Here is a 57,671-nt window from a genome sequence, read left to right as displayed (position 1 = left end):
CCCGGAACTGTTCGTTTACGGTTTGGCTTTGATCGTGCTCTATGGCTTGGTATTTTTCGGACTGGGCAAGCGTAAGGCGCGTATCGTTAAACCGGTTTATTACTTGGCACGGATTAGCGTTGGTTTGAATTTTGCCATCTGGTTATTGCTCGGAGTCATAGGCCTATCGGTGGGTTATCAAGCCGTCATGCCGGCCATTTATTATGCGTTTGTTTCCTGGTTGACGTTTTTTGGCTTATCTGTCGCCTCAGCAAGCGCGATGCTGGTGGCGATTGTGATATTCGCGGTGTTGGCGCTATTTTCCGATACCCAATTCGCAGCCAAGCGCCTTAACCCTTAGCCTGGCATGACAAACGGCCAAGCTCTGCTAAGCTTGGCTCTCCCATTTCCCGCCCATCTCTTTAACAGGACAATCCTAAGCCAATGGATGCCATGCTTTCTTTAATCGAAAACGTCGAAAAAGTCATTATCGGCAAACGGCCGGTCATCGAATTGGCCGTGGTGGCGATGCTGTGCCGCGGCCATGTATTGCTGGAGGATGTGCCCGGCACCGGTAAGACCATGTTGGCCAGGGCATTGGCCCGTTCGGTGGCGGTGGACATGAAACGCCTGCAATGCACCTCGGATTTATTACCGTCGGACATTACTGGCGTCGCTATCTACAATCAAAAAACCGCCGATTTCGAATTCCGGCCTGGGCCGGTATTTACCCATTTACTGCTGGCCGACGAAATCAACCGCGCCACGCCGCGCGCGCAATCGGCGCTGCTGGAATGCATGGAAGAATTTCATGTCAGCGTGGACGGGCATACGCACGAACTTCCCCAGCTGTTTATGGTGCTGGCCACCCAAAACCCAATCGATATGGCTGGCACCCATGCCTTGCCGGAAGCGCAACTGGACCGGTTTTTCATGCGCTTGCGGATGGAGTATCCCAGCATCGAACAAGAAATGCGGATACTGGCGGCGCAAGCCCAGACTCATCCTATTGACAGCCTACCGGCCGTCACCTCGGAAGCCGACATTATGGCGGCACGCGCACAGGTCAAGTCGGTGCATGTCAGTATGGACGTAGCTAAATATATGGTCGGTATCAGTGCCGCCAGCCGCCAGCATAGCGATTTGCGCTTGGGTATCAGCCCGCGCGGCACCTTGGCTTTGGCCCGAGGTGCGCAAGGTTTGGCTTATTTGCGCGGCCGGGATTTTGTGTCGCCGGATTTGGTGAAAAGCATCGCGCCGGCGATTCTGGAACACCGCCTGATCGTCAAACCGCAAGCTGCGGTAATGGGGCGCAATGCCGGCGAGATTCTCGCGGAAATTCTCGACCGGCTACCGCCGCCGGTGGTTTGATCGTTAATCCGCAATGGCGCTGAGGCTGAAATTTTTAATCTTGTGCGGCTTTACGCTGACCGCGTATTTGGCGGCGATCAGCCGCGAACAAAGCTTGCCTTGGCTGCTCGCTGCATTGCTCAGCGCCGCCTTGTTGACCGGCATGTTTTGGCCGCACTGGTTGCTTCAACGGTTGTCGGTACGGCGGGTCGGGCCGCAACGGGCTCTGGAAGGCGAAACCATTGTGTTTCGGGTGGACCTACAAAATCGCGGCTGGCTGCCGCGCTTCATGGTGGAGTTGGTCGACCGCTTGCCTTTTGTCGGTGCCGCCGAACAGGGCGCCAACGATGGCGACAAATTGCTGGGCAGCGTCGCTTACGTGCCGGGCCGCGGTGCGCGTAGTTTTGATGTACCCTTGCTGTGCGAAAAACGCGGTTTTTATACGCTGGGGCCAATGGGCTTGGCGTCCAGTTTTCCGCTTGGTTTAGCTGAAGCGCGCAGCCGCACCGACCGTTCCCTGCAAACCCTGACCATTTATCCGAAGGTCTTTCCGATCCTATCGCTGCCGCTGTTCGGCGCGCCCAGCCAGATTCACCGGGGCGGTTATTGTCTGCCGGAAGGCGCAGGCGCCGCGGAATTCTCCGGCCTGCGCGAATACCGGCGCGGCGACAATCCTCGGCATATCCATTGGCCGACCACGGCGCGCTTGAATGAGTTGATGGTCAAGGAGTTCGAGCCTTTGGCCTCGGCCTGCATCTGCATCGCCCTGGATTTAGCCAAAGACGCCAATATCGGCCGCGGCAAACACAGTACCCTGGAATACGCGATACGCATCGCCGCCTCCGTGGCGGCGTATGCTTGTAGCCAGAATATGCACAGCCGCGTGTTGGCTAATGCCGCGCAGCCTTTGCGGATTCTATCCGGCAAGGGCGATTTTCATTACCAAGCCATTCTTGACGCGCTGGCAGTCGCTGAGGCCGACGGCGTAACGCCGTATGCCAAATTGCTGACCGAGATTGCGTTGAATTGCATTCGCGGCGAAACGGTTGTGCTGTTATTGACCGAGCCGCCGCATCGCACTGCCGAAACCCTGCAGGCGCTGGCTTTACTAAGGGCCAAGGGCGTGTATTTGTTCGCGGTATTGTTTGAACGTGACAGCTTTCTAAACGCCGCCAGTTGGATCCGTCGCGACAACAGCGACCTGACATTGAACGCCGGTTTATTGGAATTGGGCGCGCATTGTGTCACGGTTCGGCGAGGCGACGACTTAACAACGCTGTTTAACCAATGACCGCATCGCCGCTGAGTTTTCCAGTCTATGCGGGATTGTTTTTAGCGCAATGGCTGGCCGTCGCCTGCAATGCGTTTTTGGATATCGAATACGGCAGCTTTGCACGGGAAATGCTGTTCTGGGCTATTGTCTTCGGTGGTACGTCGATTGTCGGCTGGCGACAAAATCATTGGCTTTCGGGAGCGGGCAAGGTTTGGCAAAAGGCCGTGCTGTTTATCGGTTTCTTACTGTTTGTATTGGTATTTATGCCGATTTGGGGTATGCCGCGCGCCGGTTTGTATCTGTTGGCGATGTTGCAGGCCTCCTACAATTGCGTCACCACCGGCCGGCGCGAGATGAATCTGGGGTTGTTGGTGTCGCTGGCGATAGTATTGTTTGCCGCCTCGCATTACCGCGCCGACTGGACCGTGTTGTTTTATCTAGCGCCTTATATCGTGACGGTGGTGTTTTGTCTGGTTGCCGAGCAAGTCCAGCGGCGCGGCGCGGACTTGCAGCGTTTGAGTCTGGGTCGGCCCAGCAGCCAAGGGCAGGGCGCGGCCATTTTGGCGGCCACCGCCGCCATCGTGCTGATCGGTGGCGGGCTTTATCTGATAACGCCGCAACTTAACTGGCCATATCTGGAGTGGCGATTCGGCCAAGTCAGCTTGCAAAATCCCGGCGGCGAAATCGAACAGGCTGGCAGCGGCGGTCAAATCGGTTCCGACCAACCAATCGAAAAAGCGGGTGGCGGGCAACAGCAAGCTGCTGATGGAGGAGAGGGCGCAGGCCAACAATGGCAGGCCGGCAGCCGTTGGCCGAGCCCGGCGGACATGCGTGCCGCCGCAAAGCGAGTCAATATGCCGGCTTGGCAGGCGGCAGCGATCAACAGCATTGCCGGCCTTAGCGAATCTACGCAACAGGCTTTGGTACCGGCCGTTGCAGTGTTTTTCGACTGGTGGGAGTGGTTGAAACAATGGCTGCGCGAGCACTGGCTGGCGGCGTTATTGGGTTTGCTGGCATTGATTCTATTGGCGATTTTCCTGGCTTTCGGGGCATTATTGCGGGAAATTCCATGGGTACTTTGGCTAATAACGCAATGGGACTATCTGCGTTTGGGGGTGATCGGTCGCCATACCGGCGGCGAACCCGCAGCTCGCCAGTATTACCAGGCGATGTCTCGCTTATTCGCGTTGCACGACGTGCCGCGCGCCGATACCGCCAATACCCGCGAATATCTGGCGCAAATCAGTCGTCGGCATCGCGATGCGCGACGCAGTGCGGCGAAAATCACCGGTTTGTTCGAAGCAGCCCGTTATGGCGACAAACCGTTAGCAGACGGGCATATTCGGCGCATGCGGGAGTTGTACCGCACTATTTATCGTCAGCTTTAATACGGCCAGTGCCATTGGTCGTCTTCCGGCCGGTCTATGCCGTGTTCATAGGCATAGTTGCGGCAATCGATTTGCCGGTCACGCAGCTTTTCCTTGACGTGGGCGCCGGACACTTGCAAGGCCGGAATCCGATCTATTGCATCGATTGCCAGACTGAAACGGTCGGTTTCGTTTTGAATGGCTAGTTCCAACGGGGTGTTGATACTGCCTTTCTCTTTATAGCCGCGGACATGCAGATTGGCATGATTGTGGCGCCGATAGGCCAACCTATGAATCAGCCAGGGATAACCGTGAAAGTTGAAGATTACCGGTTTATTGACGGTAAACAAGCTGTCGAAATCCCGATCCGACAAACCGTGCGGATGCTCGCTGGCGGGCACTAGCTTGTACAAATCCACTACGTTGATAAAACGAATTTTCAATTGCGGAAAGTGCTCGCGCAGTAGTACCACCGCCGCCAAGGCTTCCTTGGTGGGAATGTCGCCGGCACTGGCCATCACCAGATCCGGCTCGGCACCATCGTCATTACTGGCCCATTTCCAAATACCGATGCCCTTGGTGCAATGTTTGATCGCTGCATCCATATCCAGATACTGCAGATGTTTTTGTTTGTCGCAAACGATCACGTTGATGTAGTCGGTGCTTTGCAGGCAATGGTTGGCGACAGACAGCAGACAATTCACATCGGGTGGCAAATAGATGCGCGTTACCGACGGGCTTTTGTTGACTACCAAGTCCAAAAAGCCGGGGTCTTGATGCGTAAAGCCGTTGTGATCCTGCCTCCATACCGTGGAAGTAATCAGCAAATTCAATGATGACACCGGCGCCCGCCAGGATACTGCTTTGGACATTGCCAGCCATTTGGCATGCTGATTGAACATAGAATCGATGACATGCACAAAGGCTTCGTAGGACGAAAAAAAGCCGTGGCGGCCGGTTAATAAATAGCCTTCCAGCCAGCCTTCCAAGGTGTGTTCGGACAGCATTTCCATCACCCGGCCATCGGTCGCCAGTTCGCCGCCGTCGGCATCTTCCGGTAGATAATCCGCCAGCCAGGTTTTCTTGCTGGCTTTGTAAACATCATCAAGTTTGTTGGAGCTGTTTTCGTCTGGGCCGAATACCCGGAAGTTGTGCATATTGGCACTCATGATGTCGCGCAAAAATTTACCCAGCGGCCGGGTATTTTCCGCCGACACTTTGCCGTGGCCGTCCAAGGCCAAAGCATAATCTTGAAAATCAGGCATCCGTAATGCTTTGCGCAGCAGGCCGCCGTTGGCGTGCGGGTTCGCACTCATCCGCCGGTTGCCCGTTGGCGCCAGGGCTTTAAGTTCCGGAATCAATTTGCCCTTGCTATCAAATAATTCTTCCGGTTTATAGCTGTGCAGCCAGTCAGACAATAATTGCATATGCGTCGGGTTGTCTTTCACGCCGGCCAGCGGCACTTGATGGGAGCGCCAGAACGCTTCCACTTTATGACCATCGACTTCTTTGGGGCCTGTCCAACCTTTCGGGCTGCGCAAGATAATCATCGGCCAATGCGGCCGGGTAGGGATGCCACTAGCGCGGGCTTCTTGCTGGATCCGCCGAATTTCCAGGACGCAAGTTTCCAGCACGCCGGCCATCAGTTGATGCATGGTGTCTGGATCGCTACCTTCGACGAAATACGGGGTGTAGCCGTAGCCGCGAAACAGTTGTTCCAGCTCTTCATGGGGAATCCTAGATAACAAGGTCGGATTGTTGATCTTGTAGCCGTTTAGATGCAGGATGGGCAGCACGGCACCGTCGCTGATCGGATTCAAAAATTTGTTGGAGTGCCAGGAGGTGGCTAGCGGCCCGGTTTCGGCTTCACCGTCGCCGACCACCACTGCCACCAGCAAATCCGGATTGTCGTAAGCCGCGCCGTATGCATGGGAAATGCTGTAACCCAGCTCGCCGCCTTCATGGATCGAGCCGGGTGTCTCCGGCGTGCAATGACTGCCGATGCCGCCGGGAAAGGAAAACTCTTTAAAAAATTGCAACAGACCTTCTTCGTCTTCGCCTTTATTCGGATAAATCTCCGCGTAAGTGCCTTCGAGATAGACTGGCGCCAACACGCCCGGCGCACCGTGGCCAGGGCCAGCTAGAAATATCGCGTTAAGGTCGTATTGTTTGATCAGCCGGTTGAGATGTACGTAGATAAAGCTCAAGCCGGGACTGGAACCCCAGTGGCCGAGTAGTCGATTTTTAATGTGGTCCGGTTTTAAAGGTTCTTTTAACAACGGGTTGGCGCGCAGGTAAATCATCCCGGCCGCTAAATAAGTGCAGGCCCGCCAATAAGCATTAATGCCTTTTAGTTCTTCTTCGCTCAGTGTCGAGATGACTGCCGGGATAGTTGTTTCCAGTGTCGTCATACGCTAACTCCTTAGTTGAACAAAACGTGTTTCCGCGCTGCCAGAACGGCTTGGAAATTCCAAGACTAGTGTAGTTTAAGCTAACGCAATTCAGAAATAGCGATTTGCCGATAGAATTTGGCATCGTAGCATTGGTCGGATACAACACTAAAACGGTAACAATGTTCCTGGATGACGGACAGGAAGTATTTTCGCTATCCCTAATATTTAACATAATATACATTATGCGAACTCTATAAGGCGTGGGCGCGGTTTTTGCCTGCGCCTGGCTTTTAACGTCAAGGAGTCGATTTTATGGCTAAGAAAAAAAGCAGCTTTTATCACGTTCGCTGGAATCGTTGCGGTTTGAATGTGGAACGTGCAGCCGAGGTGTTAGGCGTAACGGTTGATGACGTACTGTCGTTTGACCGTGACGGCCACTACCTGGCCGAGCGGTATCTGCTGTTATGGGATCGAAAGCACGTGAATTTGCCGGGATGGGATGGTTGGCTATTTTCCCGTGGTGTTTTGCGTTACAAGTCACAACAATGGCAACCCAGCTCAATCCTAGCCAGCCGGGACCAGTCAGCCGAGATTAACCGGCTAAATCTACACATCGAAACATTGTCAGGTGGTCGCGGTTTATGCTCCGCGCTTCGCTTGGCCCTTCGGGGTTGAAAGAGCGGCCCACGCGCGCGACCTCGCGTCACCGAGCAGGCGCAAGCCGCTGAAAGCCCACCGCGTGAACATCGGTCGCGCGGGCCACTCACCTGATTGATGATGCCTTCGGCGACCCTTCCGGGGGAGCCTCCCGGCGGGGCGTGTTAGCCCAAAGCCCGCCCGCAAAGCTCCCCACGGTCCGCGAAAAGCGTGCGAACCGCGTGAATCTTTCCGCGCTCTTGTCTACGATCAGGGTTTAGTTCTTCACCCGCGCTGCTAGCGCGGTGCTTCGCGCCGGCTGGGGTCTCCCGCTGCGTGGGTAAGTTAGCGGCGGCGCTTCTGCCGGTCAACAGCAGGACCGGTGCAACAACGCTATCAAGCGGAACGTCAAAGCCCGTCCGGTGGAGCAAAGCCTCGGTCTGGTTGGGTGGGTGGATTGTGGGCGGGACAGTGGCAGGTGGTGTCTATCCGCTTTCCCTTCGGGGCGGATAGACGCGGAAGCATGGCCGGTGATTGGGCATGGTGGGGCGCCCTACTCCGCGCCGTGTTTTTGAAGGGTTTTGTCCCAATAACGTTGCCAGTCGTCAGAACCTATACCAAGAGCGGCCTGGATTTTATCGTCGGCTTGCAGCAAAAGCTTTTTCAGCACCTCACCGCGCTTGATGCCATCCAAAGCCGCCAAGCGGTCTAAGGCGAACATAGCCGAAGATTCTATCCAGGTGTCTAAGTGGTGATGGCCGCAGTTGTCAGTACCACCCCGCCACGTTTTACGGTTTCGGTAGTCGGCTTGGCGTTGGGCGGCGGTTTTGGCTTTGCCGGTGGCCGGACGGCCACGGCGTTTTGGTTCGGCTACGGGGAAAAGTTCGGTGGTTTGGGTATCGGTTTGGTCTTTCATAAAGCCCCCTTTTCAAAAGTTGCTTTATTGTCACTTGTTACGTTAAATAAGTCAAGTTTTTTTCGTTACTTGTTACGATTTTATGTGAAGGATTTCAAAGGCTTGTTTAGGTCGCTTCGCGACTAATTCGGCGGCTAAAGCCGCCCTTTCTTGTTCCGATTCGCGAAACTTGCGGCGAGTGGTGTGAATGGCCTCGAGGACTTCACGGGGAAAGAAAGGCGCAAGCAGCAGAAAAGCCAGAGGCCGGAAAACTTCCCAGCTTAGCCAGTTGCCAATATCAATAAGCGTTACTTGTAACGGCTTTTTGTCTGGCTGCTGTTCTGGTTCAGCGTAGCGGCCTTTCACGTGCCAGGCCGAAAGCATGGTGTAAGGTGAGCGCATGTCGTAGAAATTGCCGTCGATGAGTTCCATGCCGGATTGGAACACCTGGCCGGTATGATAAGCGGCGTACAGGTCAGAGCCACGATACAGTTCGCGGTCATGACTAATTGAGTTAGTACCATAACCAGCGGTAACGGTGGCGAGTGTTCCCTTTGGCATCCGCAAGCCAAACGCCTTGCCGACGAACGGAACGCGATACTTACCCATTTTGCGGCAGCTAACATGGTACGTGAGAAGCGTTTCGCGAAGCTGCGGGTCGCAATAATCAGCTGACTGCATCAGGAATGCCACGTTCCAACCATGCTTTCTGGCATGAAGGAACCAATCCAACACGCCCGCCCTTTCTTTGTCTTGCCAAGATCGAGAGTTAAGCCAGGTCAAGCACTCATCAAGAACGATCAGGCCAAACTTTTGTTCGTCGTAGCCTTCAAAGACAGGATAAGCATCGCCGAGCTGGTCAAAATGAGCGCGGACAGGCTTATCAGGCATCCGGGTGACAACCGCCCTACTCTTTTCAGGCATCATGTTTTCCAAGAACAAATCCAGATTAGTTGCCACTGGACGACCAGCAGCGAGGTATTCCCGAATCAGTTTCACGGCATACATGGTTTTACCGGAGCCGAGTTCGCCCGTAATGAACAAGTTGCCGGCTGAATAGTCTGTTATATCCATTTTCGTTACCCGTTACGTTTAATGATTGCCGCCAATCCAATACCGAGAATCGGCAAGGCCAGGCGCACCCATCGCGGATTTGAGCCGTAACAAATTGCCCAAAACCTGGGCACACCAGCCAGCGGCGTAAAGGGAAACCAAGCAGGCAATAATAGTGATGGCTTCGACCGGGACCAGGCCTAGGCCAAACTTTATGAGATCCGGGAGAATGGACCAATTAACAGCAATTCCGCCGCAAGTGCCAGACACGCTGAGACAGGTGCTAGCCGCTGCTGTGAAAGAAGCTATAAGCGCGATCCAAACGGTAATAAATGCCGCCGTGATAGCGGCCTGAAAACCATATTTCGTGGCAATGAACGCGAATACGCGAGTAAGGATTGAACCGATAAAACCGAATAACAAACCGAGAATAGGCATTAGATAACACTCACAGTTGTGCGCCAGATTTGCCAGGCGTGAAGCATTCCAAAAACACCAAGCACCCATATTTCAAGGGGCTTGATATAGGTATCGTAAATCGAGCAGAAATTGGACAGCGAGACTTTGCCGAAACGGCCAGCGTCCCATTCAAGGGGATAGCATGAACCGCTAGCATAGGTCCAATAGGCAACCGGGCTAACGCTAGCCGCCGGGTTGCTGTCCAGCGTGGTTTGTGAGCCGGAAATGCCAGCAACGAAAGCGGCTCTGGCATCTGTAACGGGTTGATCGATGTTAGTTAGATCAGGCTCAGTAGCTTCACCAAGCTTGTCGTTGATTTGCTGCAATGTAGCCTCTTGAGCCAGCATCGAAGTATCGATGTTATTGGAAACGTTCGTCACCTGCGAATTGTCATACACAGTAGACGTTGATTGAACAACCGTACCGAATGAATCCGTAGCAATGGTATCGGCTTGTACAATCGGCTGATGTGTTGTCGGGTGTTCTGACTGGGTTTCGCGGCGAATCGTAATACCGCCATTTTTGTTAGGCGTAACGCGTTCTGAAACGGGATTGCCGTATTGGTCCTGGCCCACTTGCTCAAGAACCGGGGGATCGGTAGCAACATCCGGATCGCGCGGATCAGGCACAAACACAGGATTACCATCACCGCCGAATTTAATGTTCCATGAAGGCTTTCCGTCTGACGGATAAGGCACGGAATCAACAGTCTGTAAAACACAAGAACCAGAAACAAAATTGTAACCGGCAGGGCAAGCAGCAGAAGGCGCAGTTCCTTTATAATTTAAGGTGTAAGAGCCTGAGCCACCACATTGACCCTGTGAAGTAGCTGTTAAAGTACCCGTATAAGAACCCCAACCATTTACAGAGTAACACCAGGCTATTTTTGTGTTGATCTCAGAACAAACAGCAGCAGTCGTCCCTGTTGCTGTCGTGTAAGCACCACGATTACCGCAAATATTACTAGACGACCAGTTGTAGCTATCTTGGTAGGTAGGTGTGCCAGTAGGTGAAACAGATGATTCAGGAGGCGTGTATTGAGGCACGTTGACGCCAGCCTGAACCCGTAGTTCATTTAAGGCAGTCATCATGCCATAGGCTATAAGGGTTGTACCAAGCGTCATACCGACATTAACCGGCGTAAAAGCACCCTTGAAACTAGAGGCAGCACTAAGCGTATATGTAGCGCCTGCACTTAGAGCGGAATTAACAATGGATGTATTCGGGGTGGTAGGCATTGACGGATGCCCTTTATACAAAAGCCGGGTAAATGTGGGATTACTAGCTCCCATCGTCACCGCGCGCGGTTCGTGGTAAGCAAGCATGAGGACGATTGCGGCGAAGGTGTAAAAAATAGACTTTTTTTGCATGACGTTACGCCGGGAAGTAATGAGAGATAAAGGCGCGACGGGCTGCGCCCGCCGCACCTTTCAGGGTGGATTATTTCGTGCCGCGTTTAACGTATTTGCGAACCAAGCCCAGACCAACATCCCAGCCAAGACCGACGACCATGATGGCGACACCGATAGCAGCGGCTACGCCAATAGTGCCGATAACGTCAGCTTGAATAGAACCGAAGTCAGTCGCAGCCAAAGCAGCGGCTTGAGAAACGGAAGCAACGGCAGTAGCCGCACCAGTTGTTGCAATTGCAATTTTTTTAGACATAAGTCACCTATTTACATTTATCGACAAAACGCCGAAGGTTTAAAAAGACATGCCCAATGGCATATCCGAAAAGCCACACCAGGACCAAGAAGCCAGCAAACCAAGCACCCGAGCTCATCTTTGCTGACCTGCTTGGAAACCTAGTGCGAACACTATGACGACGATCCCAACCGCAAGGATGTATTCCAGGCTGGCATCGCCGATAACGCCGGAGGTAGGCAGGTTTACCCAGCCTTTAAGCGTTTCAGCCATTACGCCGCAGTCCGGCTGGGGATGGCGACAGACGCGGATGGTGAAACCGGCTTGAGGTTCTTTGCCGTAACTTGTAACGATATTTCGCCGAAACGGCTGATTGAGTAGGCAGAATCGGCCAAGGTGTATTTGCCTTTGGCTATCGGGCCTACTTGGTCGCGCTTGGCTTGCACATCATCAAAAGCCAAGCGGATTTTGAAATGGTGCGGATATTGGCTACCCTCAGTAAACATCAGGGCATTTTGCTCAGCGGTGAAGTACACAACGCCATTTTTGCGGCTTGTGATCTGGTCTTTTACGATCTCTTCATTTTCGATAACGATGTACATGGTTTTTTCCTCAACGGGGTTTAGATCAAGCGGCAAGCCGCAAATGGTTTGGATGCCTGTAAAACGACGGCGGCGTTACTGATCTTTTCTCAATCTCGATGACTTCCTTAACTATCACCGGGCTGAATACTGTTAGGTTGCAAGGCTTTAGAATGTCGATGCCGATCTTACGAAGCCGGGCGCGGTGCATTTGGGCTTGGCGATTGTCTGCGCTGTACTTTTGGCCGTTCATCCAGTTGATGGCATAAAGAGCGGTTGAGTTTGCAGATTGAGTGCTTTTGCATATGCCTTCACTCAGAAGCGTTTCGGTAAGTGTTTGTAAGTTCATGGCCGACACCTTTAATTTTTCATCTATGTTCAAGAAATCTTCGTGTAACCGTTGCAGGGTCTCAAAGTCGGATAGCCCCCAAAAATGGAGGTTGTTTTTACGGAGGAATGACCCCCGAAATTTTTGCTCGAATCTCACCATGCCGACCTCTTCGCAGTAATTGACAAGGGATTGCATGTATTGAAATTCGTCGGAGCGTTCGCCGTAGCGTTTTTTAAAAAGGGGCAGAGTTTTAAGGCTGAGTTCGTTGGCTTTCTCGTAAACCTTCGCATATAAGTCGCGAGCGTTGCCTTGTTTGCTTAACCAGTCGGTTGTTTTGCCGTTGGTATGCAGACGGGGAACCGAGTTTCTATAAGGCAACATGGCAATTGCTTTGAGGTAAGCATCAGTGCAGCCCTTCCCTACTGATATGTTCGTGGTGCAATGAAGCTCAGTGATAACCAGGCCATTAGCCCAAGGAACCAATCTTTGTTTTCCGTCACATGTAACGGTTTCTCTAAAGCCTTGAAAGGTGCAAGGTGTAAAAAGAGGAAGGCCGAAGCCTTCCAAGATGCCGTTATAAACGGCCACGCACTGTTCAATCGTTGAAAAGCCAAACACGTTATCTAGGCGGTTGAATCGGCTGGGGTTGCCTGATACGTAAATTCGACGGCCTTTAACCTGGACCTGTATCGAGGTTGAGAAACTGCCCTCGTGATTAATCCGATTTTGCCTAGCTTGTTTAGTGTCACCTGTAACAAAATCGATATAGATATAACCATCGTTCGCGATGATAGGTAGATCAAAGTCGAAATCTTGATAGCAGGACAGCCAATCGAAAAACATGATTAAGCCATCCCGATTTGAATATTTACCGCGGAGTTCCGCGGTAAAGTGCGAGTGTCACTAGACTTTCGCACTTGGTTTTCTGCACCGTCTTGGTGAGCTGCCATTTCCAGGCAACCTTCCAAACGCTCTTCGATGATGTTGGGCGACCAAATGCCCAAAGCCATACGGCGCGATTTTTCAGCGGCGGCGATAGTCGCGGCGGCTAGTTCCTGAATCGTTGGGCGGCGCATGTTAGGCACCGACTACAAACGGATATTGGGGGCCGAACTGCTCTGGTTTCACGGCAGCAGCGCGGCGGCGAAGGTGCGCCGAGTTTGGGAGGTATAAAGCGAAGCCCCAGATGACGCGGATGGGGAGCTGTACACGGGAAACAGAGTGAAGTTCACGGCGTAAAACGCGAAACATGCGCGGGTGACGTTGTGAAAATCTGGAAAATCTGGAATGCAGTTTTAAGTTCATAGCCTTCGCCTCTATGTTTTGTGATGGTATGCGCAATGCATACGGTGTGCAAAATGCTATCTATTGAAACGAAGGGTTGTCAAGCATAAAGTTTGCAACATGCAAACCAAGGGGTAAGAAATGGGACTACAAGATAGAGACTGGTATCAAAAGGCGATTGGAGAGAAAGGCGAAAAAAAACAAAAAGTTACGGGGCAAATATGGAACCCGGAAATGCTTAAAAAACAAGAGCCTAAAAAAACAATTGCTTGGTGGATTGGAAGGCTTGCGGGCAACGCCGTGATAGTGGCAATAACAATAGTTTTGATAAAACTAATATTCGGAAAATAGAAATGAAAACGATAAATGAGTATTTCGACGAATTAAAAGATAAGTGCGGAAGTGACTATGCGGCCGCAAAAAACCTTGGAATTAACAAGGTAACGATTTCGTCAGGAAGAAGAAGAGGTCAAATATCAGACGAAACTGCCATAAAAATGGCAGACCTGTTAGGCGTTGACCGTGGAGAGTTGCTATTAGCAGCGGCAATGGCAAGAAGCGAAGGAGAGACAAAAGGCGCGTGGAGTGCGCTAGCAAAGCGTTTAAGCGTTGCCGCTGGGTGGGTGCTAGTGGCTGGGTTATCGTTGAATGGTGGCGATTTTTACAGGGTGCAAACGGTCGATAATATACATTATGCGAATTTATTATTAGCTATAACTATTCCGTAAAGTAATGCTGTCATCCCTTTAGGATGATGTGCTATATTGCAACTTAATGAGAACAATTATTAATTAGCTTGCATGTCGACATATCTTAAAACGCTGGCGACTGGCGATACAGGCCGTATAGTTGGATTCGATCAATCGGGTGGCGTCTATCGCAAGAAGTTGTTGGCCATGGGTTTAACGCCAGGCACCGAATTTACTATTACGCGATTTGCACCGATGGGCGATCCGGTTGAAATCAAAATTCGCGGTTTTTCATTGTCGCTGCGTAAAAACGAAGCCTCGGTCTTACTTATAGAAAAAGTATGAGTATGGATTTTACTGTTGGCGTGGTTGGTAACCCAAATTGCGGAAAAACCACACTGTTCAATGCCCTGACCGGCTCCAAACAACACGTCGGCAATTGGCCTGGCGTGACTGTTGAACAAAAAACCGGCGAATACGCGCACCAAGGCAAACAGATAAGTCTGGTCGATCTACCCGGCACTTATTCCCTAGAAGCCGATGACGACAGTGTCTCCCTGGACGAAAAAGTCGCGCGCGATTACGTCGCTTCCCGCCAAGCCGATTTAATCATCAATATTGTCGATGCTTCCAATATAGAACGAAATCTTTACCTGACCTCGCAGCTGATAGAAATGCGGGTGCCGATGATTTTGGTCCTGAACATGATGGATGCGGTAAAGAAACGCGGCATCAAAATCGATATTGAACTGCTTGCCAAGCAAATGGCTTGCCCGGTTGTGCCGGTCACCGCGGCAACGGGTGCCGGTATTAAGGAATTGCGCGATGTGATCAATAAAGCCTGCCTCAGCAAGCCCATTCCCGCATTACAAGTCAATTACCATCCAGCTATAGAACAAGCTGTCAGTCAATTACAGCCTCAATTGGCGCGGCAATCTGTCGATTCAGTTTGTGACCGCCGCTGGCTTGCCTTACGCTTGCTTGAAAACGACACTTTGGCAAAGCAGCTTGCCGGCCCTGAACTGCAAAAAGCTGCCGAGCAATTGCGTGCGGACATCGAAGCGCAAACCCAAGACGAAATCGATATACTCGCCGCCGACGCCCGCTATGGTTTGGTTAACCAACTCGTGCAAGCCAGTGTCTGCAAGCTCAACGAGGTCTCCCGCAGCACCACCGATAAGATTGACAGTGTGGTTTTAAATCGATTTTTGGGTATTCCGATTTTCTTGTTGGTGATGTATGCCATGTTCATGTTTACCATCAACATCGGCAGTGCTTTCGTCGACTTTTTCGACAAAGCGGTCGGCGCGTTGCTGGTGGACGGTTTAAGCGAACTGTTAACCGGCATGAATTGGCCGGCCTGGCTGGTGGTGTTGATCAGCAGCGGCATCGGCGGCGGTATTCAAGTGGTGTCTACCTTTATTCCCATCGTCGGCTTTTTATTCATATTTTTATCGATGCTGGAAGATTCCGGCTACATGTCCAGAGCTGCATTTGTAATGGACCGGTTCATGTGCATCATCGGCCTCCCCGGCAAGTCTTTTGTGCCGATGATCGTCGGTTTCGGCTGCAATGTGCCCGCGATTATCGCTACCCGGACGCTGGACAATCAGCGCGACCGGGTATTGACCAACCTGATGAATCCGTTTATGTCCTGCGGTGCTCGCCTACCCGTTTACGCCTTGTTTGCCGCAGCTTTCTTCCCTGTCGGCGGCCAGAATCTGGTGTTTGGTTTGTATTTATTCGGGATTGTAGTGGCGGTGTTGACGGGTTTAATCATGCGCCACACCCTGCTGCGCGGCAACCCTACACCTTTTTTGATGGAACTCCCCGCTTATCATTTGCCCACTTTGCAAGGCGTCTACACCAAAACCTGGGAGCGCTTAAAAACCTTTATCTTCAACGCCGGCAAAGTCATCGTGCCCATGGTGCTGGTGTTGAATGTATTGAATTCTTTGGGTACGGACGGCAGTTTCGGCCAAGAAAATAGCGATAAATCGGTACTAAGCGAAATCGGCCGTACATTGACACCGGTATTCCAGCCTATGGGCATCGCCCACGATAACTGGCCCGCAACTGTCGGCATTTTTACCGGCGTGTTAGCTAAAGAGGCCGTAGTCGGCACTTTGGATGCGTTGTACAGCCAAATGGCTGTTTCCGATCATGACGAAGAAGAAAAAAGCTTTGATTTACAGCAAGCCTTGTTAAAGGCTTGTCAAACGGTACCGGACAACCTAATGGCAATCGCCGACAAACTTCTGGATCCGTTGGGATTAGGCATAGCGAATGTATCCGATCAGGCTACGGCAGCGGAACAGCAACAAGTCAAACTCGATACATTCGGGGTCATGCAAGCGCATTTCGACGGCCAAATCGGTGCGTTTGCCTATTTGTTATTCATCTTGCTTTATGCACCCTGCGTAGCCGCCACAGCGGCAATCTATAAAGAAACCAACGGCAGTTGGGCTTTATTCGTGGTGTGCTGGACTACTTTTGTGGCTTACTTGACCGCCACCCTCTTCTACCAAGGCATGACTTATGCCCAGCACCCCCATTCAGCCATCGGTTGGATACTGGCACTAACGCTTATCTTTGCTGGAGTGCTATTCCTGTTGCGATTTTACGGCGTGCGCCAAACCAGTGGAGTCCCGCAATGATATTGTCCGACTTACGCAGCTATTTGCAGGAAAAACGTCGGGTGACCTTGAGCGATCTTGTTTTGCATTTTCATATGGATGCCGATGCCTTGCGCGGCATGCTCGGCAAGTGGATCAACAAAGGCAAGGTGCGACTGAGTCCTGTCGGTGCTTCCTGCGGCACCAGTTGCTGCAAATGCGATCCGACTTTGACAGAGATCTATGAATGGGTGGATTAGCGTAGCGAGGCTTATTAAACGCCTCGCTAAACTGAATTGGTTTATTGGCCTTCCGCCAACCAACCTTGTAGCGCGTCGATTAACTCTTGCGCTTGTTTTTCGCTGGAAATATTGAATTTGGATTTTTGCTGATATTCGCCGTTGCGTTTTTGATAGCGGCGAATGCTAAATCTATCCCGGCTATATTGATTTTTAGCCGGTTCCCAATCCTGATAACGGTAAATGACCGTAGCCCAAGCGCCCTTGCTCAGGATTTTTTTGTCCAGTTCTTTGACAGTTTCAACGCCGCCGTCTTCGTAACTAATGGTTAAATCTTCAACGGTTTCAGCCATATATTTCTCAATGAGGTTAGCAACGGCGCGCAGTCTATCATACAAGCGCGGCCATCAAAATGCCGAATCGCCTAGCGCGTAATGAACTCGCCAAAAGCGCGGCAGCCCTCCCCCGTTTTAATCGTGTTTACCACTTTCAGGGTTTTAGCGTCGATGACAGACACATTATTGTCAAACCAGTTGGCAACATAGACGTTTTGGTCGTCCGGATGCGTGCTGATGCCTTCCGGCTTGTCGCCCACTGCGACTACTTCAATTTGCTTAAATGTGGTGGTATCAACGACCGATACGGTGCTATCGTCCTGATTAGTAACAAACAGCAGACTGTCGTTCAAAGCCAGTGCAACCGCATACGGCCTGGCGCCAACCTTGATGGTAGCCAAACGCTTTAGACTGCGGGCGTCCAAAACGGTCACATTGTCGCTTTCCACGTTAGCGGAGTACAAACGCTTACCCTGACTGTCCACCACTATGCCAAACGGATGCGCGCCGACTTTGGTGGTATTGCGGATAGTCAGCTTGTTTAAATCGATTTGCGAAATCGAATCGTCGATTCGATTGGCAACATATAGCCAGCGATTGTCCGGACTAACGGTCATGCCGGACGGCGACTTGCCGACCGTAATCGTCTTAATTTTCGCGAAGTTTTTGGTATCGAAAACCGTCACCGAATTTTCATACCAATCAGCGACAAAAACCTGCTCGCCCTTTCTGTCCGCGGTGATTCCCAGGGAAGCACCACCGACCTTAACCTTGGTCAATTTAGTGAGTTTTTCGCTATCCAAAACCGCAAAACCGCCACCTTCCGGGGTGCTGATATATACCTGTTTCTTCGGTTGATTCAGCGCAACGCCAGCCGGCTTACCTTCCACTTTGATCGTTTCAATGACCTGTTGGCTTTTGGTATCGATAACCGATACCGAATTATCCAACTGATTGGTAATAAAAGCGCGCGAATCAGCGCTAACGCCAGATGCGAATGCACCCAACAATGAAAAAGCCAACAACGAATATCTGATGCGCATGGTGAGAATAACAGGAATGGGGAGCGAGGGTTCTCGGCGCGAATTACCGAGAACCTGATAACAACAGCCTAGCGTTTAATGTCGATCTCAACCGCGGCGGAACCTGAGCCTACTTTTTTAGCAATCGCTTCCAGACCGGTTTTCAAAACATTGCTAACCGCTTTATCGGCAGTTTCTTCGTTCAACTCGGCTGGTGGGTTGTTGTTAACATAGGCACGGTAGTAAGTGGCCACCCACTCGATTTCGGCTTTTCCGCCCTTATCGTTCACGGACAATTCTGCCGCATAGTTACCCACTGGCAATACTGGCAGCGGCTCGTCTTGACCGGCGTGTTTAATGGTGCCGGTTGAGCTCATATCGGTGATTTTGTATTTGTAAGAGAATTTAGCGGCATCATAGGCTTTTAATTCTTCAGTGATGGTACCGTTCGCCAAAGTCAACACGCGGATAGCGCCTTTATTATTGGTGCCGTCGCCTTTCACGCTTTTAATGCCTGGGTGCCAAGACATATCATCGTAGTTCTTGATCAAATCCCACACTTTGGCCGCTGGGGCATCAACAGTGATGGTGGCTGTCATTTTTGCTCTGACCGGACCATGAGCATGGGCAAAACCGGCAAACAAAAATAAAACGGTTGAAACGAGCAACGAGGTTTTTTTCATAACACTTTCCTATGATGGACACATAAAATGGAGCGGGCGATTATAAAATAAAATCTGTCCGCAAGTATTCGCAAAAGCATGTTTGCGGAAATTTTCCCGACTCTGCCCCCTACCCGCGCGTATTTAATGACTACAGCAACTTTTTTTTGGCACGATTACGAAACCTTCGGCATCGATCCGCAACGCGACCGGCCCAGTCAATTTGCCGGCATCCGCACCGACGTGGATTTCAACATCATCGGCGAGCCCGTCATGGCCTACTGCCAGCCCGCCGACGATTACTTGCCACACCCCGAAGCCTGCCTGATTACCGGTATCACCCCGCAATTGGCCGCCGCAAGAGGCGTTTGCGAAGCGGAGTTTGCCGCCATTATCAATCAGCAACTCGCCGAACCCGGTACCTGCGGCGTCGGTTACAACAGCATCCGTTTCGACGATGAAGTCACCCGCAACCTGCTTTACCGTAATTTTTACGATCCCTATGCGCGCGAATGGCAAAACGGCAACTCGCGCTGGGATATTATCGATGTGGTGCGCGCCGCCAAAGCCTTGAGGCCTGAAGGCATCGAGTGGCCGGTTAATGCCGACGGTCTCGCCAGCTTTAAATTGGAAGAACTCACCAAGGTCAACGGTATCGCCCATGAAGCTGCCCATGATGCGTTATCGGATGTGTATGCAACCATCGCAATGGCTAAATTAATCAGGGAGCGGCAGCCAAAACTATTCAATTATTTATTGAACAATCGTTATAAAAACACTGCGCTAAACCTATTACAACTGGGTAGCTTTAAGCCCTTAATTCATGTATCCGGCCGTTTTTCGGCTCGGAATAATAGCCTGGCCGTGATTCTGCCGTTAGCGCAGCATCCAAGCAATAACAACGAAGTTATCGTTTACGATCTTTCCGTCGATCCGGCGCCTTTACTTGAGTTAAGCGCGGAAGAAATTCAGCAACGGCTGTTTGTTGCCACCGAATCACTGCCGGAAGGCATTGCCAGAATCCCCTTAAAAACCGTACATATCAACAAAGCCCCCGTATTGGCGCCTTTGTCAGTGATACGCCCGGCCGATGCTGAACGGCTGCAACTGGATTTAGGCAGATGCGAAGCAAATTTGCAGCAGATTCAGACTGCGCCGTCTTTAGCGGAAAAGCTGTCGCAAGTCTTTACCCGGCAATATCAAGACTCACCTAACGATCCTGATTTGATGATTTACAGCGGCGGATTTTTCAGCAACAGCGATAAAGCCATCATGACGCGGATTAGGCAAACCAAGCCAGAGAAACTATCCGAGCTTGTTGCCGATTTCGATGATGTCCGTTTGCAGGAAATGCTGTTTCGCTACCGTGCCCGGAATTATCCGCATACCCTATCCAGGGAAGACGGCCAACTCTGGCAGCAATATTGTCGCGACAAACTAAATGGCACACTGACGACTGGCGGGCTAACGCTGGAGCAATTCACCGCGAAAATTAAGCTACTGCGGGACGAGCCAAATGCAAATCAAGGGATACTGAACGAGTTAGCAGCCTATGCGGAAGATCGACGCTTAAAATTTTCGAATTGATGTTTTTCCCCTATTTAATAACCAGCAGATCGTTTCAGGAATAAGGCGATTTTAGCGTTATGCCGTATAATAGCGACCATTTGAGTTAATTTCGACCGAGGCATCATGAGCATTAACCTGTCTAACCGCGTAAAAGCGGTCAAACCCTCCCCTACCCTGGCTATTACCGCCCGTGCTGCCGCGATGCGTGCGGCCGGCAAAGATATTATCGGTCTGGGTGCCGGCGAGCCGGATTTCGATACGCCGGAGCATATTAAAGCCGCCGCGATTAAAGCCATCAACTCCGGGTTTACCAAATACACCGCCGTGGACGGTACGGCCGGCTTGAAAAAAGCCATCATTGCCAAATTCAAGCGCGATAACGGTTTGGATTATCAGCCCAATCAAATCCTGGTGTCCTGCGGCGGCAAACAAAGCTTTTTCAACCTGGCGCAAGCGCTGCTTAATCCCGGCGACGAAGTCATCATCCCTGCCCCTTACTGGGTATCCTATCCGGATATGGTCCTGCTGGCCGACGGCGTCCCGGTGATTTTAGAAGCCGGACAAACGCAAAACTTTAAGATCACCCCGGCACAATTGCGCGCCGCGATTACCCCAAAAACCCGCTTATTGGTCATTAACAGTCCGTCCAACCCAACGGGCGCTGCGTATAGCCTGGAAGAATTAAAAACACTGGGCGACGTTTTATTGGATTTTCCTGACGTGTTGATCGCAACCGACGACATGTACGAATTAATCCTCTGGAACAAAGGCGAGTTCGTCAACATCCTCAACGCCCACCCCGGCTTTTATGACCGCACCATCGTCTTAAACGGTGTATCCAAAGCCTATTCCATGACCGGTTGGCGGATCGGCTATGCTGCCGGCCCGGCACCGTTGATCGATGCTATGTGCATCATCCAATCGCAAAGCACTTCTAACCCCACATCGATTTCCCAAGTGGCTGCGGAAGAAGCGCTGAACGGCGATCAAGGTTGCATCGACACGATGATGGTGGAATTTAAAAAACGCCACGATTATGTCGTTGCCGAACTGAACAGCATCGATGGCATTGAATGCTTGCCTACAGACGGCACGTTCTACGTTTTCCCGAATGTGGAAAAACTGTTGAGTCGACTGGATGGCATCAACGACGACCTGGAGTTTGCCGAATATTTAATCGAAAAAGCTGGCGTGGCCTTGGTACCCGGTTCGGCATTTGGTTGTCCGGGCCATATCAGAATATCCATCGCCACCAGCATGACCAATCTGGAAAACGCTTTGGTTAGGATTAAACAAGCAGTTTGACACCCGACGGATTGTGATTCCGCGGCCATCGGCTAAGCAGACAATCATTTGCCATTTTTCAATTGACAAATTTAATCAGTACTATAGAATTCGCGGCCTTCGCAGTTCATCACTAAGAAGGCCTCGGTGGCGAAATAGGTAGACGCACGAGACTTAAAATCTCGCGACCGAAAGGTCGTACCGGTTCGATTCCGGTCTGAGGCACCAATTATGCATCCAATAGGGTGCAACCCAATCCAAAAACCCGCAAGTTTACTGGCTTCGCGGGTTTTTTATTGTCCAATGAAGTGCGTCAAAATCCAGTAACACTCGACCGCTGAAAATCTTGGAAACGGAGCGCCAGCGGAGTGAAGATTTTTAGTCCCCGATAGCTGTAGCGCCGGGCGGGTTTTCGCAGCGAAGCGGAGAAAACCTGCAAGGCATCGCGACACGGCGTCAAGTCATGCGAGAGCCGATGTTTCGACCCCTTGTTGGGTCGAAACGAGGTGACGCGGACGAATCGGGGCGCCGAAGGCATAAGCGGTCGCGTGATTTTTGCCGATTTTTTCCTGCTGGGAAGCTCGAAAAAATCTTTCGGCAAAAATAGCGACTCCCCGGAATTTATGCAGTAAGTTTTACAGTAACTTCCAGTTTACGAAAAAAGTTACTGCAGTTACTGTAAATCGAGGAGTTCTGCATGGCAAAACATATACTTACCGACGCCACACTTCGCAACGCCAAATCTGCCGCCAAGGACCGACGCTTGAATGACGGTAGTGGTCTCTATTTACTAATCAAGCCCAATGGTGCCATGTGGTGGCGATTTGATTACAGCATTGACGGCAAGCGCAAAACACTCTCGCTGGGCGTTTACCCCACCACTGGTCTGGTCGATGCCAGACGCAAGGCCGAAGACGCCAGGGTCTCGGTAGCCAATGGCCTGGATCCCAGCGATAAGCGTAAGGAAGTCAAGGTCGCCCGACAACTGGCAGCGGAAAACGAAAAGCGGCTAGAGTCCGGTCTGCCGATCATCGATAGCTTCGAATATGTCGCCCGCGAGTGGCACGAAAAGTTCAAGGCTAAATGGACGGAAGATCACGGCAGACGCTTGCTCACCCGTCTCGAACACGATGTGTTTCCCGGAAAATTTCAAGCTAGTTGTCGCCTCAATGTAAAAAATTCATGCGGTTATTTTGTCGTAGCTGGCAGCCTCCTGGTTTGTGGTATTGGCAGAGTTTTGCGTATCGGCCTGGTCAGGATTGAGATACACGGTATGGACGCGGTTCCAGCGGCGGGTCTGTCGGCTCCAGCGCCGGGGGTTTTGAGCCTTGGCTTGTTCGTACAACGCCTGGCGTTGAGCAAGCAGCTCCTGGTCCAAGCCGGCATGGCGTTGGACCGGGGTCACGAAGCCAATGGCGCTATGACGGTGTTCGTGGTTGTAACCTGAAGGTCATAAATACCACTGCACGAGATCAGCCACCCAGTGCCGGGCGGACGTTAAGTCGGCAAACGGTTGCAACGGGTATGGCGGACGGTATTTCAAGGTTTTGAACAACGATTCCGAATAGGGGTGGTCGTTGCTGACCGCTGGTCTGCTAAAGGACGGCATGATGCCGAGCCGTTGCAGGGTGGCCAGCATCGTGGCGCCTTTCATTGGGCCGCCATTATCCGAATGCAGGACGACCTGTTGGGACCGCAGGTCTTCGCGCTGATAGATGTCCCGTAACAGCTCGCTGGCCAATTGGCCGCTTTCTGCCTCGAACACCTGCCAACCCACGACCTGCCGACTGAAAATATCCAGGAACAGGTAGAGATAGTAGAACCGGCCTTTGCAGGCGATGGCTAGATTCAGCGGGGGTATTGAGCGGGCGGTTCGTCATCATCATTTTTAAATACAGTTTAAAGGGAAGTACACTATTCATCGGTTCCCGACCCTGCGCATGCACCTACCTTCCTTGTGTATGCAGGCTCTAAGCCTCGGATACTCCACGGTATGGGTGAATAGGGCGGGGGCCAATCTACACAACAGGCTCTGGTAAACTACCAGTCCTCAGGGTGGGACGGCCTCCCAATGAACAATCACAGCTTAATCGGGTTTTCTGCGCTATCGGTTGTTAAAATTCATCATACAAGGGCTGTAACCAATACAGATTTAATTTGCCGACACCGCTGATGGCGGTTTTTTTCGACCGCTTGCCTTGGTCATGTTCGACGATCCACTGTGCCGTCTCCAGCGCGTCCAGCACCCGATTAAAATCGAAATTGCCACCCGCTTCGCGCAGTGTCGCACTGGTAAACAGATAAATTCGCTCACCGGCCCTATCCACATACCAGCCTGATCGATCAGCACGCGGCTTTTCCTGCGGATTCATTTTGTCGGTGAATTTGCTGTCGCCATGTTTCAACAGGAAGTCAGTGACGTTCTGCAGGATTTGCCGATGTTCGGTCAGACCACTGCCTCTTGCGAGCATCCATTGCTGATACATCGCTTGGCAAGCGGCCAAAGCTGAACCTAACGGCCAAGGCAAAATTCCGGCTTCGATCCCCAACTCGCCGGCCATGGCGTACAAGGCAAATTTCGAAGCGGCGCGCGCCGTTTGATTATCCGGGCAGAGGAATTGGGTTTCCAGTTGCAACAATACGCTGACAAAATCCGCGTCGCCCTGCTGAAGCAGGTATTCCACAAATCGCACGCCCGCATGCCCAATGTGCCTGGCGCACTGTGTTCTGAAATGATCGGACAATGTTCGCCCATCGCCGAATTGATACAGTTCATCGAATACGCCAAAGCGACGGGCTACCGGAATATTCAATAAGCGCATCAAATGCCCGGCCTTGGCTTGTTTGCCGTTTTCCTGCATGGCCGCGGAAATGGAACGCTCACCGGTCGACAAAATTGATAATCGCCAACGCTGCACCTGGCGCGCCGCACCGATTTTATTGGCTCTTGTCTTACCGGTACCGTTGCCAAGGCAATAGACAATCGCACCGATGTCTTGCGGGGCGGCCTCGTTGATTTCATCCAGACACAAACAGGTATCGGATAGCATTACCGCCACGCTTTCCATACCGTTGGATGTCGCCCGCCAACTGCGCTTGAAATCCTCGCCACCCCATACCGACGCGGCCAGCACCAAGGCGGTGGTCTTACCGGTACTGGTATCGCCTATCCAATGGACACCGCCAGACTCCTGATGCGTTTTATTCAACAAAGGGCCGGCCAGTGCCACGCAAATAGACACCATCAATACCGAATTACCGATACACAAAGCAGCTAATTGCTGCCATTGGGGAAATTCGCCGCCACATCGCAAGGATGCCGCTTGATGAATGGCATCACTCTGTAAATACACGTCCTGATCGCCAAGAATGCGTTCGGGTAGTACAAACGTTTTGCCATCCGCCGTCCAACCCGTTTGCAAGGCCGCTATGATCAACTTGTCCGGTACCTGCCATTGCAGATAATCCGCCAGTTTGGCGCGATGACGCCGTTCAATTTCCACGCCAGCCGCCAACAACTCGCCGCGCAGTTCCTCACCGGAACCGCGCAACAATTCCATCGGCATTGCCCACTGCCGCCAGCGCCATAAGGTATCGAGAAATCGCAGCAACCTACCCAAAATAGCGGCCGTCTTCAGTATGGGTGACCGCCGCGACATATAGGGGCGAACAAATGCGAATCGCCGTCGGCGTCACCGGTTTGCCGACTGCGGCGGCAGATTGATAGCAAAACCAGACACCCGGCTTGCGTTTGCCATTGAGATCAAACCAGTCATCCCGCACCAGAAAACAGGGCAAGTCCAGCGTATCGAAGGTGATTCTTTCGAGCGCTGAACGGTCCGGATCCTGTCCACCAACAGAGGTCGCACCGACGCCCTCCGGAGCATCATCAAGATCCAGTGTTTCAGATAGAAATCGCATTATCTGGCCTATCGCGTCGGCGATAAATCACAATTTGTTCTCGCACCTGAACCCAACGCTGACCAACCGGCAAGCGGGAATCGTACTCAAAGGCCTGTTCGCTAAAATCCACCCAACGAGGGTACACCGCAACCCGCTCGGCACCCTGCTGCAGCAAGACTTTGGCAAGTGTCAGCACCTCATCGTGACCGGCAGCCTGATCCAGCTGCCAGTCGACGATTACCATCAGGTCCAGCACCTGCCAACGATACTGGGTCGGTGCTGAGTGAGATGGACATACCCCCCTGAGTCAGAATAGTTGTCGCCTCAAATTTCCATTCCTTTTGAAATTTGAGATGAACCATGAGCCGTTCCAAAAAGCAGTATTCTGATGCATTCAAAGACCAAGCGTTGGCGAAAGTCTACAGCCGGGGCAACCGATCCATTCAAACGGTTGCCGATGAATGAAACCTGAGCATACATACCCTAAAAACCTGGATGAGCCACACCTCCTCGACCGATCACCGTCCTGTCACAGCCAAGTCCGCCCAGCGGCCTCAAGATTGGCGGCCCGAAGAACGTTTGCTGGCCCTCCAGGAAAGCCATAGTTTGAGCGGCGAGGCGCTGAATGCCTGGTGCCGGGAGCGTGGCGTATTTACCCATCAACTGGCGCAGTGGAAAAGCGAGTTTTGCGCCTCAGCCAGGTTGCGTCCTGATCGCGAAGAAAGCCAGAATCTGCGTAGCCTCAAGGCCGAGAACCAGCGTCTGGCACGCGAACTCCAGCGTAAGGAGAAAGCACTAGCCGAAGCCGCTGCCTTGTTGATCCTGCAAATACCCACAGGGCACAAGAAAAGGTGCGGGCGCTGTTGGAGGGCGAGGTCGAATGACCTCCCTTCCGCAGCGCCAGCAGCTGGTCGACTCAGTCGCCGAAGCCACGGCGGCCGGTGCTCGCCAGGACCAAGCCTGTGCCGTACTGGGCCTGAGCCCGCGCACCTTGCAACGTTGGCAGGCCGGGGAAACATTGACGGAAGACCGCCGGCCGCAACGGCACTATACGCCGTCGCATGCCTTGAGCGATGCGGAGCGGAGTCACCTCTTGGTCGTCGCGAATTCGGCTGAGTTTGCCGATCTGCCGCCCAGCCAGATTGTCCCGCGCCTGGCCGACCAAGGGATTTATCTGGCGTCCGAATTGACCTTCTACCGCATTCTGAAAGCCGCAAGGCAACTGAAGCACCGCCGTAGCGAGCGCCCCAGCCAGCCCCGTACCCAGCCCAAGGCGCTGACGGCCACCGCGCCGAATCAGCTCTATAGCGGGGATATCACCTATCTGCCGGCGGCGGTCAAAGGCCGGTTCTACTATCTCTACCTGTTCCTGGATATTTTCAGTCGGCAGGTCGTGGGTTGGCAGGTGTTCGAGGCAGAAAGCGGCCAATTGGCCAGCGAGCTGTTACGGGACATCTATCAGCGCGAAGACCTGCGGCCCCAACAGGTCGTCCTGCATTCGGATAATGGCGGCCCAATGAAAGGCGCCACGATGCTGGCCACCCTGCAACGGCTCGGCATCATGCCGTCCTTTAGCAGACCGGCGGTCAGCAACGACAACCCCTATTCGGAATCGTTGTTCAAAACCTTGAAATACCGTCCGCCATACCCGTTGCAACCGTTTGCCGACTTAACGTCCGCCCGGCACTGGGTGGCTGATCTCGTGCAGTGGTATTTATGACCTTCAGGTTACAACCACGAACACCGCCACAGCGCCATCGGCTTCGTGACCCCGGCGCAACGCCATGCCGGCTTGGACCAAGCGCTGCTTGCTCAACGCCAGGCGTTGTACGAACAAGCCAAGGCTCAAACCCCCCGGCGCTGGAGCCGACAGACCCGCCGCTGGAACCGCGTCCATACCGTGTATCTCAATCCCGATCGGGCCGATACGCAACACACGTCCAACACCACAATCCAGGAGGCCGCCAGCTAGGGCAATATAGCCGCATGAGTTTTTGCATTGAGGCGACAACTAGCTTGAAATTTTCCGGCTCCATTCTCTCAAAGGTTGGCGCCGCCAAGAAATCCGCGGCAATTCATTGACACACGGGACAATTCGATAAAGCGTTATTGTCATATAAACCCGACAATATTTTGTTATGATTTGAATCGTGCAGACGGCTATCTGCCTAGAATACTAACCCGGCCCTTACGTTCTCGGCATTCTTCATTCCCGCGGGACGAACGCCTTAAGACCGCGAAGCGAATCTACTTTTACCGCAGGGCTGCCTCGTTCGTTAGAGCAATGATTTTCAAGCGCTTATAAATTGGAGAAATACCTTATGTCTAAATTTCGATTTGTTGTTTCCGCATTGGCGTTGGCTTGGCTACCCAATGCTCAGGCGGCCTACAGCGGTAGTCTATCTTTTGTTCAACCGACCGGCACTGTCGTTGCGACCGATAACATTCCGATTTGGTTGAAACTAAGTTTGGACGCCACATCAGATCCCTTGGTTTTTTCCAGCACGAGTGGCGGTAACCCGCCGTTTGGCATCAATCCGGCCAACTACCCAACCAGCTTTTCTTATTACGATTCAAACACTAGCCAAAGCAGCTACATAGACAATGGCGTACTTATCGCCGTGGATCATATTTCTTTGAGTTCTTCTATTGGTTGTGCCGGTACATTTCTGGCCGATAGCTGCTCTTCCGGACCTTACGAATTCAATTTCGACTCCAGCCTGAGCAGCATTGATATCGCCTTGAACCCTGGCGATAGCTTTGAGTATTTGCTCGGCGAATTTACCCCGAAAAATGGCGCAGCCCCAGCCGGCAACTACGAGTTTTATACAGCGGGATTGGGTATATTTTTTCGCGGTACGGTTAGGGCTCCGCAATTAGATGAAAACGGTGCGCCGGTTCTGGATGAGAACGGAGATCCGATTTTGAAGGATTTTGTTAACGCCGAGAGTCGCCTGGAAATCGCCAGCACAGCATGTGCAGCGCAACCCGATCCAACTTGCTCAGACAAATTTGCGCGGACAGTCGTCGCTGCTCCCGTACCCGTTCCCGCCGCTTTTTGGTTATTTGGTTCAACCCTGCTCGGTTTTGTCGGCTACCGCCGGCGCGAAATCTTTACGCGGTCTGTCTGAGTCTTAGTTAAAGCACGTCTGTCTTCGCAAATACTCTTAGCCGCCAGCCCTTAAATATGCTGGCGGTTTTGAGGTTTGCAGCCAAATAATTCAGGTTGCGCGCCGGCGTTACCTGACACTTCCGCTGGTCGAAATGATCAAGCCCCATAACAGTGCATGCATTTAAACCAGCCGAGGATTGGTATCTGGAGGCTATTCTCTGCTACCATTCAAACGGGTCGAGGCGGGATTGCTTGGCCGTAAATGGATTTCGGTTTTGCAGGGCAGCCTCAATGCATCATCGAGTAAATCACCATCGATGAGGCGTAATATCAGAGGGACAAACATGGACAAACTTACAGCACTTTCTTTAAGCATTGGCGTATTGGCGGGCGTAGCCACATTTTTGGCGGTGGGACCGGCCAGCGGCGTGTTCTTTATCTGGGCCGCTACCATTGCCTGGGCAGCCTATTTTTTCTTGGGTGCGACCAAGGAAGCCTTAAAAAATACTATCGTCTGCGGGATTTTCGGCGTATTCATGGCCTGGGTAACGGCGATTATCTTGACCGGTATTTCGCCGGACACTGCCTTAGGCTTTCCGGCAATGGCCGCCATTACGGTGACTTTTGCGGTCGTGGTGATGTGCCTGGCCGCCAATTTTCCGCAATTGGCAACCATTCCCGCCAGCGTCTTGGGCTATTCGTCTACCTTCGCATACTTATTACAAACACCGGACAAGTTGACGCAAGAAGTTTTGTTCGGCGTGTCGCTGAGCAATCCTTTGCTGGTGATTTCAATCTCAATTGTAGTGGGTACTTATTTTGGTCAGCTTTCCGCGCAATTAGCGGCTAAGTGGACTAAAGAGTAACGACATTTTTAGGCTGAACCGTCGGGCTTATCGGCAAACACCAACTCCGATTGTTCGGCAAAAATAGGCGGAATGTAAAAACTCCGCCTAACCATCAAAAAATATCTGTCGTTTAATCATCGTTCCGCTCAGAACTCTCCGGCTCCCAGCGAGGAACGCGAGTGCCGATTTCCCTCCCCTGAGTTTGGCTGCTCGCAGCCCCGGAATTAGCCGCAAATTGCCAATTCATTCTGTTTTAGGCGAAAATGGCACGTTACGCATAGTTCAGTCTCTCCCGGAATAAGCAATCAGATTGCTCATAAGCCGCGCGACGGGCTTATGCACAAAGGCCATTTACTAAATTTTGCACGGGGTGTCGCTATCGCTCTGCCCTGTCTACGCATTAACTTGGTCAGATACCGCTACAGGACGCATCGAGAACAACAAAATCATGTCTACCCATTCAAGACACATCCAGTTAATGGATACCACGCTGCGAGACGGCGAACAAACCCAAGGCGTTGCTTTTACGCCGATGGAAAAAGTCAGCATCGCCAAAGCTTTGTTGCAGTTTTTGCGCGTTGACCGCATCGAAGTCGCCTCGGCCCGAGTTTCGGAAGGCGAAAAGGAAGCCGTCAGCCTGATCAATCAATGGGCACGACACGAAGGTTTTGCCGAGCGCGTTGAAGTTTTGGGCTTCGTCGATCATACCCGCAGCGTCGATTGGATCAAATCGACTGGTGGTAGCGTGATCAATCTGCTGGCCAAGGGTAGTGAAAAACATTGCCGCGAACAGCTCGGCAAAACCCTGGAGCAACACAGCGCCGATGTGCTGCAAACCATTACCTATGCCCACGAGCAAGGTTTGAAGATCAATGTTTATCTGGAAGATTGGTCCAACGGTTACAAAGACAGCCGGGAGTATGTTTACGGCTTGATGGAACGCTTGCAACAGGCTCCGATCAGCCATTTCATGCTCCCCGATACCTTGGGCGTGATGTCGCCTGACGAAGTTTTCGCCAGCTTCAGCGATATGTGCCAGCGCTACCCAACGCTGCAATTTGATTTCCATCCGCACAATGATTACGGTTTGGCGACTGCCAACGTGATGGCGGCGGTGCGGGCCGGCGTCAGCGCCGTGCATTGCACTGTCAACTGCTTGGGCGAACGGGCCGGCAATGCGTCCATCGCCGAAGTGGCGGTGGTGCTGCGCGATAAAATGGCGATGGAACTGTCCGTGGACGAGAGCCATTTGGTGCGCATCAGCGAAATGGTAGAAAACTTCTCCGGCAAGCGCGTTGCCGCCAATGCGCCCATCGTCGGTGCCGACGTGTTCACCCAAACTGCCGGTATCCATGCCGATGGCGACCAGAAAGGCGGTTTGTATAAAACCAAGCTCGGCCCAGAACGCTTTTCGCGGATTCGCAGTTATGCCTTAGGCAAGATGAGCGGCAAAGCCTCTTTGAAAAAAAATCTGGAGCAGCTGGAGCTGGATCTATCGGAAGAAGACCAGAAGAAGGTTCTGGCGCGCATCGTCAGTATCGGCGACTCCAAACAAACCATTACTACCGACGACTTGCCGTTCATCATCGCCGACGTGCTGGAAAGCAAGAGCTATCAGCACATCAAATTACTGGCTTGCTCGATCAACAGCGGTCTGGATTTGCCGTCTACGGTCAGTATCCGCGTGGATGTCAAAGGCGAGAAACACCAGACCACCGGGGCCGGCAGCGGCGGTTTCGACGCCTTTATCGACGCCATCGGCAAGGTATTGCAACATTATGATTACACCTTGCCGACACTGGCCGATTTCGAAATCCGCATCCCCAAAGGCGGCCACACCAGCGCCTTGACCGAATGCGTAATTACCTGGGATTGCGGCACCGAACTGCGCAAAACCCGCGGCGTACACGTCAACCAGGTGTTTGCCGGCATTTTGGCGACCATCAAGTTGATCAACATCCAGTTGCATGAAAAGGCCAACAGCCCACAAGCTTAGATGATCCGCCCGAACGCTAGGGAGCAACTCCCAAAGCAAACGTCGTTGGCTGCTCCTAATCCAGCCATTGTTCAAGGGGAATACGCTTACTGTCGCGCTATAGCCGGAAACCAGCCGCAAACTCAACTGCGCCGGCAGATGAAATACACCGCCATCCGATCATCGGTGATGCCTAACACGGCCGTGGTCGCCACAACCCTCAGCCCTTAGGGCAAAGCCGATCACTGTTGGCTGCGCGAGAGATGGTTTTTGCAAATTCGCTTCTAATGATTTCTGGCAACCCGTTCGAACCGAGCTTGAAGGAATTTACAGGTCCCAAATCCGCACCTCCGGCGCAATACCTGCGTCGCGCGCGGACTTGCAAAAATCGCGGTCGAAGGTATGCATCACAGCCCTATCGCAAGCCGCCAGATGCAAAGCATCGGCGAAATCGGCGCCTTGCGAATACCATTCCAGCGCATGGCTGACGGCTTCCGCATCCTCGACCACCGTATTGTCAATTTCCAATAACGCGAAGAAAAAAGCGCTAAGTTGCTCGCGAGTTTTCTTATAGCGAGCCCGCAGCACCCATTCGGTTTCCAGTAAAACCGTGCGAGAAATAAAGATACTGTCGCTGGCAATCAATTGCCGAACTACCGCCACCTGTTCGGGATGATCATCCACCAATGCCCGCACCAGCAGGTTGGTATCAAAAGCAATCATGAGGCATCCAAACTGTCTTCTTCATTGAGGTCCACCGGCTGGCATAATGCCACAGTGGATAAAGGTTGCCCATCATGCTTGAGCATGCCGATTAAATCCGCCAAATTACGGCCGGATTTCTTCGGCACCGCTTTCAGCGTAACGCCTGAGGCATTGGCAATCAGCGTGAGTTCCGTACCGGCTTCCCAATGCAATTCATCGCGAATTTCCTTGGGGATGACAACCTGGCCCTTGCTCGACAAGGTAATAGTCGTGGTAGACACAGACATCTCCTTTAGGTAAGACAAAAAGTAAGCCGGATTATGGGCTGGCGATGGTTTGTTGACAAGTTTCGTGTTGGTTTTTAGCCCGTAACCAGCGGCTATAAAAGGTGCTGGTGACCTTGGAAACCGTACAAATCGCGAACGATACCCAAACGGTGCATGCTGCTTATCGTATCCCATGAGCTTATTTTTGATACAGTACATCATCAAAATTGATGCCTGGAAAACACGATGAGAACCACTGTAACCATAGACGATGCGTTGTACCAAAAGGCCCTGGACATGGCAGATCCGGACATGGATAAGACCGAAATCTTCCGGGAAGCGATGAAAACCTTCGTGCGGATTCAGGCCGCTAAACGCTCGGCTGCGTTGGGTGGAACCATGCCGGAGATGGCGGATATTCCCCGAGAACGCGGCCAAACCGAACCGTCTGCATGATATTGGTCGATACCTCGGTTTGGGTTGGCCATTTCAAAAATCGTAACGAAGACTTGGTTCGTTTGCTCGTTTCAGATTCGGTGTTGATTCACCCGCTGATTGTTGCCGAATTGGCCTGTGGCACGCCGCCCGCGCCGAGAACTCAAACCCTGAACAACCTGCGTTAGCTAAGGTATTGCAATCAAGCCGGTTTGCAGGAAGTGGAAGACTTTATCGAACGTGAAGCACTATATGGCTTGGGTTGCGGACTAATCGATTTGCAGTTGCTAGCCTCGGTTTTGATTACGCCCGGCGCCAAGCTGTGGACGTTGGACAAACGGTTGGCGAAACTTGCCGAGCGGTTTGGTGTGGCTTATCAAGCTTCGCCGACTACGAATTGATTTACATGTTCCGTGCGGTTCGTTACCTCACCGCACGCTACGAGCTACGGCTGCGTGATTTATCATCGTTCCCACGCTCCGCGTGGGAATGCAGCCCCGGACGCTCGGGCGTTTTTATGAATCAAGGTAAAGTATGGGAAGAAGCCGTTATCTCATCACCGAAGCCGACAAACCCCATTTCATGACTTGCACCGTCGTGGAATGGCTGGACGTGTTTACCCGCCCGGAAACCGTGCAAATCGTCCTCGATAGTTGGCAATACCAACGCCAACACACAGGTTTAAAACTCTATGGCTACGTGATTTTGGAAAACCATCTGCACTTTATCTCCCAGGTCCCGGAACTCGACAAATGCGTTGCCAGCTTCAAAGCTTATACCGCCCGCCGGATCATCGACCACCTCCAGCAGCAAAAAGCCGAGCGCCTGCTGCAACGCCTGCATTTTGCCAAAGCTGCACATAAACGGGATCGCGAATACCAGTTCTGGCAAGAGGGCGTACATGCCGAAATGATTTTGAACGAAGTGATGATGCGGCAGAAGCTGGACTACATCCACGCCAACCCGGTCAAGCGCGGTTATGTCAACTTACCGCAGCATTGGCGTTATTCCAGTGCCGCCAACTATCAAGGCTTGGCGGGGTTGATAGAGATCGACGTTTGGTGATGGACGCTGGAGCGTCCGAGGCTGCGTTCCCACGCGGAGCGTGGGAACGATGAAATCCGGCGTATACACTATGGCTAATACGCCCTACGCGGGCTACGGCGATTGTTAGGGATGAATTTTTCTTGCAAGCTGTGGATATGGGGCAATACCTTTAATCATTGAGTCAATTTCATTTTCAATATATGTGTAGAGAGCGCCGCCTCTCTCTGCAATAATAGTAGGCGCATTACCTCTACCCTTTGCGTGTTTATATAGTCGCCCCTGAAAAGCCACAAATTCACGGCTAAAGCATTGAAACACAATAAATAATTGAAGAAAAAGACGGGCAATAATTGCAAGAAATTAGTAAAATAGATATTAATTTCTTGCAAATTTTTATCGAAAATGAAGCCAAAATCCCAAGAAAGTAGCGGCCAAATCGATCTATTCAACACACCACTGGCCGACCTGTTGAATCCGAAGCATGAGCTTTACCAACTGGCAAATTTGATCGATTGGAAAGTACTGGATGATGCGTTCGGTGAATTTTTTACCGAGAACCAAGGCGCTCCGGCGTTGCCAACGCGTCTTATTGCCGGGCTTCATTACCTCAAACATGCGTTTGCACGCTCGGACGAAGCGGTCGTGGCACAGTGGCTTGAAAATCCCTATTGGCAATATTTTTGTGGCGAAGAGTATTTCCAACACCAGATACCTTGCCACCCCACGTCACTGACCTATTGGCGAAAACGGATCGGAGAAGAAGGTTGCGAGTGGATGTTATCGGTGACGATCCAGGCTGGCGTAGCCAGCAAGACCGTGAAGAAACAGGATTTTGAATCGGTGACGGTTGATAGCACGGTGCAAGAGAAAGCCATCACGTATCCGACCGATGGAAAATTGTATGAACGCTGTCGCCAGCACATGGTACGTCTGGCTGAGCAGCATGAGATTACACTACGGCAGAACTACAACCGCAAAGCCCCCTATTTGCTGATGATGGCGAACCGGTACAGTCATGCCAAGCAAATGAAGCGCAAACGCAAAATGCTCAAACAGCTCAAAACTTTGGTGGGTCGGGTTTACCGAGATATCGAGCGCCAATTGACGGATCAATCCGATGCAGTCAAATTGGCTTTTAAAGAGACGCTAGAGAAAACCCAACGGATTTTGAACCAACAACCCCAGGATAAAAACAAGCTGTACAGTTTCCACGCCACGGAAGTCGAATGCATTTCCAAAGGCAAAGTCCACAAGAAGTATGAATTCGGCGTCAAAGTGGGCATCACCGTCACCAACAAAAGTAATTTTGTGCTCGGCGCCCGCAGCTTTTCCGGTAATCCCTACGATGGACACACCCTGGAATCGTGTCTGGAACAGGCGGAGATTCTAAGCGGTACACGCGCAAAAGAAGCTTTTGTGGATTTAGGATACCGTGGTGTCGAGGTCCCGAACGTGACCATTTACAAAGCCCGGCAAAAGAGAGGAATAAACACCCGGCGACTCAAACGCGCCCTCAAACGCCGCAATGCCATCGAACCCGTCATCGGGCACCTCAAAAACGACGGATTGCTGGGCCGCAATTACCTGAAAGGCGAACTGGGCGATGCCATGCATGCCATCTTATGCGGTGCTGGCCACAATATCCGTATGATCCTCAGGCAGTTGAGGATTTTTTTGCCTCATTTTTGGAGACCGCCATGTCGGATTTTGGCGCGGCCATTGAGCGCGCCGTTTTTATTGTCGGCCTGAATGCTGGTGTTCGGAAAATATCGGCTTTTTCAGGGACGACTATTTCATAGAACCCATCACCTAGCATTTGATCTCCTCTTTGATGAACTACAAGGACGGTGACTAATGGACGACCATTTGTATGCTCATTAACTACTATTTCTTCAAGGAAACTTGTTAACCGAGGATCATGTGGGTTTATTTGTATAGCAGTCAAGCTTTCCACCAGTTCGGTGTAGGATATTGTTTGCGAGTGGCGCCGTGAAGCACGCCGCTGAAGCACCAAAAGCGCTTCTTCTTTTGCTCGTTCCCAAGAGTCTTGGGGAAATCCGTAAGGCATTTTGTTTCCTCATTGTGCTAAGTTGCATAATAATTGATTAGCAGGAAAATCAACCAACATAAGTTGATATTACCTGCTTTCTCAGGCATTTTTGCTTTGATATTCTGAGCGGAACGGGGTTTGTAACCAATGCCGTTAAGTTAAGGCCGTAAGGCGCAATAACCAACGGGCATTGCGCCTTATATTTTGTTTTCATGCGGCGTATTACGCTATTGCTAATACGCCCTACGCGGGCTATAAAAAGACAAATCAAACTTTTATTCAATACGCCTGCACCCCAAACTTCAACAACAATCTCGGCAAAATATCGTCCAAATTCAACACGTCCTTATCGGTCAATTCAATCAAATTGAAATTGTATTTCTGATAAATCGCAAGTTTTTCCTGTTTCCGGGCTTGGTATTTGGCGTCGTTGTCGTAGCCCCAAAATTCGATATACACCTTGCCGGTGGGGATGTAGAAATCGCAGTACATTTCTTCTTCGATCGGCAGTTTGCGTTCGTAGGCGTGGACGATTTCCGCCATGTACAGCCAGTTGTCGATCAGCATTTCCGCCTTGGAGCGGACGAAGTGGCCGTCGGTGGTGCGGTGGGTAGCTTCGAATTTGTGGCGGAAGCTATCCATCTTGTCGGTATCGGTTTTTGGCTTATCAACGCCCTTGATGTTATCGACATTGTCTTTCAATGCCCGGTTGCGGGTGATTTTCTCCGGCCAGCGCACGTAGGGAATGCCGGAACGACTATCTTCGCCTTGTTCGGCGCCCATCGCCAAGCCTTGCTCGGTGACCAGCCAGCCTTTCAAGCCTTTTTTGATCCAGCCGAGTTCCGACAAGATATAGTTCATTTTGTTGGCGGGGAGTTCGAACTGCTGCCCCAGCACGGTGGCAGTCAACAGTTTCGGCGCGTCCGGTTTGCTTGGTGCGTTAGATAGCTGAAAATCTTCCGGCCAGGCGACGTATTGGCCGTATTTACCGGTCAAATAGACGCCGCCGGCAGCCGTGCCGGCATCGGTCAATTGCCATTTGTCGTCGTGTTTTTCGATCAAACCCAAAGTGCTCAATTGCCCGAACATTTGCTCCTGGGACACGCTGCGTAGTTTAGCGAGTTGAGTGGTGGATAGGCGTTTTTCTTCATTCATCAGAACAGCTCTCACGTTAAGTCGAGCGAAGTGTAGCTTATCGGCCCAATAATGCGGTTTTGCCCGGAGTGCCTTTTCATGGTTTCCATGCCGGAGTGTAGGGACAATAAAGACGAATACGTGCGCTGCGGCAAATAAGCCGGCTGCTGGTTATCTTTTCGCCACCGCTTTACTTCTCTACTCGACCGTTGAACAAATTTTCTCCATCGGCCAAGCTTTTTTCTCGGTCATTGGACAAATTAACTCCAACGTTTCAGCTCGGAGCTCGAGCGATGTAGTTCTTAGGGAGAATGATCAAGAAAAAAGCTCGGACGTTCTGGTTTGGAGCCGCAATGTTTTAGAAAATTTCTTGGTCATTCGAGCTCGGAGCTTGATTGATGGAGAAGTTTTCTTGATCGTTCGAGTCCGGAGCTCGGTCGTTCCGGAAAATTTCTAAAACGTTGCAGCTCTGAGCTCGAACGTTGGAGAAAATTACTCGGTTTCCCGGCATATGTGACTTATGCAACCCGCTCGAAACGATTTTGCTTCAGGGTAAATCAGTTAAAACGGCTATAAATCCCATTCCATTCAGGTTTTACCTATGTTTATCCGGAAAGCGGTTTTTCGGGGGAAGCATCGCAACCAATCTGCTAAAATCCGCTGCTTATTTTTCGATAGAAATTCCTGCTTTAACGCTTTAATCACTCAGCACCCACCATCTCATGAAAAACTACAAAATCGCAGTTCTGGCCGGCGACGGCATCGGCCCTGAAATCACCGCGGAAGCCATCAAGGTTTTGAAAGTCATCGAAGAACGTAACGACGTTAGCTTCGAACTGATGCCGGCTTTGTTCGGCGCCTGCGCTTACTTCGCAACCGGCGATGCTTTCCCGCAAGCTACCATCGACATTTGCGATCAAGCCGACGCCATCCTGAAAGGTACGATAGGCTTGAATCACGAAGAATCAAAGAAAATCCCGGTCGACAAACAACCGGAGCGTGGTGCTCTGTTGCCGCTACGCCGCCGCTATAATACCTACGCCAACTTTCGCCCGGTTTTCCTGCCGAGGTCGTTGGCGCATTTCTCGCCGCTGAAGCCGGAAGTGATCGGCGATGGCATCGATTTGATTATGGTGCGCGAGCTGGTCGGCGGCCTGTATTTCGGCCAAAAAGAAGCGGGAGTCAACGAGCAAGGGCTGCGTTACGTGCGCGAAACCCTGGAATACGACGAGGAACAAATTCGTCGCATCATGCACCAGGCCTTCAAACTGGCGCAAAAACGCCGCAAATTGCTGCACAACATCCATAAAAGCAATGTGCTGAAATCCAGCGTATTGTGGAACGAGGTGATGGAAGAAGTCGCCAAAGAATATCCGGACGTTCAGGTCGTCAATTATCTCGTCGATTCGGCCGCGACCGCGCTGTGTCTGAAACCTACCCAGTTCGACGTGATGGTGATGGAAAACATGTTCGGCGACATTCTCAGCGACCAGGGCGGCGGCATTTTGGGCTCGCTGGGCTTGATGCCGTCAGCGTGTATCGGCCCGGAAAAAGCCTATTACGAGCCATCCCACGGCTCAGCGCCGGACATCGCCGGCAAAAACATCGCCAATCCATACTCTATGATCGGTTCGGTGGCAATGATGCTGGAAAACAGCTTTGGCATGGAAGCGGAAGCGAAAAACGTCTGGGCGGCCATGCAGGGCGTATTTGCCGACGGCTACTCAACCGCCGACTTGTCCAAGCCCGGCAGCGGCGTGACGATGATCAGCACTGTTGAATTTGGCGACAAAGTGGTCGAGAAGCTACGGGAAATGCCTAAGGTCTAAACGAGGTTTTGTCATACGAACTACGCGCACATGCCGAGCCGCTAAAACCTGACGGCAAATCAACAACAGCGATTTGCCAAAGGCCGCGGTGCGGTGAAGCCTGAAATCCTGCAGTTGGTCGGCCAAAAATTGACCGATGCCGGTTACTTTTACATCAGCATGGATCATTTACGAACTGGGCGTAGCGAGGCGTAGGCAAGTTGTTTCGCAACTTCCAGCGCTATTCCGCTCATTCCAACTGCAACTTGGTGGGCTAAGGCTGTGACTACCATTGGCCGGATAGGCGGTGCTTACATTCAATATTGCAAGCAACTGGACGAATACGACGCAGCTGTCTCTCAAGGTAAATTGCCGGTGTTTCGCAGCGTGGACTTGGATGAAGGCGACAAACTGCAGCGGGCGGTGAGTACCCGGTTGATATGTCACCTCGAACTGAGCTTTGGCAAAACTAAAGCTGAGTTCAAGGTCGATTTTTTCCGAGTATTTGGCAGCGGAACTGGAAAGTTTGCGCCGAATGAAGACCAGCGGTCCCCTGCTGCCGTCAGCGGCCTGAGAGGGGTAGAACTAGAACGGACAAAAGAGGACTGCTGCGTTTCTTATGTTAGTGGCGGGTATTTGAATCGATAGCTGTCTGGCAGTGTTTAACCAGAACTGGTTGGTTGCAAGGCTTGATGTTTCGCACAACCTCCTTGCGTTGGGAGGCATGGGCGCTCGCTGATAAGTGCGTTATCAGGAGCTATGCGCCAAATCGATTTTTCGCGTTAATTCTTTAGGGAGTTGGTGATTAATCAGCGGGAGTCGATTGCACCGCCCCCGCATAACTGGGGCCTTATGCCGATTTGCGTAGACGTAAAGTCAAACCGACCAGCGCCGAACCGAACAGCAAAAATGCACCCGGTACAGGCACAGGGTTAACACTGGCGTGATCGATCAGTCCATACGCGGCGCTCGCACTGGCTCCGCGTTCACGAATGCCAAACCCCAAGAATAAAGGTTGCAGGTCCAAGTCGAAAATACCCATATGGTCCTGGTTTTGAACGTGTTCGGCGGTGAAGGTATTTTGGGGGAATAAGGCCAAAATCGAAAAACCTATTGCTGGCGACTGAGGAAAGCCGGCAGTATCGCTGATGTCTGCGCTGTCGTAGGTACCCGCCGCTATCTTGCCGGTAAAGCCGGCGGCTTCGATCATGACTTGGGTTAGATTCAGGTCGTTGTCGAAATGTACCTCAATCTTATCATTGCCGATCAATGATGGGCCACCATTGATGGCGATGCTGGACGACTTATTATTCAGATAGGTCAGCTCCAACCGAGGTCTAGAAACCTGCGGTAGTGTTTGGTAGGCGCTGATGTCCGGCGCCGTGGGGTTGAGCGTAAATTGGCCCTCAAAGGTATCGCCAGCCTGAAAATTTCCGGAATTGGTGACTAAGTGGCCGTTGAAGCGCAGTTGCGACGCCGCATTGGCAGCAGGTGAAATTAAAAAAATGGTTAGTAAGCCGAATAGTACTTTCAAGAATGCTCCCTTATAAAAAAACGCATGAAGAATTAAGTCGCCGCAAAGCGATAAGCCAGATGCCAACCAACTCATGTCAAAAAGAGAATTAGGTTGATCGGTAGATAGGATTATGAATAGCTTAGCGGTAAATTGTCAAACACCCCAAGTTGGTGGGATTTACCGGCTTTCGCTGTCAAAACACCTTGTCCAAAATCGACATGACAATGTCCTAGCCCATCAGATAAATGACGATCCACTCCAGTCATGGTGGGCATGTTTTTTGTGCCCACGCAGGATTGAAGCGAATGACGCTACCGGTGGTCACAAAAGGATTGCCTACACTTACGCATCTGTTTAGGTTTGGGGCGTTTTTGCTCGTCACTGTGCAATCAAATCGAAACGGTTCGTCGCATTATCAGATTGAATTAGACTAATCCCACCCGGGCGATTGACGCGTTAAAGCCGCTACTAACGCCATTTGAAAAACTTAATCCCTTACCCACTCTTCAACCAAACGGCTGGGTATATGCGGCGATTCGCTGGATTGCGGGTGGTTTTTGCCGGTGATGACGCAATAGATCACCCGCAGGGTGTCTGCCAATAATAGCCAGGTAATCAGCATAAATAAGCTGGTTAACCCGGCGTTCAAGTAGTCGTTGAAAATCAAGTGCGGTGCATTTTTGACTTGCTCGGCTGGAAGAGCGCCGCTGGCAAGTCTGGCGGATAAATCCGCGGCATGCGATAAAAATCCCACCCGCAAATCGGCGGCAAACAATTTTTCCCAAGCGGCGGTGCTGGTGACGATAATCAACCAGGCCAAGGGGGTTGCCGTGACCCACACATATTTCAGTTTGTCCGACTTCACCAATATCGTGGTGCCCACGCATAAGGCTATTGCCGCCAGCATCTGGTTGGCAATGCCGAACAACGGCCACAGGCTGTTGATGCCGCCTAAAGGATCGATAGTGCCCATATACAGGAAATAGCCCCAAGCTCCGACCACCACAGCGCTGGTCAGCAGTATGCTGGGATAGCTGTTGGTTTTAGACAAACCAACATTGCCCAGAATATCTTGCAACATGAAGCGGGCGACACGGGTGCCCGCGTCGAGCGTGGTCAGAATAAACAAGGCCTCGAACATGATGGCAAAGTGATACCACGCCGCCAGCAGATGCTCGCCGAATACTTGCGCGAACAAGCTGGCCATCCCGACCGCCAGCGAGGGCGCGCCGCCAGTGCGGGCGAACAAGGTGGATTCGCCCATGGTTTTGGCCAGGGTTTGCATCTGCTCGACGCCGACCGGGAAACCCCAGCTACTGATCTTGGCCACCGCGTCCACCGCTTCCTTGCCAACAATACCGGCCGGGCTGTTGATCGCAAAATACACGCCGGGCTCCAAAACGCTGGCGGCAATCATCGCCATAATCGCAACGAAGGATTCCATCATCATCGCCCCATAGCCGATGAAACGGGCGTCTTGCTCGTTAGCCAGCAGTTTGGGCGTGGTGCCGGAGGAGATCAAGGCATGAAAGCCGGAAATGGCGCCACAGGCGATGGTGATGAACACGAACGGAAACAGTTTGCCGCCGAAGATAGGCCCCGTGCCGTCGATGAATTGGGTGAGAGCCGGCATTTTCAATTCCGGGCGCAACACCACGATGGCGACCGCCAGCGCGGCGATGGTGCCGAGTTTCATGAAAGTGGATAAATAATCTCTTGGCGCCAGCAATAGCCAGACCGGCAATACTGCAGCGGCAAAGCCGTACAGGATCACCATCAAAGCCAGTTGCGGGGCGTCGTAATCGAACCAGCTGCGGATTATCGGGCTGTCATCGATCCAGCCGCCGCCCAGTACCGCGAAAATCAACAGGGAGACGCCGATCAACGTCGCTTCCAAGACTCTTCCGGGGCGTAAATGGTGCAAGTAACAGCCCATTAGTACGGCTATCGGTATCGTCGCCGCCACGGTGGATGTCGCCCAGGGACTGTGCTTCATCGCATTGACCACCACCAGACCCAGTACCGCGATCAGGATTACCATGATCATCATCACGCCCAGCATGGCGGCAGTACCACCAATCGCGCCCAATTCGTCTTTTGCCATTTGTCCCAAGGAACGGCCTTCTCGGCGAATCGAGAAGAACAGCGTGACAAAATCCTGCACGCAGCCGCCTAAGACGGCGCCGATCAAAATCCACAACGTACCGGGTAGATAGCCGAATTGGGCGGCCAAGGTCGGGCCGATTAAGGGGCCGGGGCCGGCGATTGCCGCGAAATGGTGCCCGAATACCACCCATTTATGCGTTGGCATAAAGTCGCGGCCGTCGTCGAAACGCTCTGCGGGAGTGGCGCGGCTGGGATCCAATACCAAAACTTTGGTCGCAACAAATGCACTATAGAAACGATACCCCAGCGCGTAAATACAAATCGCCGCGACGACCAGCCACATACTATTGATGCTTTCACCGCGTTGCAAAGCAATGCCGCCGACGGCAAAGGCGCCGGTCAGGGCGACGCAAGCCCAGAAAAAAATGGACGGTAATTGTTTGTTGGGGCCGGACATGGCGAGTTCCTTTGGATTGTAATCGGTGTACTGCGTGATAGAGTTCGCAAAATGGTAGCATGCCAGCGTCAATTGCTGTTGGCGGATTCGCTTTGAAACCGGCTGTTTTGCCAGGTTTTACCCCTAATTCGCCATTGCAAACGGCTGGTTTTATTCAACTGAATTGAACAGGCGTTAGCCGCTAACTTGCCGGCGTATAATAACGGCTTGGTATCCCTACAGATAAAGGAGGACGAGAACATGAACAGAACTATTTTCACCGGCTTATGTTTGGCAGCGGCGGCTTTAATGCCGTTTAGCCTGGCTTTCGCGGAAGCCCAACCGCCTGCTAAACCGGAACATGGCGAATACCGCGACTGGCGTTTGCTGGGCGTGTCCTTACGCCACGATAAAAACAGCATGCGGGCCATTGTCGGTAACCATGTGGCTATCAATGCCGCGCGTGCAGGTAAGGTCAAACCTTGGCCGGACGGTAGCATCATCGCCAAAATCAAATGGGACGAAAGAAAACATCCGAATTGGGAACAAGCGACTGTGCCAGGCGAATTCACTGCTGCGGAAGCGATGGTGAAAGACAGCAAGAAATACGCTGAAACCGGCGGTTGGGGCTTCGGCATTTGGGAAGGCAAAACCTTAAAAATGCTGGATCAGGAAAAATCCGCACCGTGTTTTGCTTGCCATATGCCCATGAAAGACAGCGATTACGTTTATACCCTGCCTAATCTCCAATAAACGCGGTATTTTGAGACGAGAGGCGGTTCATTCGCCTCTGGTTGGGCTGCCCATCAAGCTGCCGACATGAGCGGCAACACTATTAGCCAAGGCGCTTAGATTGTATCCGCCTTCCAATGCAGAAATGATTCGCCCCTGGCAGCAGACATCGGCGATGCTCAGCAATTCGTCGGTAATCCAGCGATAGTCGTCTTCCACCAGGTCAATCGATGCCAAAGGATCGTCTTTATGGGCGTCGAAACCGGCGGAAACCAAAATCAGTTCGGGCTTGAAGGTTTTCACTGCCGGCAAAATGGACTGGCGATATTTCTCCCGAAACACCTCGCCGTCGCTGCCGGTGGGCAGAGGAATGTTGATAATGTTCCCGACACCGCATTCCGAGGGATGGCCGCTGCCGGGGTAATGCGGCCATTGATGGCTGGAAGCATAGAGCACTTGCGGCTGTTCGCAAAAGGCCGCTTGGGTGCCGTTGCCGTGGTGCACGTCAAAATCCACGATGGCGATCCGGGTCAGGCCGTAGCGGCTGCGGGCATATTCAGCGGCAATGGCGATATTGTTGAACAGGCAAAACCCCATCGCATAATCCGGCATGGCATGGTGGCCGGGAGGGCGGGTGGCGCAAAAGGCCCTAGCGTTTTGGCCGGTGCAAATTCTATCGACGGCGTCGCACACTGCGGCCACCGCGCGCAGAGCCGCTAGTTTGGAACCAGGCGATACCACGGTATCCGCGTCAAAATTGGCGTAACCTTGTTCAGGAATGGTTGATAGCACTTTCGCTATCATGGCCTTGCTATGTACCAGGCCAATCTTATCAAGAATGTCGGCGGGAATATCGGCTGTGATTCTTTGCAATGGTGCAAATTCGGGTGCCGACAAGGCTTGTTCGATCACATGGAGCCGGTCAATGCTCTCTGGATGGGCTACGCCGGTGTCGTGGCCCAAAAAATCCGGGTGACTATAGTAAAGTGTGCGCATAAGCTTACTCCTGCGGATGTTGCTTAAAGTCGTATCTTTATCGGATTGGCTTCGGCAGTGTATATCCCTCGCGCAAATATATCTATAAATATTAAGTGTTTAGCGAATTCTTATTGAGCTGAGTTTTTGCGCTGGGAGATAGCGGCGCTGGGTTTTTCGTGGGTAATCAAGGGCGGCAAATGATGGTATCAGCCGTGAAAAAGCTTTGCACGAATCGCTTGGCCTCAAGCGATTCCGCATGATTTGGATTTAAAAGATTGGCTTTGAATCAGCTTTCAAAGCTCTCTGGTCTGACTAAAATGAATGTCCGGCCAGCGCTCTTCGGTCAACTGCAAATTCACCCGGCTGCTGGCCAGATAAACCAAATAGCCGCCACCATCTTCGGCAAGGTTTTCGAAGGCCTTGTTCTTAAACTCTTCCAGTTTGGCCGGATTTTTCGCGCTGACCCAACGCACGGTATTGATCGGCGAAACGTCGTAAGCACATTCCACGTTGTATTCGTTTTTGAGACGATGGGCGGTAACATCAAATTGCAAAATACCCACCGCACCAAGGATCAAATCGTTGTTTTTCAGCGGGCGGAATAGCTGGGTAGCACCTTCTTCGGTTAATTGAATCAAACCTTTTTGCAGTGCTTTGGCACGGAGCGGATCTTTTAACACCACGCGGCGAAACAATTCCGGCGCGAAGTAAGGGATGCCGCCGAATTTCAAGACTTCGCCTTGGGTAAAGGTGTCGCCGACCTGAATGGTGCCGTGGTTATGCAAGCCTATGATGTCGCCGGCATAGGCTTCCTCGACGTTTTTGCGGCTGTCCGCTTGAAAAGTAATGGCGTTGGCGACCTGGATGTTTTTGCCAATCCGCACATGATTGACCTTCATACCTTTATCGAATTTGCCGGAACAGATTCTTAAAAACGCCACGCGGTCGCGGTGCGCCGGGTCCATATTGGCTTGGATTTTAAAAACAAAACCGGTGAATTTTTCTTCATCGGGCATCACTTCGCGTTGCTCGGCTTGGCGTGATCTAGGACCAGGGGCGTATTCCGCAAAAGCGTCCAGCAATTCGATGATGCCGAAGTTATTGATCGCCGAACCGAAAAATACCGGCGTTTGTTGCCCCGCCAAATATTTCGCGTGATCGAATTCGTGGCTGGCACCTTTGACCAGTTCGATCTCGTCGCGCAATTCTTCCGCCTGATAGCCTAGCAATTCGTCAAGCTTCGGATTGTTCAAACCTTTGATGACTTCGGCTTTGGCGATACGACCACCGTGGTGCGGACTGAACAGCAATATCTCATCTTTATACAGCTGATAAACCCCTTTAAAGCGCTTGCCCATGCCTATCGGCCAGGTCATCGGCGTGCATTGAATTTTTAGCACGCTTTCGACTTCGTCGAGTAGTTCTATCGGCTCACGGCCTTCGCGGTCCAATTTGTTGATGAAGGTCAGAATCGGGGTATCGCGGAGACGGCAGACTTCCATCAATTTGATGGTCCTATCCTCTACGCCTTTCGCCACGTCGATCACCATCAACGCCGAGTCTACGGCTGTTAATGTCCGGTAAGTATCTTCGGAAAAGTCTTCGTGGCCCGGTGTATCGAGCAAATTGATAATGCAATCGTTATGCTCGAACTGCATCACCGAGGTGGTCACGGAAATCCCCCGCTCCTTTTCCATCTCCATCCAGTCGGAGGTGGCGTGGCGCGCGGCTTTGCGACCTTTGACCGAACCGGCTAACTGAATAGCACCGCCGAACAGCAGCAATTTTTCAGTGATGGTGGTTTTACCGGCGTCGGGGTGAGAGATGATGGCAAAAGTGCGGCGTCGCTTGTATTCAGGAAATTCCATTGATTGCTTTATTTGAATTTGCATAGTTGTGTACACAGTGATGTACACAAAATTAAAAGTACACTTCCGGCAATGCGATAGGTGTTGCCGGAAAATGTTGGAATTATATCGTAGATTCTTCCCAGGCGATGGCGTCGTCCTAATCCTCGAATTGCCTGAAATTAAAAGTAACCCAAGGGATCATTAAAAACGGGTCGTTGCCTTACATTGTGTACAACCGAAATCTAACGGACTACCTCTAACGTGAGACAAGGGCTTTGGTCCTTAAAAGGCAATCGTTATGCAGGGAAGTAAAATAAGAGCAACACCCAGCTAACCAATGTGGCTGAGTTAAAGATTATCGGTTGGTTTTTGCCATGCGTGCCTTGGTTTATCTCAGAATGAATGGTTAAACAGCCCATGGCGAGCGGTGCCCTGCAAGCACGGCTTAACTTTAGGAGATTGACCGGCCATCTAAAGGATATTCGGCCTATTCGCTATTAATCGCCACCACCACCTTTTTTAACCATCATGCCCTTACTCGGGTTATAGCCCATGATGGCCGCGCCCATAAACAGCAAAAACGCCGCGCCGGTAAAGAGTAAGGCCTGTTGATTAAATTGTTCGTACAAGGCAAAACGGATCAATTCCACCGCTTGCGAGAATGGGTTGTATTGCGCCAGCGTATATAGCACTTCGCTGGATTCTTTGATTTTCCATAAGGGATACAGCGCGGTAGACATGAAGAACAGCGGGAAAATGACGAAGTTCATCACCCCGGCAAAGTTCTCCAAATGCTTGATGAACGACGACAGCAGCAAACCTAGCGCTCCCAGCATCATACCGGCCAGCACCAGCGCCGGCAAAATCCAGACATAACCCATCAGCGGCGCTTGAATATCGTATAGCCAGGCGATGCCCAGGAAAGCATAGGATTGCAGCACACCCACCGCAGTACCGGCGATCAGCTTGCTGCACAATAAAAACCAGCGCGGCAACGGGCAGACCATCAACATGCGCATACTGCCCATCTCCCGATCGTAAACCATAGACAACGAGCTTTGCATACCGTTAAACAACAGGATCATGCCCAGCAGACCGGGGGTGATGTAAACCTCGTAAAGGATGTAAGTCTCGTAGGGCGGCGCGATGGCTATGCCCAACGCGGCGCGAAAGCCGGCGGCGAAGACGAACAGCCAGACCAGCGGCCGCACCAAGGCCGAGACGAAGCGTTCGCGCTGATGTAAAAAACGCAGCAATTCTCGGCCGACGATGCCAATCGTCGCTCGCCAGTAATGTAAAACCCTCATGCTTGCGGCCCCTGAGTCAGTTTTTGGAATACCTGGCCGGGATCGGCCCAACCGGTGGTCTGCAATATCTCAGACAGTTTGCCGCTGGCTTTGACCTGCCCTTTGTGTAAAACAATTAAGCTATCGTCAGCAGCAATTTCGTCAATCAAATGCGTGGCCCACAGCACGGCCAGATTTTGCTGTTTCACCAAATCATGGACATGACTAACAATAGCCTGCCGGCTGGGCATGTCCAAACCAACGGTCGGCTCATCCAGCAATAGTAAACTGGGTTTATGCAGTAAGGCGCGGGCGATTTCTACCCGGCGCTTGTGGCCGCCATTCAATTGCCTGACCTTTTCGCCGCGGCGTTCGAACATAGCCAAACGCTCCAGTTCTTCTTGGATACGCTTATCAGCGGCCTTGCGTCCTATACCGTGCAAGGCCGCGTGGTAACGCAGGTTTTGCGTCACCGACAAATCAGGGTCCAACGTAGTCTGTTGAAATACCACGCCTAAGCGTGCCAAGGCTTGCAGGCTTTGCTTTTTAAGATCAAAACCGCAAAGCTCAATGCGCCCTGCCCTGGCATCGTAAAGCCGGGTGATCAAGGAAAACAGCGTGCTTTTGCCGGCGCCGTTAGGTCCTAACAAGATGGTGCATTCGCCGGATTGCACATTAAAACTTAAGGCATCCAAGGCCTTTTTTGCACCGTAGGCAAAGCTCAGGTTTTCAACCGCTAAAGCAATCTCGGTCATGGTTTAACCGCCACGCCCCAAGGGTAACGACCCACCGCCACCGACTTGACGACTTTGTGATTTTCCAAATCGATGATAGATACATCATTGCTGACGCCATTGGTGGTGTACAGACGTTTTTGATCCGGCGAAAACGCCAAATTCCAAACCCGTTGCCCCACCAACAAAAACTTTTCCACTTTGTAGGTTTGGGCGTTGATCACCGCGACGCGGTTAGCCGGCCCCATCGCCACATAGCCGTACCGGCGTTCCTTATCAATCGCGATGCCCACCGGTTGAATCTGATCGCTGCTGACACCTTGGACGTCCAGCTTGATGTTCTGCACGATCTGTTTGGATGCCGCATCGATAATGGTCAACGTGCCGGCCATTTCTGACGTCGCCCACAATTGCTGGCTATCGTCGGTAAACGTTACCGCGCGCGGCCGCGGATCGACCAGCGTGTTATCGGCAATCTGCCGGGTGTTGGTGTCGATCCAGTGCAGCATATTGGTGGTTTCCGAAGCGCTGATGGTCCATTTGTTGTCCGGGCTGACGGTAATACCTTCCGGCTCCACCCCTACCTTGATCTTACCAACGGCTTTTTTTGCGGCGATGTCGATGACCGTCACTTCCGCATCATCTTCGTTGGACACGTACATAAATTTGCCGTCCGGGCTTAAGGCAAAGGTTTCCGGATCTTCCCCGGACGGTAGTTTGCCGGTTTCCTTCAGGGTTTCAGAGTCGAGCATGCGGATGGTGTTGTCGTCGCTGGTGGCAACAAACAGCGTCTTGCCATCTTTGCTGATCGCGATGCCGCGCGGCCGCTGACCGACCGGCGCGGTTTTGACCAGCTTGCCTTCTATGGGATCGAGCACGGCAATTGCGTTATCTTTTTCCAGCGTGACGAATACGGTTTCGGCTTGCGCGGCCGTAGCCAATAAGACGGCGGCCATTCCGGCCATTTTTATCGGGTGCATAAGTTTTTCCTTGGTATGCCTGATGTCATTTTATTGATCTATTGGGTAAGGAGAATTTGCGCTTCACTGACAAATCGATGTCGTTAGCGAAAATGAATAGATATAAAACCAATCACACGCTATTTCACAACAAACACCCTCTCTAGAGCTGGGAAGTTTAACCCGAAGCTCGGCGGGATTACATCCTTTCGCCGATTGGGAAATTATCCCTATTTATCCAAGCTGTGAATATAGTTGTTCCCGCTTGACGGTAATGACGGCAGAAAGGAATTGGCAATGTCCCTGGCCTGAGTATGGGCCCAGCTTGACCAATCACGTCACACTCGGCGTTTACCCAAAAAACACGAAGACCTGTACGCTAGAACAATACCGAACTGACTGCCCCAAGGCGAAGATATGCGCAACGCTCGGCATTTGTTATTAGCATCGCAAAATCATACAAAGAAAGTTGCCAAAAAACTTAATTTGGAAAATCAGGATATTACAAATGGCCGTCAATACTTACTTCGGACTAACAAGGACATAGGCATGAAATTTTATCTGATAACGGAAGACCAACTGGAAAACCTCGGAAAAAAGCACGATTCACTGCTTAAAACCGGAACCCTATGCGATCTGATGCTGGACATTGCGGCGCATGCCGACGATTTTCAAACCTTCGATGCGGCGTTGGAAATGGCCAACAGCGAATTGGATAGATTGGAGCTGTTTTTCGATACCTGCGATTTGGTTTGAGTTGATTACTGTCGGTTTCCCCACCAATCACTGTTACGCAGAGATAATGTTATCTGCCATGGCAAAGCCGGTCCGATACCAAACCCGAACTGAACTCGAAGCATTCGAACTTGCTGAGGCCTGATCCCAAAGACGAACAGCGCAGACACGACAAACTTGCCCCTGGCGAGTTTGCCTATTAGTTGTGAACGAACATCTCATCGGGCCTCCTCTGATTGACCGGAATAGAAACCGCGAGATTCCCCCAAAACCCTGATCTTTAATGCCTATTCTGCGTCCGCCAGTTCTCGACGATACCTTCCACATCCAAATCGTCCGGGCCTTCGCGCCAGCTGGTGTAGCAATCAACGTCGTTACTTTTCGGTTCCGGATTGGGCCGGTAGATTTGTACCCGGGTCGGTAGCGGCGCCGCTTCGCCGAGCACCAGCGCTTCGCCTCTGCCTAGAGAACTAAGAATATCCGCCAAGTCACCTTCAGCCTCCGGCACCAAGCCGCGAATGTACTGCTGGTCGTCGGGGTTAGTGGTGCGCAGGCAAATAAACGAGCTACATTGGGCCAACATAGTTTCCGACAATTCGGTGGGCCGTTGGCTGACCACGCCGATGGACACGCCGTATTTACGGCCCTCTTTGGCGATCCGTTCCATCATTTTCTTGGTCCCATCGAATTGCCCACCCTTCTCGCGCGGAATGTAGGCATGCGCTTCCTCGCAAATCAGCGTAATCGGAAACTCACGGCGGCGCGGGTTCCAGTAGTTGAATTCATACGCCAGCCGCCCGACTTGCGCAGACACCGCCGGCCGCACATCGGTCGGTACGGAACTGAGGTCGACCACGGTGATGTTGGCCTTTTTTTGCCCCAGACCGACAAATTGCCTGAGCAAATCCGCCATGCTGGCCGAGTTGTTGCGTTTTTTGGGTTTTAACAAAAAGTCGTAACGCACATCATTAAAACGGCTTTGCATCGTCACCAGAAATTCGTCGAATTGACCAAATAAAGCACCCTTGGTTTTACCGAAATCCTTGCGTTCTTCGTTGGCGGCTTTGAATTGCATATACATTTCCGCTAGCGAAAAATAAATCGGCGTGTCTATCGATACCACGCCCAGACCAATGGCTTTGGCTTCCTTGCGCTTCAACTGCTGCAGCACTTCGCGCATGAAAGACATCTGCATCGAAGCGCCTCTGTCGTCTCTATCGATGAACAGGTCCACCAACTCAGCATAAGACATCATCCAATACGGCATTTCCAGATCCATTGCATCCACGTAATTGACTTGCTCTGCCGGAAACGCCGATTCGATACTGCCGTCCGGGCGCTTCCAGCAATATTCGCCGTGCAGATCCAGCATGATCATATGAGTCTTAGGCATGGCTTTCATGGTGTGCTGTATCAAGCTGGTGACGGTCCAGGATTTACCGGAACCGGACTGGCCGATAATCGCAAAATGCCGGCCAAACAGTGCGCGCGGGTCCAGGCTCAAGTGATAATCCTTATGACTGGCCAGCTGCCCAATAAAAAACTCGTAATCGCGAAATTTGGAAAAAATCGCGTTGATTTCGCTGAGCCCAACGGCATATACCGCCGCGCCCGGCGTCGGATAATGGCGCACGCCGCGAATGAAGACATTGCTTTCGTTCAACTCGCCGACCGGGATCAAAGCAATAAAGCGGTCGGTTGCACGATTGCCGGCAGCGTCGAAACGGTCGCGTTCCCACATTTTGAACACCAGCGCCAACACGCCGATATGCGACTGCCTGATCACCACATACGAGCCGATATGACCAGCCAGGATTTCTTCATCGCCGAGTTTGATGATAGGCGCTGCTGTCGAATGTTCTTCAGTGATACGAGCGTCCATACCGTCGCCTCTGACTTCGGTTAAATGGCCGATTAGGATGTTTTGCGTTTGCTGGGTCATGATATTTTCTCTGGTAAAACCGCTGGGCTAAGCTTAGACGATTTTTACGGCCCGTCCCGGCCACAGCAGTCTATTCATTCGGCTGGGGCAGAGCAGCGGTTTTGCGCCAAAATGGCAAACAAATCACTACAAACGCTACAACATGGGGCCCGGTCCGTCACGGTAAACCATTGAACGTTTGGTACTTATGACGGACCGCGCGTTGCGGTCTGATTATTGCTATCATCGAATCAGCATCATTTAATATTACACAAGAGGTGAATATGAAAATCGGCATACCCAAGGAAATCAAACCCAACGAAAATCGGGTATCGGTGGTACCGTCCGGCGTTGCCGCGTTGGTGAGCGCCGGCCATACCGTGACGATGGAGAGCGGCGCCGGCGTTGGCGCCGGTTTCGAAGACGCGCTATATCAAGCCGCCGGCGCGCAGTTGGTGGACGGTCCGGAACCGGTTTGGGACTCCGCTGAGATGATCATCAAGGTCAAGGAACCAATAGAACCCGAATGGGCGCGGATTCGTCCCGGACAAACGCTGTTCACCTACTTTCACTTTGCCGCCAACCGCCCATTGACTGAAGCACATCTGGCATCCGGCGCTACCTGTATCGCCTATGAGACTGTGCAGTTGCCGACCGGCGAATTACCCTTGTTGACGCCAATGTCGGAAGTAGCCGGCCGGCTGGCGGTGCAAGAAGGCGCGCACTATCTGGAAAAACTGTACGGCGGCCGCGGCATGTTACTGGGAGGCGTGCCGGGCGTGTTGCCGGCCAAAGTGTTGATTTTGGGCGGCGGGGTCGTCGGCACGCAGGCGGCAAAAATGGCGGCCGGGTTGGGTGCGCAAGTCACGGTGATGGATTTGTCGCTGGAACGTCTGCGCCAACTCAGCGATATTTTGCCGGCGAATGTGCAACTATTGTTTTCCAGCCGTCATGCCATCCTGGAACAAATTCGCACGGCGGACCTGGTCATCGGCGGCGTATTGGTCACCGGCGCAGCCGCGCCCAAATTGATTCGTGCTGAAGATTTAAAATTGATGCAAGCCGGTGCAGTCATCGTCGATGTGGCGGTGGACCAAGGCGGCTGCGTGGAAACCACTCACCCCACCACTCACGCCGAGCCGATTTATATCATCGACGATGTCGTGCATTATGCAGTCGCCAATATGCCCGGCGCGGTCCCCCGCACTTCGACCCTGGCACTGACCAACGCCACCCTGCCCTATGCCCTGCAACTCGCCAATAAAGGCTGGCAACAAGCATTGCGAGAAAATTCGGCGTTATTGAAAGGCTTGAATATCGTGGCCGGCAATGTTACCTGCCAAGGAATTGCCGATGCATTTGGATTTAATTGTCTGCCGCCGGATCAGTTCCTGAGCTGAACCCATCGCCCCGACCGAACTGTGGTAGGTGTGCGAAGGGCACCCGGGATTATGTGGTTTGTAACCAGATTCGGCACCTTACCCAATCTGCGGCTCAACAATTCATCTCGACAAGGGTGAACCGGATTATCCTCGTCGGTTGGTGGGGCGTTTTTACGAAAGCCCCACAGAACACGTCTTTAGTTTTGATCGAGTTACCCTGCGTGGGCTTACGTTGCGGGGCTGGGAATTGAAACAGTCACTTCGATAAGTAGTCAAATGAGGGAGAAACCTTATTCCTCATCTTGCACCGCCACCGTCCAAATCCGTTTGATCGGTAGAGCCGAACAGCGTGAAACGAATCGCTCGCGATGAGTGCGGTTCGTAAACTCATCACTCTGCGCCTGCTTTTGGCTCGACATTTACCATTGACACTGTGGTTTCGCTTGGCGAGTGTTGGCTGCTTTAAACCTTCCCTCTTTCGAGCCGGATAGGGTAAGCATTGCGTACCTTTTTGGCCTTTGGTTCATCGAAAATCTCGAAAACGGCATGCAATGCATACCCTATACAACTATCGAATCGATTTTTCTTAAGTCTGTTTGGCTAGCGGTAAAGAAAACAATAGGGAAATGCCGTAACACAAAAAAGCGGTATCAATTTCTTTTCCCACCAGTAATTCAATAACCGTCAGCAGTAAAATTACTAAGCCGAGGTGCCAATTCGAGGTGAAATAAATAACGGCGATCACGAGGACTGCGCCTAGGATGTTGACCATTAGTCTGATTGAATCGCTAAAAACCAATGGCGTCATACAATATGGGCATGACAGGACGCTCTCACCGACGATACGTTTACTGTCTTCCCTGGGAATGGGTTTTTGGCATGATCCACATCGACATTCAAACATATTCATTGCCCTCTTCGTCGTAAAAAACAGTTGAAAAATAATAGCAAGTAGCCTGGATGAAGCGTAGCAGAATCCCGGTAATCGAAGCCATCAAAACCTCGATTTCGTTTCACTCCATCGAGGCTACATAATTTTCTCGCCACCGATTTTTAATGCCAAAGCATAGGATGTGCTGAACAGCGTGAAGCGCATCGTTCGCGACCATATTGAGTTGAAAGAATCAATTCATTGAAAGAGGACGCTTTAAGCATTCCCCTCTAAATCCGGCACTGGCTGCGGGAACGGCTAGCCGCAATGCCAGCCACTTTAAGCGAAAAGCTATCATCGATAAGCTATTTGTTCCTCCCGAACACCTCTTATCTTTAACCGCCAGGCATTTCTGGCTTGCCAGCGCCGCAAAAAGTCATTCGCGCAAGGCAAATTGCTGCTGTCGCAAACCTGCATAGGCTAGCACGCAAGCAAAACTGCTTCTCACGAATGGCAAATCGCTTTAATCGCCAGCCTGGAGAGGCTTGCGTGCAAGCTAAAAAGCTATTCGAGAAAACCAAATCGGTGCAAGTCCAAATCGCCATAAGCTTGCGCGACACCCGAAGTGCTATTCCAAGCAGGTAATTTGCTTTAATGGCCGACCTCGCCGGCTTGCCCGCAAGCAAACATGCTTGGCGGACGAAGCGATTTGCTTTAAGTGCAAACCTGGATAGCCTTATTCGAAAGGAAGCCGGTGGTTCAGCCTTAACGCGATGCTAAAGCAGTAAACTTCTCTTGCGCTTGGGCTCAGATCACTTTGGAGAACTGCTGCTGCTTCTGCGCCAGGTATTTGTCAAACACCATGCAGATATTGCGGATCAACAGGCGGCCGGCTGTGGAGACTTGAATGCCGTCGGCCGTTAAATCCAGTAAACCGTCGGCTTTCATCAGCCTCAGGTTTTCCAGCTCGGGCGCAAAATATTCGGCAAAATCGATAGTAAACTCGGTTTCGATTTTGCTGAAGGTCAGTTCGAAGTGGCAAATCAGTTGGGTGATTACCGCCCGGCGCAATTTATCGTCTTCATCCAGATCCACGCCGCGAAATACCGGCAATTTGCCTTGCGAAATGGCGGCGTCGTATTCGTCCAGTTCCTTGTAATTTTGCATGTAGGCATCGCCGACCCGGCCGATGGATGTTACGCCGAGCCCTACCAAGTCGCAGTCGGAATGGGTCGAGTAACCCTGGAAGTTGCGGTACAACTTGCCTTCGCGTTGCGCCACCGCCAACTCGTCATCAGGCTTTGCAAAGTGATCCATGCCAATGTAAACATAGCCGGCATCGGTGAGTTTTTGCCCGACCATTTGCAGGATTTCCAGCTTCACCGCCGGCGTCGGTAAATCGGCATCATTGATTTGCCGCTGGGTTTTAAAGCGGCTAGGCATGTGCGCGTAATTAAAGATCGAAAAACGATCCGGCGCATAGGCCAGCACTTGCTCCAGGGTTTTGGCAAAAGTATGCTCTGTTTGCAGCGGCAAGCCGTAGATCAGATCAATATTGGTTGAGCGAAAGCCTTCCTTGCGCGCCGCTTCCAACACCGCGAAGGTTTGTTCCTTGCTTTGCAGGCGATTGACGGCTTTTTGCACGTCCGGATCGAAATCCTGCAAGCCCAAGCTGATACGGTTAAAACCCAGCTCGCGTAATTGGGCGATGGTCCGGTCGTTGGTTTCGCGCGGATCGACTTCGATGGAATATTCGCCGCTATCGTCGTCATGCAAAGTGAAATGCTCGCGGGTGGTATCCATCAAGCGTTTCATTTGTTCATAATTCAAAAAGGTCGGCGTGCCGCCGCCCCAATGCAGCTGATTAACCGGCCGGCTCTTGTCGAACAACGCGCCTTGCATCGCCACTTCCCGGCATAAGTTGTCCAAGTAAGGGACGGCGTGGGCGCGGTTTTTGGTGACGATTTTGTTGCAGGCGCAATAAAAACACACCGTGTCGCAGAACGGGATGTGAAAGTACAGCGACAGCGGCCCGCCGGCGGCATTGGATTTTTGAATATGCTGCAGATACTCGGCTTCTCCGAAGCCTTCGTGCAATTCCAGCGCGGTGGGGTACGAGGTATAACGCGGCCCGGACTTGTCGTAGCGTTTGATCAAGTCCAGGTCGAAGGTGATTGATTGATCCATTACTGCATTTCTTGATTGATGGTGATGCCGACGCTGGGATTACCGGATAAAGAGTCAAGCTGCGCCGTGCCGATCAAATCGCCGGTTTGCGGCATCGCGTTACCGGTTTTGGAAATCCGCGCAACGATGCGGAGTTGTTTGAAATCGGCCAGATGGGTTTGCGGTTGCATCGCCACGCTATCGTTCAGCACCACGCTGGCAGGCAAATCAGAGACCTGTTTGCGGACGATGGCCAGCGGCATTTTCGGACCATTGACAGCCTGCGCATAAATAAACACGGTGTGCTGCGGTTCGGCTTTGGTTTTCACAGCATCGTCCAGCACCACTTTCACCTGAATATCAACCGATCCGACCGATGATGCGGCGCCTTGCGGCTTTTGCTGTTCGGCTTCTGCCATTTGGATCATTTTCTGCAATTGTTGCTGACTTTCGTTATCAGCAGGCAGTAACCCGGACAGTTTCCGCCAATAGCCTATCGCTTGCGCGAAGTCGCCAGCTTCGGCCTTAGCCATTCCGGCCAGCCATAGAGCGGTGTGATCTTCGGGCAGCAACTTTAAGGCCTGAAAAACCAATTCGGCTGGTTCGCCGGCCATTTGCCCGTTACGCGCCATCGCCAAAGCATCGGCATAGTGCAGCATCACTGCAGGATCGTTAGGTTTGCGTTTGTTCAACTCGGCGAACACATCGGCGGCGTTTTGGTACTGCTGCATGTAAACGTATGAGCGACCCAGCATCATCCAACCTTCCAGATCATCCGGCTGCTTTTTAAGCCTATCTAGTAACTGGTTGACCATGTTTGCCACATTGTCCGCAGTTTTTTGATTACTACGCACCAACTCCTCTTTAGCTAAGGCCTGCGGTTCACCCAACATGCCATACAAAAACAAGCTAATTAGCGGCAAGCCAAGCGCGATGAGCGGCACAATCCAGCGTCCGGTTTTAGGGTTTGCGGCGACGGGTGCGGGGCCTTCAAGGTCGTCCAGCAAGGTTAATTGCAACTCCCGATATTGCGCCTCGTATTGTTCGGACGACAGT

The 57,671-nt window shown here is 52.0% G+C and carries 54 protein-coding genes, 1 tRNA gene and 3 pseudogenes (2 of these 58 only partly in view); 28 read left to right on the top strand and 30 right to left on the bottom strand.

What is annotated here, in order from left to right:
• From EBB_RS19880 to EBB_RS19865, 4 genes are all read left to right on the top strand, one after another.
• Positions 1-340, top strand: the final stretch of a protein-coding gene (locus EBB_RS19880; protein ID WP_192395476.1) for a S26 family signal peptidase. 506 nt of this gene lie to the left of the window's left edge; the window shows 340 of its 846 coding nt (coding positions 507-846); its start codon lies off the left edge, out of view; its stop codon occupies positions 338-340.
• Between the two features lie 92 nt (positions 341-432).
• Positions 433-1,350, top strand: coding sequence for an AAA family ATPase (locus EBB_RS19875; RefSeq protein WP_225587622.1), 918 nt, complete (start codon positions 433-435; stop codon positions 1,348-1,350).
• A 13-nt stretch (positions 1,351-1,363) separates the two neighbouring features.
• Positions 1,364-2,620 carry a DUF58 domain-containing protein gene (locus EBB_RS19870; protein ID WP_192395474.1) on the top strand — a complete coding sequence of 419 codons (1,257 nt, stop codon included), beginning with the start codon at positions 1,364-1,366 and terminating at the stop codon, positions 2,618-2,620.
• The gene (locus tag EBB_RS19865) at positions 2,617-3,990 is read left to right on the top strand and encodes a DUF4129 domain-containing protein (RefSeq protein ID WP_192395473.1); all 1,374 of its coding nucleotides are present in this window, start codon (positions 2,617-2,619) and stop codon (positions 3,988-3,990) included. The genes EBB_RS19870 and EBB_RS19865 overlap by 4 nt, the downstream gene beginning before the upstream one ends.
• Here EBB_RS19865 and EBB_RS19860 read toward each other — a convergent pair.
• The gene (locus EBB_RS19860; RefSeq protein WP_192395472.1) at positions 3,987-6,380 is read right to left on the bottom strand and encodes a phosphoketolase family protein; all 2,394 of its coding nucleotides are present in this window, start codon (positions 6,378-6,380) and stop codon (positions 3,987-3,989) included. The genes EBB_RS19865 and EBB_RS19860 overlap by 4 nt on opposite strands.
• A gap of 294 nt (positions 6,381-6,674) precedes the next feature.
• Between EBB_RS19860 and EBB_RS19855 the strand changes: the two genes are divergently transcribed.
• Positions 6,675-7,037 (top strand): hypothetical protein, encoded by a 363-nt coding sequence (locus EBB_RS19855; RefSeq protein WP_192395471.1) that lies wholly within the window; start codon positions 6,675-6,677, stop codon positions 7,035-7,037.
• Between the two features lie 514 nt (positions 7,038-7,551).
• Here the strand turns inward: EBB_RS19855 and EBB_RS19850 are convergent.
• From EBB_RS19850 to EBB_RS19810, 9 genes are all read right to left on the bottom strand, one after another.
• Positions 7,552-7,914, bottom strand: coding sequence for a hypothetical protein (locus EBB_RS19850; RefSeq protein ID WP_192395470.1), 363 nt, complete (start codon positions 7,912-7,914; stop codon positions 7,552-7,554).
• Positions 7,915-7,986: 72 nt separating this feature from the next.
• Complete coding sequence (locus EBB_RS19845) at positions 7,987-8,967, bottom strand: zonular occludens toxin domain-containing protein (protein WP_192395469.1); 981 nt, start codon at positions 8,965-8,967, stop codon at positions 7,987-7,989.
• An 18-nt stretch (positions 8,968-8,985) separates the two neighbouring features.
• A complete protein-coding gene (locus EBB_RS19840) occupies positions 8,986-9,384 on the bottom strand; it encodes a hypothetical protein (RefSeq protein ID WP_192395468.1) in 399 nt (132 codons plus the stop codon).
• Entirely contained in the window at positions 9,384-10,775 is a 1,392-nt protein-coding gene (locus tag EBB_RS19835; protein ID WP_192395467.1) for a hypothetical protein, read from the bottom strand. Before EBB_RS19835 ends, EBB_RS19840 begins: the two co-directional genes overlap by 1 nt.
• A 70-nt stretch (positions 10,776-10,845) precedes the next feature.
• On the bottom strand, positions 10,846-11,070 hold the full coding sequence (locus EBB_RS19830) for a hypothetical protein (protein ID WP_192395466.1): 225 nt from the start codon (positions 11,068-11,070) through the stop codon (positions 10,846-10,848).
• A gap of 114 nt (positions 11,071-11,184) precedes the next feature.
• The gene (locus EBB_RS19825) at positions 11,185-11,322 is read right to left on the bottom strand and encodes a hypothetical protein (protein ID WP_192395465.1); all 138 of its coding nucleotides are present in this window, start codon (positions 11,320-11,322) and stop codon (positions 11,185-11,187) included.
• The gene (locus EBB_RS19820; protein WP_192395464.1) at positions 11,322-11,651 is read right to left on the bottom strand and encodes a single-stranded DNA-binding protein; all 330 of its coding nucleotides are present in this window, start codon (positions 11,649-11,651) and stop codon (positions 11,322-11,324) included. Before EBB_RS19820 ends, EBB_RS19825 begins: the two co-directional genes overlap by 1 nt.
• A gap of 25 nt (positions 11,652-11,676) precedes the next feature.
• The gene (locus EBB_RS19815; protein WP_192395463.1) at positions 11,677-12,804 is read right to left on the bottom strand and encodes a phage/plasmid replication domain-containing protein; all 1,128 of its coding nucleotides are present in this window, start codon (positions 12,802-12,804) and stop codon (positions 11,677-11,679) included.
• Positions 12,805-12,806: 2 nt separating this feature from the next.
• Positions 12,807-13,037 carry a hypothetical protein gene (locus EBB_RS19810; RefSeq protein WP_192395462.1) on the bottom strand — a complete coding sequence of 77 codons (231 nt, stop codon included), beginning with the start codon at positions 13,035-13,037 and terminating at the stop codon, positions 12,807-12,809.
• Positions 13,038-13,386: 349 nt separating this feature from the next.
• On the opposite strand from EBB_RS19810, the gene EBB_RS19805 reads away from it, so the two are divergent.
• The 5 genes from EBB_RS19805 to EBB_RS19785 all read left to right on the top strand — a co-directional run bounded on the left by EBB_RS19805 (position 13,387) and on the right by EBB_RS19785 (position 16,809).
• Positions 13,387-13,596, top strand: coding sequence for a hypothetical protein (locus EBB_RS19805; RefSeq protein WP_192395461.1), 210 nt, complete (start codon positions 13,387-13,389; stop codon positions 13,594-13,596).
• 2 nt (positions 13,597-13,598) lie between these two features.
• Positions 13,599-13,973, top strand: coding sequence for a hypothetical protein (locus tag EBB_RS19800; RefSeq protein WP_192395460.1), 375 nt, complete (start codon positions 13,599-13,601; stop codon positions 13,971-13,973).
• Between the two features lie 72 nt (positions 13,974-14,045).
• The gene (locus tag EBB_RS19795) at positions 14,046-14,279 is read left to right on the top strand and encodes a FeoA family protein (protein WP_020481201.1); all 234 of its coding nucleotides are present in this window, start codon (positions 14,046-14,048) and stop codon (positions 14,277-14,279) included.
• Positions 14,276-16,591, top strand: coding sequence for a Fe(2+) transporter permease subunit FeoB (gene feoB, locus EBB_RS19790; RefSeq protein WP_192395459.1), 2,316 nt, complete (start codon positions 14,276-14,278; stop codon positions 16,589-16,591). Before EBB_RS19795 ends, feoB begins: the two co-directional genes overlap by 4 nt.
• On the top strand, positions 16,588-16,809 hold the full coding sequence (locus EBB_RS19785) for a FeoC-like transcriptional regulator (RefSeq protein WP_064010863.1): 222 nt from the start codon (positions 16,588-16,590) through the stop codon (positions 16,807-16,809). The genes feoB and EBB_RS19785 overlap by 4 nt, the downstream gene beginning before the upstream one ends.
• Before the next feature lie 41 nt (positions 16,810-16,850).
• Here the strand turns inward: EBB_RS19785 and EBB_RS19780 are convergent, their stop codons facing one another.
• The 3 genes from EBB_RS19780 to EBB_RS19770 all read right to left on the bottom strand — a co-directional run bounded on the left by EBB_RS19780 (position 16,851) and on the right by EBB_RS19770 (position 18,828).
• Positions 16,851-17,141: a hypothetical protein gene (locus tag EBB_RS19780; protein ID WP_192395458.1), complete on the bottom strand. Its 291-nt coding sequence runs from the start codon at positions 17,139-17,141 to the stop codon at positions 16,851-16,853.
• Between the two features lie 71 nt (positions 17,142-17,212).
• Positions 17,213-18,166, bottom strand: coding sequence for a YVTN family beta-propeller repeat protein (locus EBB_RS19775; protein WP_192395457.1), 954 nt, complete (start codon positions 18,164-18,166; stop codon positions 17,213-17,215).
• Positions 18,167-18,234: 68 nt separating this feature from the next.
• Positions 18,235-18,828, bottom strand: a complete 594-nt coding sequence (locus tag EBB_RS19770; RefSeq protein ID WP_033156245.1) for an SRPBCC family protein — start codon at positions 18,826-18,828, stop codon at positions 18,235-18,237.
• Positions 18,829-18,954: 126 nt separating this feature from the next.
• On the opposite strand from EBB_RS19770, the gene sbcB reads away from it, so the two are divergent.
• The 4 genes and pseudogenes from sbcB to EBB_RS26775 all read left to right on the top strand — a co-directional run.
• Positions 18,955-20,394: an exodeoxyribonuclease I gene (gene sbcB / locus EBB_RS19765; RefSeq protein ID WP_192395456.1), complete on the top strand. Its 1,440-nt coding sequence runs from the start codon at positions 18,955-18,957 to the stop codon at positions 20,392-20,394.
• A gap of 105 nt (positions 20,395-20,499) precedes the next feature.
• The gene (locus EBB_RS19760) at positions 20,500-21,681 is read left to right on the top strand and encodes a pyridoxal phosphate-dependent aminotransferase (protein WP_192395455.1); all 1,182 of its coding nucleotides are present in this window, start codon (positions 20,500-20,502) and stop codon (positions 21,679-21,681) included.
• Positions 21,682-21,801: 120 nt separating this feature from the next.
• Positions 21,802-21,888 (top strand) — tRNA-Leu (locus EBB_RS19755).
• A 469-nt stretch (positions 21,889-22,357) separates the two neighbouring features.
• Positions 22,358-22,789: pseudogene (locus tag EBB_RS26775) on the top strand (Arm DNA-binding domain-containing protein); the annotation flags it as partial.
• Positions 22,790-22,840: 51 nt separating this feature from the next.
• Here EBB_RS26775 and EBB_RS26080 read toward each other — a convergent pair.
• The 4 genes and pseudogenes from EBB_RS26080 to EBB_RS19730 form a co-directional block, all read right to left on the bottom strand.
• A pseudogene (locus EBB_RS26080) lies at positions 22,841-23,506 on the bottom strand (transposase); the annotation flags it as partial.
• A 268-nt stretch (positions 23,507-23,774) separates the two neighbouring features.
• Positions 23,775-25,280 (bottom strand): DUF927 domain-containing protein, encoded by a 1,506-nt coding sequence (locus tag EBB_RS19740; RefSeq protein WP_192395454.1) that lies wholly within the window; start codon positions 25,278-25,280, stop codon positions 23,775-23,777.
• Positions 25,273-25,581: a hypothetical protein gene (locus EBB_RS19735; protein WP_192395453.1), complete on the bottom strand. Its 309-nt coding sequence runs from the start codon at positions 25,579-25,581 to the stop codon at positions 25,273-25,275. Before EBB_RS19735 ends, EBB_RS19740 begins: the two co-directional genes overlap by 8 nt.
• A complete protein-coding gene (locus EBB_RS19730; protein WP_225587620.1) occupies positions 25,565-25,819 on the bottom strand; it encodes a hypothetical protein in 255 nt (84 codons plus the stop codon). Before EBB_RS19730 ends, EBB_RS19735 begins: the two co-directional genes overlap by 17 nt.
• 104 nt (positions 25,820-25,923) lie before the next feature.
• Here EBB_RS19730 and EBB_RS19725 point away from each other — a divergent pair.
• The 4 genes and pseudogenes from EBB_RS19725 to EBB_RS19710 all read left to right on the top strand — a co-directional run bounded on the left by EBB_RS19725 (position 25,924) and on the right by EBB_RS19710 (position 31,519).
• Positions 25,924-27,535: pseudogene (locus tag EBB_RS19725) on the top strand (IS3 family transposase).
• A gap of 349 nt (positions 27,536-27,884) precedes the next feature.
• Positions 27,885-28,694: a hypothetical protein gene (locus EBB_RS19720; protein WP_192395451.1), complete on the top strand. Its 810-nt coding sequence runs from the start codon at positions 27,885-27,887 to the stop codon at positions 28,692-28,694.
• 325 nt (positions 28,695-29,019) lie between these two features.
• Positions 29,020-29,541 (top strand): DUF1097 domain-containing protein, encoded by a 522-nt coding sequence (locus EBB_RS19715; RefSeq protein ID WP_192395450.1) that lies wholly within the window; start codon positions 29,020-29,022, stop codon positions 29,539-29,541.
• A gap of 430 nt (positions 29,542-29,971) precedes the next feature.
• Positions 29,972-31,519, top strand: a complete 1,548-nt coding sequence (locus EBB_RS19710; RefSeq protein WP_192395449.1) for a hydroxymethylglutaryl-CoA lyase-like TIM-barrel protein — start codon at positions 29,972-29,974, stop codon at positions 31,517-31,519.
• Between the two features lie 306 nt (positions 31,520-31,825).
• On the opposite strand, the gene EBB_RS19705 is transcribed toward EBB_RS19710, so the two are convergent.
• Both EBB_RS19705 and EBB_RS19700 read right to left on the bottom strand, forming a co-directional pair.
• Positions 31,826-32,221: a type II toxin-antitoxin system VapC family toxin gene (locus EBB_RS19705; protein WP_192395448.1), complete on the bottom strand. Its 396-nt coding sequence runs from the start codon at positions 32,219-32,221 to the stop codon at positions 31,826-31,828.
• Positions 32,218-32,484: an AbrB/MazE/SpoVT family DNA-binding domain-containing protein gene (locus EBB_RS19700; RefSeq protein WP_223146880.1), complete on the bottom strand. Its 267-nt coding sequence runs from the start codon at positions 32,482-32,484 to the stop codon at positions 32,218-32,220. The genes EBB_RS19705 and EBB_RS19700 overlap by 4 nt, the downstream gene beginning before the upstream one ends.
• A 231-nt stretch (positions 32,485-32,715) precedes the next feature.
• Between EBB_RS19700 and EBB_RS19695 the strand changes: the two genes are divergently transcribed.
• The 5 genes from EBB_RS19695 to EBB_RS19680 all read left to right on the top strand — a co-directional run bounded on the left by EBB_RS19695 (position 32,716) and on the right by EBB_RS19680 (position 35,700).
• On the top strand, positions 32,716-32,925 hold the full coding sequence (locus EBB_RS19695; RefSeq protein WP_192395446.1) for a type II toxin-antitoxin system VapB family antitoxin: 210 nt from the start codon (positions 32,716-32,718) through the stop codon (positions 32,923-32,925).
• On the top strand, positions 32,922-33,092 hold the full coding sequence (locus EBB_RS26075; protein WP_223146879.1) for a type II toxin-antitoxin system VapC family toxin: 171 nt from the start codon (positions 32,922-32,924) through the stop codon (positions 33,090-33,092). Before EBB_RS19695 ends, EBB_RS26075 begins: the two co-directional genes overlap by 4 nt.
• Positions 33,093-33,125: 33 nt before the next feature.
• A complete protein-coding gene (locus EBB_RS26070; RefSeq protein WP_225587618.1) occupies positions 33,126-33,305 on the top strand; it encodes a hypothetical protein in 180 nt (59 codons plus the stop codon).
• Positions 33,306-33,438: 133 nt separating this feature from the next.
• Positions 33,439-33,969 carry an REP-associated tyrosine transposase gene (locus EBB_RS19685; RefSeq protein ID WP_192395445.1) on the top strand — a complete coding sequence of 177 codons (531 nt, stop codon included), beginning with the start codon at positions 33,439-33,441 and terminating at the stop codon, positions 33,967-33,969.
• Between the two features lie 384 nt (positions 33,970-34,353).
• The gene (locus EBB_RS19680) at positions 34,354-35,700 is read left to right on the top strand and encodes an IS5 family transposase (RefSeq protein WP_225587194.1); all 1,347 of its coding nucleotides are present in this window, start codon (positions 34,354-34,356) and stop codon (positions 35,698-35,700) included.
• A 580-nt stretch (positions 35,701-36,280) separates the two neighbouring features.
• On the opposite strand, the gene EBB_RS19675 is transcribed toward EBB_RS19680, so the two are convergent.
• Positions 36,281-37,156, bottom strand: coding sequence for a glycerol kinase (locus tag EBB_RS19675; protein ID WP_192395444.1), 876 nt, complete (start codon positions 37,154-37,156; stop codon positions 36,281-36,283).
• Positions 37,157-37,857: 701 nt separating this feature from the next.
• On the opposite strand from EBB_RS19675, the gene leuB reads away from it, so the two are divergent.
• On the top strand, positions 37,858-38,964 hold the full coding sequence (gene leuB / locus EBB_RS19670) for a 3-isopropylmalate dehydrogenase (protein ID WP_192395443.1): 1,107 nt from the start codon (positions 37,858-37,860) through the stop codon (positions 38,962-38,964).
• Positions 38,965-39,225: 261 nt separating this feature from the next.
• On the top strand, positions 39,226-39,591 hold the full coding sequence (locus tag EBB_RS19665) for a hypothetical protein (RefSeq protein WP_192395442.1): 366 nt from the start codon (positions 39,226-39,228) through the stop codon (positions 39,589-39,591).
• 202 nt (positions 39,592-39,793) lie between these two features.
• Here EBB_RS19665 and EBB_RS19660 read toward each other — a convergent pair whose 3' ends face one another.
• On the bottom strand, positions 39,794-40,477 hold the full coding sequence (locus EBB_RS19660) for a hypothetical protein (RefSeq protein ID WP_192395441.1): 684 nt from the start codon (positions 40,475-40,477) through the stop codon (positions 39,794-39,796).
• A gap of 469 nt (positions 40,478-40,946) precedes the next feature.
• On the bottom strand, positions 40,947-43,022 hold the full coding sequence (locus tag EBB_RS19655) for a carbon starvation CstA family protein (RefSeq protein ID WP_192395440.1): 2,076 nt from the start codon (positions 43,020-43,022) through the stop codon (positions 40,947-40,949).
• Positions 43,023-43,262: 240 nt separating this feature from the next.
• Between EBB_RS19655 and EBB_RS19650 the strand changes: the two genes are divergently transcribed.
• On the top strand, positions 43,263-43,754 hold the full coding sequence (locus EBB_RS19650) for a cytochrome P460 family protein (RefSeq protein WP_192395439.1): 492 nt from the start codon (positions 43,263-43,265) through the stop codon (positions 43,752-43,754).
• 27 nt (positions 43,755-43,781) lie between these two features.
• Here the strand turns inward: EBB_RS19650 and EBB_RS19645 are convergent, their stop codons facing one another.
• From EBB_RS19645 to EBB_RS19625, 5 genes are all read right to left on the bottom strand, one after another.
• Entirely contained in the window at positions 43,782-44,729 is a 948-nt protein-coding gene (locus EBB_RS19645) for a histone deacetylase family protein (RefSeq protein ID WP_192395438.1), read from the bottom strand.
• 275 nt (positions 44,730-45,004) lie between these two features.
• Complete coding sequence (locus tag EBB_RS19640) at positions 45,005-46,603, bottom strand: peptide chain release factor 3 (RefSeq protein ID WP_371741602.1); 1,599 nt, start codon at positions 46,601-46,603, stop codon at positions 45,005-45,007.
• Between the two features lie 455 nt (positions 46,604-47,058).
• Entirely contained in the window at positions 47,059-47,868 is an 810-nt protein-coding gene (locus tag EBB_RS19635; protein ID WP_192395437.1) for a lanthanide ABC transporter permease protein PedC, read from the bottom strand.
• A complete protein-coding gene (locus EBB_RS19630) occupies positions 47,865-48,602 on the bottom strand; it encodes a lanthanide ABC transporter ATP-binding protein PedB/LutE (protein ID WP_192395436.1) in 738 nt (245 codons plus the stop codon). The genes EBB_RS19635 and EBB_RS19630 overlap by 4 nt, the downstream gene beginning before the upstream one ends.
• Positions 48,599-49,561, bottom strand: a complete 963-nt coding sequence (locus EBB_RS19625) for a PQQ-dependent catabolism-associated beta-propeller protein (RefSeq protein WP_192395435.1) — start codon at positions 49,559-49,561, stop codon at positions 48,599-48,601. Before EBB_RS19625 ends, EBB_RS19630 begins: the two co-directional genes overlap by 4 nt.
• Before the next feature lie 528 nt (positions 49,562-50,089).
• On the opposite strand from EBB_RS19625, the gene EBB_RS19620 reads away from it, so the two are divergent.
• A complete protein-coding gene (locus EBB_RS19620) occupies positions 50,090-50,296 on the top strand; it encodes a hypothetical protein (RefSeq protein WP_155931079.1) in 207 nt (68 codons plus the stop codon).
• A 259-nt stretch (positions 50,297-50,555) separates the two neighbouring features.
• On the opposite strand, the gene EBB_RS19615 is transcribed toward EBB_RS19620, so the two are convergent.
• Positions 50,556-52,217 carry an ATP-binding protein gene (locus tag EBB_RS19615; protein ID WP_192395434.1) on the bottom strand — a complete coding sequence of 554 codons (1,662 nt, stop codon included), beginning with the start codon at positions 52,215-52,217 and terminating at the stop codon, positions 50,556-50,558.
• Between the two features lie 263 nt (positions 52,218-52,480).
• Here EBB_RS19615 and ald point away from each other — a divergent pair, with 263 nt between their 5' ends.
• Entirely contained in the window at positions 52,481-53,596 is a 1,116-nt protein-coding gene (ald, locus tag EBB_RS19610; protein ID WP_192395433.1) for an alanine dehydrogenase, read from the top strand.
• 1,660 nt (positions 53,597-55,256) lie between these two features.
• Here the strand turns inward: ald and hemN are convergent.
• Both hemN and ccmI read right to left on the bottom strand, forming a co-directional pair.
• Positions 55,257-56,636, bottom strand: coding sequence for an oxygen-independent coproporphyrinogen III oxidase (gene hemN, locus EBB_RS19605; RefSeq protein WP_192395432.1), 1,380 nt, complete (start codon positions 56,634-56,636; stop codon positions 55,257-55,259).
• Positions 56,636-57,671, bottom strand: the 3' portion of a protein-coding gene (gene ccmI / locus EBB_RS19600; RefSeq protein WP_192395431.1) for a c-type cytochrome biogenesis protein CcmI. 173 nt of this gene lie beyond the right edge of the window; 1,036 of the gene's 1,209 nt are visible here — the last part of the coding sequence; its start codon lies beyond the right edge, outside the window; its stop codon occupies positions 56,636-56,638. The genes hemN and ccmI overlap by 1 nt, the downstream gene beginning before the upstream one ends.

The organism is Methylomonas fluvii (genome assembly GCF_014850975.1).
Classification (GTDB): Bacteria; Pseudomonadota; Gammaproteobacteria; order Methylococcales; family Methylomonadaceae; genus Methylomonas; species Methylomonas fluvii.
This window is presented reverse-complemented; position numbering and strand designations above follow the sequence as displayed.

Bases quoted from the DNA above. Each gene is read 5' to 3' on its own strand.
- EBB_RS19875 (WP_225587622.1), top strand. From the start codon at position 433: ATGCTTTCTTTAATCGAAAACGTCGAAAAAGTCATTATCGGCAAACGG.
- EBB_RS19685 (WP_192395445.1), top strand. From the start codon at position 33,439: ATGGGAAGAAGCCGTTATCTCATCACCGAAGCCGACAAACCCCATTTC.
- EBB_RS26075 (WP_223146879.1), top strand. From the start codon at position 32,922: ATGATATTGGTCGATACCTCGGTTTGGGTTGGCCATTTCAAAAATCGT.
- EBB_RS19830 (WP_192395466.1), bottom strand. From the start codon at position 11,070: ATGTCTAAAAAAATTGCAATTGCAACAACTGGTGCGGCTACTGCCGTT.
- EBB_RS19820 (WP_192395464.1), bottom strand. From the start codon at position 11,651: ATGTACATCGTTATCGAAAATGAAGAGATCGTAAAAGACCAGATCACA.
- sbcB (WP_192395456.1), top strand. From the start codon at position 18,955: ATGACTACAGCAACTTTTTTTTGGCACGATTACGAAACCTTCGGCATC.
- EBB_RS19710 (WP_192395449.1), top strand. From the start codon at position 29,972: ATGTCTACCCATTCAAGACACATCCAGTTAATGGATACCACGCTGCGA.
- EBB_RS19640 (WP_371741602.1), bottom strand. From the start codon at position 46,603: ATGCAAATTCAAATAAAGCAATCAATGGAATTTCCTGAATACAAGCGA.
- EBB_RS19625 (WP_192395435.1), bottom strand. From the start codon at position 49,561: ATGCACCCGATAAAAATGGCCGGAATGGCCGCCGTCTTATTGGCTACG.
- EBB_RS19675 (WP_192395444.1), bottom strand. From the start codon at position 37,156: ATGAATGAAGAAAAACGCCTATCCACCACTCAACTCGCTAAACTACGC.
- feoB (WP_192395459.1), top strand. From the start codon at position 14,276: ATGAGTATGGATTTTACTGTTGGCGTGGTTGGTAACCCAAATTGCGGA.
- EBB_RS19780 (WP_192395458.1), bottom strand. From the start codon at position 17,141: ATGGCTGAAACCGTTGAAGATTTAACCATTAGTTACGAAGACGGCGGC.
- EBB_RS19620 (WP_155931079.1), top strand. From the start codon at position 50,090: ATGAAATTTTATCTGATAACGGAAGACCAACTGGAAAACCTCGGAAAA.
- EBB_RS19845 (WP_192395469.1), bottom strand. From the start codon at position 8,967: ATGGATATAACAGACTATTCAGCCGGCAACTTGTTCATTACGGGCGAA.
- EBB_RS19720 (WP_192395451.1), top strand. From the start codon at position 27,885: ATGTCTAAATTTCGATTTGTTGTTTCCGCATTGGCGTTGGCTTGGCTA.
- EBB_RS19865 (WP_192395473.1), top strand. From the start codon at position 2,617: ATGACCGCATCGCCGCTGAGTTTTCCAGTCTATGCGGGATTGTTTTTA.
- EBB_RS19775 (WP_192395457.1), bottom strand. From the start codon at position 18,166: ATGCGCATCAGATATTCGTTGTTGGCTTTTTCATTGTTGGGTGCATTC.
- EBB_RS19705 (WP_192395448.1), bottom strand. From the start codon at position 32,221: ATGATTGCTTTTGATACCAACCTGCTGGTGCGGGCATTGGTGGATGAT.
- EBB_RS19635 (WP_192395437.1), bottom strand. From the start codon at position 47,868: ATGAGGGTTTTACATTACTGGCGAGCGACGATTGGCATCGTCGGCCGA.
- EBB_RS19825 (WP_192395465.1), bottom strand. From the start codon at position 11,322: ATGGCTGAAACGCTTAAAGGCTGGGTAAACCTGCCTACCTCCGGCGTT.
- EBB_RS19680 (WP_225587194.1), top strand. From the start codon at position 34,354: ATGAAGCCAAAATCCCAAGAAAGTAGCGGCCAAATCGATCTATTCAAC.
- EBB_RS19630 (WP_192395436.1), bottom strand. From the start codon at position 48,602: ATGACCGAGATTGCTTTAGCGGTTGAAAACCTGAGCTTTGCCTACGGT.
- EBB_RS19805 (WP_192395461.1), top strand. From the start codon at position 13,387: ATGGGACTACAAGATAGAGACTGGTATCAAAAGGCGATTGGAGAGAAA.
- EBB_RS19715 (WP_192395450.1), top strand. From the start codon at position 29,020: ATGGACAAACTTACAGCACTTTCTTTAAGCATTGGCGTATTGGCGGGC.
- EBB_RS19655 (WP_192395440.1), bottom strand. From the start codon at position 43,022: ATGTCCGGCCCCAACAAACAATTACCGTCCATTTTTTTCTGGGCTTGC.
- EBB_RS19645 (WP_192395438.1), bottom strand. From the start codon at position 44,729: ATGCGCACACTTTACTATAGTCACCCGGATTTTTTGGGCCACGACACC.
- EBB_RS19785 (WP_064010863.1), top strand. From the start codon at position 16,588: ATGATATTGTCCGACTTACGCAGCTATTTGCAGGAAAAACGTCGGGTG.
- EBB_RS19615 (WP_192395434.1), bottom strand. From the start codon at position 52,217: ATGACCCAGCAAACGCAAAACATCCTAATCGGCCATTTAACCGAAGTC.
- EBB_RS19770 (WP_033156245.1), bottom strand. From the start codon at position 18,828: ATGAAAAAAACCTCGTTGCTCGTTTCAACCGTTTTATTTTTGTTTGCC.
- EBB_RS19835 (WP_192395467.1), bottom strand. From the start codon at position 10,775: ATGCAAAAAAAGTCTATTTTTTACACCTTCGCCGCAATCGTCCTCATG.
- EBB_RS19795 (WP_020481201.1), top strand. From the start codon at position 14,046: ATGTCGACATATCTTAAAACGCTGGCGACTGGCGATACAGGCCGTATA.
- EBB_RS19735 (WP_192395453.1), bottom strand. From the start codon at position 25,581: ATGCGATTTCTATCTGAAACACTGGATCTTGATGATGCTCCGGAGGGC.
- EBB_RS19815 (WP_192395463.1), bottom strand. From the start codon at position 12,804: ATGTTTTTCGATTGGCTGTCCTGCTATCAAGATTTCGACTTTGATCTA.
- EBB_RS19870 (WP_192395474.1), top strand. From the start codon at position 1,364: ATGGCGCTGAGGCTGAAATTTTTAATCTTGTGCGGCTTTACGCTGACC.
- EBB_RS19840 (WP_192395468.1), bottom strand. From the start codon at position 9,384: ATGCCTATTCTCGGTTTGTTATTCGGTTTTATCGGTTCAATCCTTACT.
- EBB_RS19760 (WP_192395455.1), top strand. From the start codon at position 20,500: ATGAGCATTAACCTGTCTAACCGCGTAAAAGCGGTCAAACCCTCCCCT.
- EBB_RS19860 (WP_192395472.1), bottom strand. From the start codon at position 6,380: ATGACGACACTGGAAACAACTATCCCGGCAGTCATCTCGACACTGAGC.
- hemN (WP_192395432.1), bottom strand. From the start codon at position 56,636: ATGGATCAATCAATCACCTTCGACCTGGACTTGATCAAACGCTACGAC.
- EBB_RS19810 (WP_192395462.1), bottom strand. From the start codon at position 13,037: ATGCGCCGCCCAACGATTCAGGAACTAGCCGCCGCGACTATCGCCGCC.
- EBB_RS19695 (WP_192395446.1), top strand. From the start codon at position 32,716: ATGAGAACCACTGTAACCATAGACGATGCGTTGTACCAAAAGGCCCTG.
- EBB_RS19650 (WP_192395439.1), top strand. From the start codon at position 43,263: ATGAACAGAACTATTTTCACCGGCTTATGTTTGGCAGCGGCGGCTTTA.
- EBB_RS19855 (WP_192395471.1), top strand. From the start codon at position 6,675: ATGGCTAAGAAAAAAAGCAGCTTTTATCACGTTCGCTGGAATCGTTGC.
- leuB (WP_192395443.1), top strand. From the start codon at position 37,858: ATGAAAAACTACAAAATCGCAGTTCTGGCCGGCGACGGCATCGGCCCT.
- EBB_RS19800 (WP_192395460.1), top strand. From the start codon at position 13,599: ATGAAAACGATAAATGAGTATTTCGACGAATTAAAAGATAAGTGCGGA.
- ald (WP_192395433.1), top strand. From the start codon at position 52,481: ATGAAAATCGGCATACCCAAGGAAATCAAACCCAACGAAAATCGGGTA.
- EBB_RS19850 (WP_192395470.1), bottom strand. From the start codon at position 7,914: ATGAAAGACCAAACCGATACCCAAACCACCGAACTTTTCCCCGTAGCC.